Genomic DNA, 56,574 nt, shown 5'->3' on the forward strand with positions numbered 1-56,574 from the left:
CGGGCTGGGTCAGCGCGGGCTGAGTACCGTGATGCCGGCGTCGGCGACAGCGCCGAGCAACCGGGCATCGTAGGTGACGAACGCTGTCACCGCCCCACCCAGCATCCGTGCCGTGGCCAGGTGGATGGCGTCGAGCGACCGCAGCGACCTGTCTGGTTCCTCCTCGGCTCCACGCGCGATCTCGTCGGTGATGCTGATCGTGTCGAAGGCGGCGAGCAGCTCCTTCACGTCGGGCAGGAGAGCCGGGCGCGCCCGGGTCACCACCCGGATGGCCTCGATGCGCAGGAGCACAGAACTGATCCACCGCGCCTCGGGCGCGGAGTCGAAGAATGCCGCGAAGGCCGTCGAGTGTTCCTCCTCGACGAGCAGCTTCAGCACCGCCGAGGTGTCCGCGTAGTAGAGGGTCACGCCCGGCTCACAGGTCCCGGTCCTTGCGCAGCGTCGCGAGCGTGTCCCCCAGGGGAGGGCTACCGTCGCTGGACCGCATCCTCGGGCGCCGACCAGGACGGGTTGCCCGACTCAGCTGGCCTGCACGCTCCAGTCGCTCCAGCACAGGAGGAGAGCCTGCATCGGCAAGCGGCACCAGCCGGGCGATCGGACGTCCGTGTGCGGTGATCTCGACCGACTCGCCCATCTGGACACGCGCCAGTACCGCGCGGGTCTGCAGTCGCAGCTCCCGCACGCCCACCTGGCTGTCGGGCTCACTCACGGCAAAAATGTAACACAAATTGTTTACTATTCTCGGACCGCGCCCTCGAGCATGCCGCGGATGAAGTGCCGCTGCAGAAACAGGTAGACGACCACCACCGGCAGCGCCACCAGCACCGCGGCGGCCGCCAGCAGCGAGGTGGCCTGCACGTGCTGCCCCTGGAACAGCGCGAGCGCCAGCGGTGCGGTGCGGTAGGCGCCGTTCGGGCTCATCACCAGCGGGATGAGGAACTCGTTCCAGGTCCACATGAACACCAGCACGGTCATCGTCACGATCGCCGGCCGGCCCACCGGCACCAGGATCGACCAGAGCACCCGGCGCTCGCTGGCACCGTCCAGCCGGGCCGCCTCCATCAACGAGCGCGGCGCGGTGCGGAAGTAGGCGCGCATCCAATAGCTGCCGAACGCGATCGACTGCGCCATCTGCGGGAAGGCCACCGCCCACAGCGTGTTCGTCAGCCCGAGGGTGCGCAGGTCGTAGAACAGCGGCACCACGATCGCCTCGGTCGGCACCATGATGCCGACCAGCACCAGGGAGAACACCACTGTCGAGCCGCGGAAGGTCATCGTGCCGAACGCGTACCCGGCCAGCACCGAGGCGGTCAGTGCCACCACCAGCACCGTGGCCGAGACCAGCGCGGAGGTGCGCAGGTAGCGGGCGAAGCTGCCCTGGCTCCACGCCTCGGCGTAGTTGCCCCAGGCGATCCCGCCCCCGCCCAGGTCCGGTTGCAGCGAGGTGACCAGCACCACCACGATCGGCCCGAGCGCGAACGCGCACACCACCACCAGCAGCAGGTAGTTCATCGCGGTCTCGGCCCGGGAGGTGGTCATCGGTCCTCCCGCGGTTCCACCAGCCGGTTGATCACCAGGTTGAGCCCGAAGATCAGCACCGTCAGAGTGATCGCCACCGCCGCGGCCGAGCCCACCTGCCCGGTGCGGAACGCGCGCTGGAACACCTCGTAGGCCGGCACCGTGGTCGAGTTCCCGGGCCCGCCCGCGGTCATCACGTACACCAGGTCGAACGTCTTCAACGCGGCCACGATGGTCAGCGTGAGCGCCACCGCGATCTCCCCGCGCACGCTCGGCAGGGTGAGCGCGACAAACTCCCGCACCGGCCCGGCGCCGTCCAGCCGGGCTGCCTCGTACTGCTCTCTGGGCACGCGGGCCATCCCGGCGAGCATCAGCACGGTCACCAGCCCGGTCTGCACCCAGGTGCCGACGATCCCCACCGCCGGCAGGGTCCAGGTGTAGTCACCCAGCCAGGCCCGGGTCAGCGAGTCCAGCCCGACGGCGGTCAGTGCGGTGTTCAGCGGCCCGTCCGGGGCGTAGATGGCCCGCCAGGCCACGGCGACCACCACCATCGCCAGCACCTGCGGCACGAACACCACCGTCCGGAACAGGCCCAGACCACGCACCCGGGCGCGGTTCAGCACCGCCGCCACCGCCAGCCCGAGCGCCAGCGGCAGCAGCGCGAAGAACGCGATCAGCACCAGCGCGTGCCCGAAGGCGGCCCGCAGGCCGGCGTCGGTGAGCACACCGAGGTAGTTGGCCAGCCCGACGAACTCGGACGCACCGAGCCCGTCCCACTCGTAGAGGGAGAACTGCACCGACCGGCCGATCGGGTAGAGCAGGAAGGCGCCGTAGACAACGATCGCCGGGACCAGGTACAGCCACGGCCGCCACCGCGGGGTCATCTCAGCTGCCCGAGGTGAACGCGCTGTAGTCGTCCTCCAGCTGCTGCATCGCCTCCTGGGGGGTGGCCTGACCGGCGATCAGGTCCTGCAGGGTGGCGCCGAGCGTGTCGCCCATCGTCGGCGTGGCCCAGTCCAGGTAGGGCAGCAGGTGCCCGTCGGTGGTCACCGCACCGAAAGCGGCGAAGACGTCGGCGTTCACGCCGTCCGCAGGGGCGAGCTCGGCGGTCTGGTTCACCGGCATGTTCCCGGTGTCGGCGAGCACTTCCATCGCCTCGTCGCTGGTGATGAAGTCGATGTAGCCGGCAGCGGCATCGGCGTTCGGGCTCTGCGCGGTGACCGCGAACGGCAGCCCGGTACCGCCGGTGGTGGCCAGCGTGCCGTCGGCCGAGGCGGGTACGTAGAAGCCGACGTCCGCACCCATCGCATCCTGCAGGTCGGCGGCCAGCCACGACCCGCCGATGGTGAACACCCCGTCCCCGGAGGCGAAGTCGGACCAGGCAGCGTCGTAGTCGGTGCCGTTCGCTCCGTCGTTGAAGTAGCCGGAGGTGGACCAGTCGGCCAGCTCGGTGGCGGCGGCGACGTTCTCCTCGCTGAGCCAGGACGCCCCGGCATTGCCCATCGCCAGCGCGCGGACCTGGTCGGCGGGCACGTGCTGGGCCTGGATCGGGCCGAACACGTGCCCGGCGGGCCAGCCCTCGATGTTGCCGAGCTGGATCGGGGTCAGGCCGGCGTCCGCCGCCCGGGCGAGGATGTCGGTGAAGGTGTCGAAGTCGCCGGAGAGCAGCTCGTCCTCGCTGGCCACCTGCTCCAGCGCGGACCGGGAGTAGAACACCCCGACGATCTCCCCGACCTGCGGCAGCCCGTACAGGCTGCCCTCGCCGAAGGTGACCCCGTCCTCGGAGTAGCGGGAGACGGCGAGCACATCGTCGGAGAACCGCTCCTTCCAGCCGTAGGCCTCGGCGTAGCGGTCCAGGTTCAGCAGCAGGCCTGCGGAGACGAAGGCGCCCATCGTGCCGCGGCTGTTGTTCGCCTGCACCACGTCCGGTGCCTCGTTGCCGGTGAGTGCACCGCGCAGCGTGGTCTCCAGGTCGTCGAAGGACTGCGAGTTCCGTTCGATGGTGATGTTCGGGTAGGCCTCCTCGAACGCATCGTTCAGGCGCTGCATCTGCTCGTCCTGCCCGCCCCGGACCTCCTGGTCCCAGACCGTCAGCGTCACCTCACCCAGAGAGGCCAGGTCGGTGCGCACCTCGCTCGCCTCCACCGGGGTGGTCTCCCCGCCGTCGCTGCCGCTACCAGGGGCACAGGCGGCCAGCAGTGCGGCGGCCGTGGCCAGGGCTGCTCCGGCAGCCAGAGATCGTCGGGTGGTCATCGAAGTCCTTCTTCCTGGGTGGGCGGGTCCGGGGGCGTCTGCGTGCCGAGACCAGCGTCGGAGATCCGGGCGATCGTGCCCTCGGCGCGGCGCACGCGGCGGGTGACCACGCCGGTGAGCAGCTCGTCGAGGAACGCGTACTCGCGGGCTGTGGTGGCCGCATCGGCGTCGTTGCCCGCACGCTCGCACACCTGGCGGCGCCAGTCGGCGATGTCTCCCCACCCGGGCGCGGCCAGCGAACCGCCGAACTCCTGGACCGCCAGGGAGGAGCAGAGCACCGCGAACTTCAGCCGCTGGGTCAGCGGCCAGCGGCGCAGCGTGCCCAGCACCAGAGCAGCGGCGAACACGTCCCCGGCGCCGGTGGCGTCCACCACCTCCGCGCGCAGCGAAGGCACAGTGGCCTGCTCCCCGGTGGTCCCGTCGATGGCCAGTGCGCCGCCCTTCCCGCAGGTGACGACCGCCAGCGGCACATGCTCGGCGAGCGCCGCGACCGCGTCCTCCGGGGTGGTGGTGCGGGTGTAGCCCATCGCCTCCTCGGCGTTCGGGGTGAACGCATCGCAGTCGGCCAGGTCGTCCAGTATGCGCCGGTCCCACTCCTGAGCAGGGTCCCAGCCGGCGTCGGCGAACACCAGCGCCCCGGCCGCGCGGGCCTCCCGCCACCACGGGGCGGCCCGGAGCTCTGGGTCGCCCAGGTCCACCAGCACCGCCCCGGTCGGTGGCGGGATGGCGACCAGCTCGGCCACCGGGTGCGGGGTGGGGTGCCCGTGGGTGACCATGCTGCGGTCCTCCGCCAGCGCCATCGACACGGTCACCGGGGTGTGCCAGGCGTGGAACCGGCGGGAATAGGTCAGGTCCACGTGCTCCTGGTCGCGGAGCACCTGCCACATCCAGTCCCCGTACAGGTCGTCACCGAACCCGGCGGCCAGGCCGGTACGCAGGCCGAGCCGCGCGCAGGCGACCGCGAGGTTGGCGATCCCGCCGGGGGAGGAGCCCATCCCGGAGGTCCACACCTCGGTACCCGGCGTGGGCGGGTGCGGGAACCCGGTGAAGATCAGGTCGAAGAACACCGTGCCGGTGAGCAGCACGTCCAGCTCAGGTGCGGACGCAGCAGCCGGGACCGGGGGCGGGGCGGGCGTCGTCATGGTGCTGCCGAGTGTGCCACGCGCCTTGCCGCCGGTCACTGGTGTTTCCGCTAGTAGGCTTCCTGGCATGGTGCAGATCGGCTTCGCAGCGGCGCTGGAGCACCTGCACCCCACGGACGCCATCGAGCTGGCCGTGCAGGCGGAGGCAGCGGGATTCACCGGGGTAGCAGCCTCGGACGTGCTCGCCCCATGGGTGCCCGGGCAGGGTCAGGCGCCGTTCGTGTGGAACGTGCTCACCGCCATCGCCGAGCGCACCACCGGGGACGTCGGCCCCGCCGTGGCCGTGCCGACGTTCCGATGGCACCCGGCGGTGCTCGCCCAGGCGAGTGCCACCCTGGCGGCGATGTACCCGGACCGGCACTGGCTCGGCATCGGCGCCGGGGAGGCGATCAACGAGCACGCCGTCGCCCGCTACTGGCCGGAGGCGCCGGAGCGGATCAACCGCATGTTCGAGGCGATCGAGGTCATCACCAAGCTCTTCACCAACTCGGCTGCCGGCAAGGACACCAAGCATGCCGGGGAGCACTTCAAGCTCGAGTCCACCCGGTTGTGGACCATGCCGACCACGCCGCCACCGATCCTGGTCGGTACAGGCGGACCGGTCACCGCCCGCCGCGCCGGCCGGCACGCCGACGGCATCCTCTCCCTGGGCGGGCCGAGCGAGAAGGTCGCCGCGCTGTTCGACCGGGTGCGCACCGGTGCACGTGAGGCCGGTAAGGACCCCGACGCCACCCGGCGGGTGGTCCAGCTGCACACCTCCTGGGCGCCCACGGACGCCCAGGCGCTGGAGAACGCGCTGCGCACCTGGCCCAACGGCCTGCTCCGGTTCGCCAAGGCCGACCTGCGTTCCCCGTTCGAGGTCGCCCAGATCGCCCGGATGATCCGCCCCGAGGACGCCCGTGCGGCCATGGTCGTCTCCGCCGACCCGGCCGACCACCTCGCCGAGATCCAGCGGTACGTCGACCTCGGCGCCACCGCGATCTACGTGCACAACACCGGCCCCAACCAGGCCGAGTGGATCGAGACCTTCGCAACCCACGTCCTACCCCAGGTGGTGCACTGATGCTGCTGGCCCAAGCCCCCGACGGACTCGGTGAGGTCACCTCGAGCACCGACCTGGCCGCCGTGCTCACCCCGCTGCTGGCGGGTCTGACCTGGCCGGAGGGGCCCGACGGCGTCACTGACGGTGATGTGGTCGTGCTCGCCTCCAAGGTGGTCGCCAAGGCGGAGGGCCGGCTGCGCGCCGCCACCAGCCGGGAGGAGGCGATCGACGCGGAGACCGTGCGGGTGGTCGCCACCCGGGAGCACCCGGACGGGTCGACGCTGAAGATCGTGGAGAACCGGCAGGGCCTGGTGCTGGCCGCCGCGGGGGTGGATGCCTCGAACGTGCACCCGGGCACCGTGCTGCTGCTGCCCGAGGACCCGGACGCCTCCGCCCGCAGGCTGCGCCGCGGCCTGGCCGCCCGGCTCGGGGTCCGGCCCGCGGTGCTGGTCACCGACACCGTCGGGCGGCCCTGGCGCCGCGGCATCGCCGACATCGGCATCGGCGCCGCCGGTCTGCAGGTGCTGCAGGACCTGCGCGGCCAGGTCGATCAGCACGGCCGAGAGCTGGGTGCCACCATCATCAACGTCGCCGACGAGATCGCCGCCGCCGCCGACCTGGTCCGCGGCAAGACCGCCGGCCGCCCGGTCGCGGTGGTGCGCGGACTGGACCAGCACGTCACCCACGACGACGGGCCAGGTGCAGCCTCGATCATCCGCCCCGCCGAGGAGGACATGTTCCGCACCGGCGGTTGACCCGGCCAGGAGTCAGGTTCGCGCCGACCGCCTGCTACATCAGCGGGCCGAGCGGTCTGATCAGGTACTCCAGCACCCGGGTCAGGCGTCCGCGCCGGTTCCACTGCTCCAGGGTGAGCTCGGTGCAGTTGGTCAGGTCGGTGGCGAACACCCGCTCCATGTGCTCGGCCAGGCCGTCGTCGTAGAACTCCAGGTTCACCTCGAAGTTCCCGGTCATCGACATCCGGTCGATGTTCGCCGTGCCGATCGTGGACCAGCGTCCGTCCACGGTCATCGTCTTCGCGTGCACCATCGCGCCGTGGAACAGCCACAGCGTCACCCCGGCCTCCAGCAGCTGGGCGTAGTAGGAGCGGGCGGCCCAGTCAGCCAGGACGTGGTTGGACACCTTCGGCACCAGCACCCGCACGTCCACACCGCGCTTGGCGGCCGCGATCAGCGCAGCGAGGATCTCCCGGTCCGGGATGAAGTACGCCTGGGTGATGTACACGTGGTGCTCGGCCCGGTCGATCGCCTCCAGGTACAGCCCGCGCACCGGGAAGAGCAGCCGGCTGGGGGCGTTCTCCGCCGCCCGGATCCGCGGCTCCCACGCTGCCGCGCCACGATCGGGCAGCTGCGGGTGCTTGCGCCGGCGGTGCTCGTTCCAGAAGTCGACGAAGGCATCCTCCAGCTCCCACACCGACGGGCCGGCCACCCGCACGTGCGTGTCCCGCCACATGGTGGCGTACAGGGAGCCGATGTTGTACCCGCCCACGTAGCCCACCGCCGAGTCCACCACGAGGATCTTGCGGTGGTCCCGTCCGGTCTTGCGCGGGTTCAGCGTCACCAGCCCGGGGCGGATCAGCGGGAACCAGAGCGTGTGCAACCGGGGCAGGTCCGGCATCCGTTTGAACCGCGGGTCGACCACCAGGTTGCCCCAGGTGTCCACCACGATGTACACGTCCACGCCACGCTCGGCGGCCGCGACCAGCTCGTCCTTGAACGCCTGCCCGATCTCGTCGGACTTCCAGATGAACGTCTCGAAGTAGATGGTGTGCTGCGCCTCCCGGATGGAGGCGAGCATGGCGTCGTAGACGTGCTGGCCGTAGGTGAACACCGTCACCTCCGAATCGGCCACCGGCACCGACCGGGGCGGGGTGCGCGGGAACTCCCCACCCGGTGGGTACCGGCGTTTACGCATCCGGTCCACAGTGAGCACCGTGGCGATCGCCGCGCCGTGCGCGGCCACCGTCCCGAGCACCCACCAGCGCGCCGCGCTCCGAGCCCGGCGCAGGACCCCCGACCAGTTCACCATGGGCGCCAACGTATCGTGACCGCGCTGCTGACAGCATCCACCGGGCGGTGGAGGCGAGGATCAGCCCAAGGGCGCAAACACCAGCGTCGGACCATGGCGGGTGGGCACCCACTCGGCCTGCACCCGGTACACATCGGCGATCAGCTCGGGGGTGAGCACCTCGTGCGGGTGCCCGGTGGCCACCACCTGCCCGTGGTCGAGCACGATCACCTGGTCGCACACGGCGGCGGCGTGGTTCAGGTCGTGCAGCGCCGCCAGCACCCCCGTCCCGGTGGCCGCCACCTGCTGCACCACGTCCAGCAGCGCGAGCTGGGCCGCGACGTCCAGGTGGTTGGTCGGTTCGTCCAGCAGCAGCAGGCGCGGTTGCTGGGCCAGTGCCCGGGCGAGCTGCACCCGCTGACGTTCTCCGCCGGAGAGGGTGGCGAAGTCCCGGTCGGCGAGCTCGGCCGCACCGGCTCGGTGCAGGCACTGCTCGGCCAGCTGCAGGTCGGATGCCGAGTCGGTGCCGAACAGGCCCTGGTGCGGGATGCGGCCGAGCAGCACCACCTCCCGGGCAGTCAGCGGGATGTCGGTGTGCGCATCCTGCTCCACCAGCGCCAGGGCGCGTGCCCGGCGGCGCCGGCTCAGCTGCCTCAGGTCCGCCCGGTCCAGCCGCAGCACACCGGCAGAGGGCGGCAGAGCGCCGACGATCAGCCGCAGCAGCGTGGACTTGCCGGACCCGTTCGGCCCGAGCACCCCGGTCACCTCACCGGTGCGCAGGTGCAGGTCCACACCGTCGAGCAGCGTGGCCGAGGCCACCCGGTAGGTGAGGTCCGCACCGGTCAGCTCGGTCACGTCCAGGTCGGTGACGGCGGAGCTCACCACGGTCTGCACCGCACCGCTCATGACTGCCCCCTGGTGCGCAGCAGCAGCCAGGCGAACACCGGTGCGCCGATCGCGGCGGTGAGGATGCCCACCGGCACCTCCGAGGGGGCGAAGAACGTGCGTGCGCCGGTGTCTGCCCAGAGCAGGAACACTGCGCCGACGAGCGCTGCGACCGGCAGCAGCCGGGCGTGCCGGGCGCCGAGCAGCAGGCGCACCACGTGCGGTACCACCAGGCCGATGAACCCGATCGACCCGCTGACCGCGACCATCGCCCCGACCAGCAGCGCCGTGATGGTCAGCAGCAGCCACCGGGTCCGGGTCACGTGCACACCGAGCGAGGCGGCCGCCGTGTCGCCGAACGTGAACGCGTCCAGGGTGCGCGCACTGGCCAGCAGCACGGTGCCGATCAGCACCAGCGCCCCCACGGCGATCGCCACCGACGACCAGGACGCTCCGGCCACCGAGCCCAGCAGCCAGTTGATGATCTCCCGGTAGGAGTCGCCCTGCGCCGAGGCCACGATCGCGAACGACACCAGTGCCGAAGCACCCTGCGCCACGGCGATCCCGGCCAGGATGGTGCGCGAAGGGGTGAGCCGCCCGCCGATCCCGGCCAGTGCGAGCGTGGCGCCCAGCGCCGCCAGCGCGCCGATGAACGCGGCCAGCGGCAGCGCCAGGGTGAACCCCAGCAGCAGCACTGCTACCGCCCCCAGCGCCGCCCCGGAGGAGACGCCGAGCAGGTACGGGTCAGCCAGCGGGTTGCGGGTGATCGCCTGCATCACCGCACCGGACAGGGCCAGCCCCGCGCCCACCGCCGCCGCGGTGAAGAGGCGTGGCGCTCGGCCCTCCCACACGATCGCGTCCCGGATCCGGGACAACGGGTTCTCACCCGGGTCCAGGAACCCCAGACCGTGCTCGGCCAGCCAGGTGAGCACGTGGTACCGGGTGCTGCCGAGCACCTCGGCGGCCGTGATGTTCGCCGGTCCGATCGTCAGCGCCAGCACCGCCGAGCCGGCCAGCACGACCAGCGCCAGCACCAGCCACGGCGTGAGCCGACCGGTCCGCGGCACTGCGGCGGTGGTCCGGCCGGGATCGGTCGCACCGGCCTCCGGCGGGGCCGTGCCGGTGATCGTGCTGCGGGTCATCTCGGTGCTGTCCCGTCCTATGAGTCCTGTGCGGTCAGGTCCATCAGCTGGTCGGACAGGTCGACGGCGGCAGGAACGCTGCGTACCCCGGCCTCGCTGGCGGGGAAGGGCACCACGAGGTAGCGCTCGTCGATCACCGCATCCATCGCCGCGGTCACCGGGTTGGACTCCAGCACCTCGATCTTGTGCTCGACCGTGTTCCACGCCGAGTCCACCAGCACGATCACGTCCGGGTTCTGCGCTGCGATCGCCTCCCAGGAGCCAGACGCCCAGGACTCGTGCACGTCGGCCATGATGTTGCGCAGCCCGATCGTCTCCAGCAGCAGCTGTGGCGCACCGATCCCGCCGCCCACGTAGGGGATGTCCGAGCCGGAGGAGTACCACAGCGCGGTCAGCCCCGCCGACGAGGACTGCACCTGCTCGAGGTCGGCGCGCTGCGCATCGACCAGCTCCTCGGCCGCCTCCGGTGCGCCGAGCAGCTCGCCAGCCTGGAGGACGTCGTCGAACACGTGCTCGAAGGTGAGCGGGTCGGGCTGGTAAGCCTCGTCCAGGCAGGCGGCGGGGTTGACGTAGGTGGCGATACCCAGCTCGGCCAGCTCCGCTCGTTCTCCGGCGCCGTCGGCGGAGAAGTTCGACTCCCACCCCCCGAGCACGAAGTCCGGCTCGGCCGCGAGCACCACTTCCGCGGACGGTGCCCGCTCGGCCAGCACAGGCACGTCCGCAGCCGTCTCGGCCAGCTGCTCCGGCAGCGGACCGTCAGAGAACGCAGTGCCCACCAACCGGTCCGCCAGCCCCAGGGAGAGCACCAGCTCGGTGGACGTGGACTTGATGGTCACGATCCGCTCCGGAGGAGCCTCGAGGGTGACCTCGGTGCCGCAGTTGTCCACGGTGACCGGGTATCCGGCCGCACCGCCTGCGGACGGACCGGAGGAGGCGAGGTCCTCGTCCCCGGCCGATCCCGCGCCGTCGGCGTTAGAGCATGCGGTCAGGGTGAGCGCCGTGAGCACGGCGAGGGCGAACAGGGCGCGACGGGACACAGGCGGGTCTCCAGCACAGCGGGAACCGATGGCGGGTGCAGGACCATCCGGCCAGATCCGGCCGGTCGTGCCCGGGGCACATCCACCCCAGGGTGTCCGTGCCCGTCAGCATAGTGCGTGCTGGCAGGTCTACCGGCCCGCGCTGATAGGAGGTTCACCTGCCGGCGTGCCTCACAGGCTGTCGCAGACGGTGCCCCAGTTGCTGTGGCCGTACCAGGTGTCGTGCCAGAACGCCGCCGAGTAGTGGCCGTACCCGGGTTCATAGGTGGACCGGGTGTAGGTGTACCCGCTGGTGAACGAGCCAGACCGGGTGGCCAACGTGCTGCCGGTGCCGCAGCCCGAGGAGCTCGATCGCTGGTAGATCCGCAGGAAGCCGTCTGCGGAACCACCACCCCGGTAGGTGTAGGAGGCCACCACGTAGCTCCCGGACCGGCTCAGGCAGATCGTGCTCGGGCCGGAGATCGACCGGCAGGCGCTCGCTGCTGCAAGTGCCGTGTCCGGAGCGGTGCCTGCCGATCCGTCTGCCGTCAGGGTGGTGCTGCAGTCCTCCACCCGGTCCACCATCGGCACCTCCAGGGAGTCGGGCGCTCCGGCGAGGGCGCCCTCTGGCACAGTGGTGCTCACGATGTCGACCGAGATCAGCTCACAGCCACGGGCGGCCGACTCCGCGGCCCAGTCCGTGCTGCGCGCCTCGTCGAACAGGTCGGCTGACCAGTCCTGCCACTCGGTGTCCGTGGCGCTCACCGACGGCGGTGCGGGCTCGCTGTCAGCCGCATCCTGCCCGGGGGCTGCCATCGCCTGCGTAGCACCAGCGGCAAGCACCATCGTGGTCAGCACCGCCACCGGCACTGCACGCCCGCGACGCCATCGGGAGCGGCGTGGCCCTAGACGTGCTGGTGCGCAGGTGCGGTCCTCAGCGCAGTGCTGCTCGACTGGAGTCATCATCCTCGATCCCTCTCCCCACCGGCTCTCGGCGGCCGGCCATGCGTCCGATCCGGTGATCGTCTCAGAAAACTCCTCTGTAATCATCTCCGGGGTGCCGGACATATCTAGGTGTAAGGGACGGGGAGGCGGCGGATGAAGGCCGACCCTGACGAACGGTTCGAAGCCCTCTACGAGGCTCACCACCAGGAGCTGTTGGCCTTCATCCGCCGCCGATCAACGATCGGGGATGCGGAGGACGTGGTGGCCGAGACATTCGTCGTCACGTGGCGCCGGATCGACGACGTGCCGGATCCGGCGCGCGGCTGGTTGTTCGCCGTCGCCCGAAACATCCTGCGGAACCACGAGCGTTCCCACCACCGGCAGGTCTCCTTACGTGTGCACCTGGCCGGGCACTCGGCCACGTACTCGCCCGACCCGGCGAGTGCGATCGCCGGCCGTACCGACCTGGCCCGGGCCTGGAACCGGCTCACCGACGCGGAGCGGGAGACGATCGCGCTGACCGCGTGGGACGAGCTCACCCAGGAAGAAGCGGCCACGGTGCTGGGCTGCACCAAGGCCGCCTATGCGGTTCGGCTGCACCGAGCGCGGCGCCGACTGCTGCACCTCATCGACCGAACCACATCGGGGGGACGACGTGGCTGACGACTCCACACTGCTTCGTGCAGTGAAGACGCTGAACCCGGTTGCGCTGGACGAGGTACCGGCACCGACCAGCCTTCGTGAGGAGATCCGATCTCGTATCGCCGCGGACGCGGACTCGGTCCGTCCCGACGACGTGGTGCCCCAGCCGATCTCGCGACCGACCCGACGCATCCTCGCCGGAGCGGCCGCAGCCGTGCTGCTGCTGGTCGGCGTGTACACGCTGAGCCCACAGCGCACCCCGGAGGCGTACGCCGGCTGGAGCGCCTCCGCCACGGAGCTGGCGCCCGCCCAGCTCGGTGCGATGGCCGACCTGTGCCCGCCGACCCAGGTCCCGGTCGGTGCGGACGAGAGCGTCGAGGTCACGCCGATCCTGGCCGAGCAGCGCGGTGACTACAAGATGCGGCTTGCGGTGAGCGACGTGGGCTACCAGTGGTGCTTCGTGATGCCAGACGCCGATGCAGACAGCGGGGTGCGTCGTGGCGCTGAAGGCATGTTCTGGCCGGAGGACCAGTCACCGGTGCCCGCCGGTGACGGTGAGGTCACCCTGGTGCAGGCGTCCTCGTACGCACCGTTCCCGGACCTCGGACCGCTGACGATGATCGTCGGCACTGCCGGGGCGGACGTCACCGAGGTGCAGGTCGCCACCGCAGGGGGCAGCTTCGCCGATGCGACCGTCGCCGACGGCTGGTGGATCGTCTGGTTCCCCGGTGACGTCGAGCTGGGGGACACGATGACCGTGACCACCAGCGACGGTACGCAGACGGAGGTCGCGGCCACGCCAGCGGCAGGCTGACCAGCCCCAGCCTGGCACGTGCTGCCGGGCAGGTGCTGCCGGGCACGGACGTCGATGCCTCGGCCGCCGGGCCATCGTGGGCCTGCACCTCTTGCCGCGCTCCAAGAATTCATCTACTGTTGAATTCTTGGCGGAAGGACGACCATGGACGCTGCGATCGAGATCGCCGGCCTGGTGGTCGACCGAGGCGGGCGGCGGGTGCTCCATGGGCTCGACCTCACCGCCGCGACCGGAGCGGTGATCGGGGTTCTCGGGCCCAGTGGCAGCGGGAAGACGACGATGCTGCGGTCCGTCGTCGGGGTGCAGCGGGTCCGCGCCGGCACCGTGACCGTGCTCGGCCACCCGGCCGGCAGCAGACCGTTGCGCAGCCGGATCGGTTACATGACGCAGGCGCCGAGCATCTACGGTGACCTGACCGTGATCGAGAACGTGCGGTACTTCGCCTCGCTGTACCGGCTCGGAACCAGCGCCGTGGCGGAGGCGATCGATGCCGTCGGGCTGGCTGACCATGCTCAGCGGGTGACTCGCACCCTCTCCGGTGGGCAGCACTCCCGGGCCTCGCTCGCCTGCGCCATCGTGGCCCGCCCCGACCTGTTGGTCCTGGACGAACCGACCGTGGGCCAGGATCCGCTGCTGCGCGACGAGCTCTGGGCCTACTTCCACGACCTGGCCGCCGGTGGCACCACGATCCTGGTCTCCAGCCACGTGATGGACGAGGCCAACCGCTGCGACGAGCTCGTGCTCATCCGGGAAGGTGTGTTGCTGCACACCGGCACCCCGGCCGGGCTCAAGGCCGAAGCGGGGTGCGCAGACCTAGACGAGGCATTCCTGACCCTGGTCCGCCGGAACGAGGCGGCCTGATGCATGCCCGACTGCTCGCCTCTACCGTGGCCCGCATCCTGGGTCAGCTCCGGCACGACCGGCCGACCGTGGCGCTCGTGCTGGTGATGCCGATCGTGCTGCTCACCCTGGTGAAGTACATGTTCGAGGGCAACGACCCCGTCTTCCAGCGGGCGACGCTGGTGATGCTGGGCATCTTCCCGTTCGTGCTCATGTTCGTGGTCACCTCGATCGCGATGCTCCGGGAGCGCAGCTCGGGCACGCTGGAGCGGTTGCTGACCACCCCGGTGGGCAAGCTGGACATCCTGTTCGGCTACGGGCTGGCATTCGCGGTGGCCGCCACGGTGCAGGGTGCGGTGGCCACCGGGCTGGCGTACTGGCTGCTCGGCCTGGAGACCGCCGGCCCGGTGGGGCTGGTGGTGCTGATCGCGGTGGCCAACGCGGTGCTCGGGGTGGCGCTCGGGCTACTGTGCAGCTCATTCGCGCGCACGGAGTTCCAAGCGGTGCAGTTCATGCCGGCGGTCGCGTTCCCGCAGCTCCTGCTGTGCGGGCTGTTCGTACCGCGCGAGGAGATGGCCGGATGGTTGCAGGCCATCAGCACAGTGCTGCCGCTGTCCTACTCGGTGGAGGCGCTGCTCGAGGTCGGAGCGAACACCGACCCCACCGGGCTGATGTGGCGCGACCTGGGCATCGTCGTCGCCTGCGTGGCCGGCGCCCTGGTGCTCGGCGGGCTGACGCTGCGGCGGCGGAGCGCGTGATCGGGCGCGGATAGGCTGGCCGGCGTGGCGCGTCGCAGTGGCAGGCGCCCCGGGAGCTCCGGGGCGAGGGAGCAGATCCTGGCCGCCGCCCGGGAGCAGTTCGCCGCCGGCGGCTACGAAGGCACCTCGATCCGGGCCATCGCCGCGGTGGCGGAGGTGGACCCCGCGCTGGTGCACCACTACTTCGGCACCAAGGAGAAGCTGTTCACGGCGGTGGTCGCCCCACCGGCAGACCCCGGTGAGCTGATCCCGCAGGTCATGGCCGGACCGGTCGAGGAGGTGGGGGAGCGGGTGGTCCGGATGTTCCTCACCGTGCTGGAGTCCCCGACCACCGGACCAGGGTTTCGGGCGCTGCTGCGCGGCGCGCTGGCCAACGAGCTCTCCGCCCGGCTGCTGCGGGAGTTCTTCACCCGTCAGGTGGTGCGTCGTCTGACCGCGGCCCTGGCCGGAGTGGTGCCCGCCGAGGAGATACCCGCCCGGGCCAGCCTGGTCGCCTCGCAGATCTTCGGGATGGTGCTGATGCGCTACCTCATCGGTCTGGAGCCGATCGCCAGCATGGACCACGACCAGGTGGTCAGCGCCCTGGCCCCCACAGTGCAGCGCTACCTCACCGGCGAGCTGACCTGACCCTGCCCCTACCCGCGAACGCTCCGCTTCGCGGCGACACGCCGGGCGGGAGCCGCGAAGCGGAGCGTTCGCGGACGCCTGGGCGGACAACGGCCCCTCGAACGCCATCTCCACCCGGCTCGGCTACCGGCCGAACGGCTCCAACCGGCAGGTGCGGGAGGGCCGGGTCGCCGAGCACCGGTACTACCGGATGGACCGGGCGGACTACCAGCAGCTGGCGCCTGCCCACGCGGAGCTGCTCGGCGAGGTGCAGATGTCCGGCCTCGAGGAGCTGCGGGCGTTCGTGCAGATCCCCGTCGCCGACTGACCGCTCGCCGTCCCAGTCCAGCAGCACCCCGGTGCGATCACCGGCGTCCCGGCGCGGTGCGTGGCATCCTGGCTGCTGCGGGCGATCCCCGCAGGAACTGGAGAGTCGATGCCGATCCTGACCAGCGCCGCAGACCCGGCCAGCGAGGAGTACCGGACCAACGAAGCCGCCCAGCGTGCCCTGGCCACCGAGCTGGCTGACCGGCTCGCGCAGGTGGCCCGCGGCGGCCCGGAACGCTCCCGCAGAAGGCACACCGAGCGGGGCAAGCTGCTACCGCGGGAGCGCATCCGGGTGCTGCTCGATCCCGGCAGCCCGTTCCTGGAGGTCGCCCCGCTGGCGGCCTGGGACCTGTACCAGGGTGAGTGCCCCGGCGCCGGGGTGATCGCCGGCATCGGCACCGTGGCCGGCCGGCAGGTGATGGTGCTCGCCAACGATGCGACCGTCAAGGGCGGCACCTACTACCCGATGACGGTGAAGAAGCACCTGCGCGCCCAGCAGGTCGCCGCCGAGAACCACCTACCGTGCCTGTACCTGGTGGACTCCGGCGGCGCCTACCTGCCGATGCAGGACGAGGTGTTCCCGGACGCCGAGGGTTTCGGCCGCATCTTCGCCAACCAGGCCGCCATGTCCGCCGCCGGCATCCCGCAGCTGGCCGCCGTGCTCGGCTCCTGCACCGCCGGCGGCGCCTACGTACCGGCGATGAGCGACGAGAGCGTGATCGTCCGCGGCCAGGGAACCATCTTCTTGGGCGGCCCGCCGCTGGTGAAGGCGGCGATCGGGGAGCAGGTGACTGCCGAGGAGCTCGGCGGTGGCGACCTGCACGCCCGCACCTCCGGGGTGGTGGACCACCTCGCCGAGGACGACGCGCACGCCCTGGCCATCCTGCGCGACATCGTCACCACCCTGCCGCCACCCGCCCCGCCCGCCTGGGCGGTACGCGAGCCCCGACCGCCAGCAGTGGATCCAACCACCCTCTACGGTGCGGTCAGCACCGACCTGCGCGCTGCCCAGGACCCGCGGGAGATCATCGCCCGGATCGTCGACGGCAGCGAGATCCACGAGTTCAAGGCCACCTACGGCACCACTCTGGTCACCGGCTTCGCCCGGATCCACGGCCACCCGGTCGGCATCCTCGCGAACCACGGGGTGCTGCTGAGTGAGTCCGCGCTCAAGGGCGCACACTTCATCGAGCTGTGCGACCAGCGCGGCATCCCGCTGCTGTTCCTGCAGAACATCTCCGGCTTCCTGGTCGGCAAGGACGCCGAGGCCGGCGGTATCGCCAAGCACGGTGCGAAGATGGTCACCGCTGTGGCCACCACCCGGGTGCCCAAGCTCACCGTGGTGGTCGGCGGTTCCTTCGGCGCCGGCAACTACTCGATGTGCGGGCGCGCCTACTCGCCCCGGTTCCTGTGGACGTGGCCGCAGGCGCGGATCTCCGTGATGGGCGGCGAGCAGGCCGCCCAGGTGCTCACCACGGTGCGCGCCGACCAGGCCGCGGCCCGCGGTGAGGACTTCGACGAGGCCGCCGCCGAAGCTCTCGCCGGGCCGATCCGTGCGCAGTACGAGCACCAAGGCAACCCCTACTACGCCACCGCCCGGCTCTGGGACGACGGCATCATCGACCCCGCAGACACCCGCACGGTGCTCGGCCTGGCGCTGGACATCTGCTCCCGCACCCCGTTGCCCGAGCCCGGCTTCGTTCTGTTCCGGATGTGAACGCGATGACTTTCCACACTGTGCTGGTCGCGAACCGTGGCGAGATCGCCGTTCGCATCATCCGCACCCTGCGCGCCCTGGCGATCCGGTCCGTGGCGGTGTACTCCGATGCCGACGACGGCGCACCGCACGTGGCGGCCGCGGACGTCGCCGTGCGCCTGGGGCCGGCTCGGGCGAGCGAGTCCTACCTGGATGTGGCGGCCATCGTCGCCGCCGCCCGGGCCACCGGGGCGCAGGCCGTGCACCCGGGGTACGGGTTCCTCGCCGAGAGCCCGGCGCTGGCCCGGGCGTGTGCCGAGGCCGGGGTGGTGTTCGTCGGGCCCTCGGTCGCGGCGCTCGAGGCGATGGGGGACAAGATCCGCGCCAAGGAGATCGCCCGGAGCGCGGGAGTACCGGTGATCGACGGCGTAGCCGAGCCGCCGAGCAGCCGTTGCGTGGGGACGGGGGCCGGTTCGGGCAGTGGCATGCCTGCCGGCGCCGGTGTGCAGCACCGGGATGCTGCCTTGGTCGAGGCGTGCCAGGATCTCGGCTTCCCGCTGTTGGTCAAACCGTCCGCCGGTGGCGGCGGCAAGGGCATGGTCCGTGCCGACGCGGCCGCAGACCTGCCGGAGGCGATCGCCTCGGCCCGCCGCGTCGCCACCGCCGCCTTCGGTGCCGACACCCTGCTCGTGGAACGGTTCGTGCCCGCACCCCGGCACATCGAGGTGCAGGTGCTCGCCGATGCCCACGGCCACGTGCTCGCTGTGGGGGAGCGGGACTGCTCGCTGCAGCGCCGGCACCAGAAGGTGATCGAGGAGGCACCCGCCACCCTGTTGGACGAGACCACCCGCACCTCCCTGGCCGAGGCGGCCTGCGCCGTCGCCGCGAACGTCGCCTACACCGGTGCTGGCACCGTGGAATTCCTCGTCTCCGCCGCGGACCCGACCTCGTTCTTCTTCCTGGAGATGAACACCCGGCTGCAGGTGGAGCACCCGGTCACCGAGGAGTCCCTGGGACGGGACCTGGTCGCCTGGCAGCTGCGCATCGCCGCTGGTGACCCCCTCGACCTGACCGCCGCGGACCTCCGTCCCGGCGGGCACGCCATCGAGGCCCGGGTGTACGCCGAACGCCCCGAGGAGGGTTTCCTGCCCGCCACCGGCACCGTGCAGCACGTCTCCTGGCCCGCCGGGGTGCGGGTGGACGCCGGCATCGCCGCTGGCACCCCGGTCAGCGCCCACTACGACCCGATGCTCGCCAAGATCATCGTGACCGGTGCCGACCGGACCGAGGCGCTCATCCGCCTGGACAGCGCGCTCGCCGAGACCGTGCTGCTCGGGGTGCCCACCAACCTGGACTACCTGCGCCGCGTGCTCGCCACCGCGCAGGTGCGCACCGGCACTGCCGACACCACCTTCCTGGACCACCTCGCGCCCGAGCAGGCGGCGCCGCCCCCCGAGGAGACCTTGATCGCTGCCGCGCTGCTGCGGCACGCCGAACGCTGGGACACCACCCTCTGGTGCCAGCCGTCGGGCTGGCGGGTGGGCGCCACCGAACCGCCACGCTATGAGTTCGAGACTGCGACCGATCCGGTCGCCGTGACCGTCGACGGTCCTCCTGAGGCGGCAACCGCCCAGGTCCTGCCCAGCCACCCCGTCCGACAGGTGAGCCTGCTACCCCGCCCGGGCTCCGCCGTCGTGCACCTGCTGTGCATCGACGGGCTCACGGCCACTCTGCACGCCACCAGCACCGAGGAGGAAGTGTGGCTGCACACCGGCGGGCGCACCCACCACCTGGTGGCTGCTGGACGGCAGACCGCCCGCACCAGCGCTGCGTCCGCCGCTGGTGACGGACAGGTGCGTTCCCCGATGCCCGGCACTGTGGTCGCTGTACACACCCCCGGGGAGGCCGCAGTGGCCGCCGACGACCTGCTGGTCACCGTGGAGGCGATGAAGATGGAATACCAGGTACGCGCAGCCATCCCGGGTAGGATCGAGTGGGAAGCCAGCGTCGGCGACCAGGTCGCCGCGGACCAGGTGCTGGCCACCATCCATCCCGACGGTCCACAAGACCACCCGGGGTGAACAACCACACGATCCACAAGATCAGACAGGGAAGTCACCATGCCTTATGGGTTCACTGCCGAACACCTCGCGCTCATCGAGAAGGTGCGCACCTTCGCCGACGAGGTCGTGCGGCCCGCCGCCTACGACTACGACCGCAAGCGTGAGCTGCCGATGCAGATCGTCGCCCAGCTGGGCGAGCTCGGGCTGTTCGGTCTGCCGCTGCCCACAGAGTACGGCGGGGCCGGGAAGGACTACACCAGCTTCTTCCTCGCCGTGGAGCAGATCTCCCGGGTGGACCAGTCCCTCGGGGTCACCTTGGAGGCCGGGGTCGGCCTGGGTGCCGTGCCCATCCTGCGGTTCGGCACCGAGGAGCAGCGCCGCACCTGGCTGCCGGACCTGGCCGCCGGACGGGCACTGGGCGCCTTCGGGCTCACCGAGGCCGGCTCCGGCTCCGACGCCGGCGGCACCGCCACCACCGCCGAGCTGGTCGACGGGCACTGGGTGATCAACGGCAGCAAGCAGTTCATCACCAACTCCGGCACCCCGATCACCTCGGTCATCACCATCACCGCCGTCACCGGGCAGACCACCCGCCCCGACGGGACCACCGCACCGGAGCTGTCCGCGATCCTGGTCCCCGCCGGCACCCCGGGCCTGCAGGTCGGCCCTGCCTACGACAAGATCGGCTGGCACACCTCCGACACCCACCCGCTGACCCTCACCGACGTGCGCGTACCGGAGGCGAACCTGCTCGGCGAGCGCGGCCGCGGCTACGCCAACTTCCTCACCGCTCTGGACGAGGGCCGGGTCGCCTTCGCCGCACTGTGCACCGGTGCCGCGCAGGGCTGCCTGGAGGAGGCGCTCGGCCACGCCAAGGAGCGGGAGGTGTTCGGCCGCCCGCTGGAGGCCAACCAGCACGTGGCGTTCACCCTGGCGCAGATGGCCACCCGGGTGCACACCGCCCGGCTCGCCTGGGTGGAGGCCGCCCGGTTGCTGCAGGCCGGCCAGCGGTTCAAGCAGCAGGCATCGATGGCCAAGCTGGTCTGCTCCCAGGCGGCAGCAGCCAACGCGCGGGACGCCTCGCAGATCTTCGGCGGCTACGGGTTCCTCGCCGAGAACGTCGCCGCCCGGCACTACCGGGACGCCAAGGTGCTCGAGGTGGGGGAGGGCACCACGGAGGTGCAGCTCGGGGTGATCGCCCGCGAGCTCGGCCTGTGCGGCACCGGCTTCGGTCCCACACCCCCGGCAGCCTCCGTCCCGGACCACTGTGGGGCCGCTCCCGCTGTGGGTGAGCGCACCGAGCCGGCCCCGCTGCGGGCGGTGCGATGAGCACCCCCGAGCCGCCCCGGGAGATCCGCCAGCGCGGCCTGTACTACGAAGAGCTGGAGACCGGCGTGGTCTACCGGCACGCACCCGGGCGCACCCTCACCGAGAGCGACAACGTGTTCTTCTCCGCGCTGAGCATGAACCCGCAGTCGCTGCACCTGGACGCGGCCTGGTCGGCCACCCAGCCGTTCGGCAAGCCGCTGGTGAACTCCCTGTTCACCCTGGCCACCCTGGTGGGCCTGTCCGTGGGGCAGCTGACGCAGGGCACCACAGTGGCCAACCTCGGCTTCGAGAAGGTCACCTTCCCGGCACCGCTGTTCCACGGCGACACGCTGTACGCCTCGAGCACAGTGCAGGCCAAGCGGCCCTCGGCCAGCCGCCCCGGTGAGGGAGTGGTGACCTTCGAGCACACCGGGCGCAACCAGCATGACGAAGTGGTCGTCACAGCGGTACGCTCGGCGCTCATCCTGTTCACCCCACCGGGGTGAGATGCTGGAGGGCCGTCGGGACCGATGGGCCGATGGCGCCCCGTCCGGGCGCCGCATCGATACGAGAAGGGCACTATGCGTAGTACGTCGTTCACCCTGGGACCCGCACTGCTGTTCTGCCCGGGTGACCGGCCAGACCGGTACAGCAAGGCTGCCGAGCGGTCCGACGGTGTGATCCTCGACCTCGAGGACGCCGTCGCCTCCAAGGTGAGCGCCCGGCAAGCGCTGGTGGCCCACCCGCTGGACCCGGACCACACCGTGGTGCGGGTCAGCGCGGTGGACTCCGGGGAGCTCGAGGAGGACCTGTCCGCAGTGCGCGAGGCCGGGTACCACACGGTGATGCTGGCGAAGATGAGCACACCTGAGGATGTGCAGCACCTGGACGACCTGCAGGTGGTGGCCCTGTGCGAGACCGCCCGCGGCGTGCTCGCCGCCCCGGAGATCGCCGCCGAGCCGTCGGTCGTGGGGCTGATGTGGGGGGCGGAGGACCTGATGGTCTCCCTCGGCGGCACCTCCAGCCGGTTCTCCATCAGCACCGGCGGGGTGGCCGCCCCGTACCGGCCGGTGGCCCGGCACGCGCGCTCCCGGGTGCTGCTCGCCGCCCGCGCGTTCGGCAAGGCCGCCATCGACGCCGTGCACGTAGACATCGAGGACATGATCGGGCTGCGCGCCGAGGCCGAGGACGCGGTCGCCTCCGGGTATACCGCCACCGCCTGCATCCACCCGCACCAGGTGCCGGTGGTGCGGGAGGCCTACCAGCCGTCCGCCGAGGCCGTGGCCCGCGCACGCCGGGTGCTCGACGAGGCCGCCGGCGCCGGGGTGCACCGCATCGACGACCGGATGATCGACACCCCGATGCTCACCCAGGCTCGCGCCGTGCTGGACCGAGCGGAACGGCTCGGCACCGGCGACTGACGTGGCGGCCAGCTGGCCCAGGGGCCTGCGGGCGCTGCTCGGCATGGCCGGGCTGGGCCCAGCCCCGGAGGAGGTGCGCCGTCGGGTGGCGGGCCGGCCCGTGGTGATCACCGGTGCCTCCCGGGGCGTCGGTGCTCGCCTCGCGGTGCGGCTCGCCGCAGTCGGTGCGCGGGTGCTGCTGCTCGCCCGGGACGTCGAAGCCCTCGCCGCAGTGGCCCAGCGGTGCGGCCCGCAGGCCCACACCTACCCGGTGGACCTGCGCGATGCCGACGCCACCCGCGCTGTGGGCCAGGCGATGGTCACCGAGCACGGCACCCCCGCAGTGCTGGTGCACAACGCCGGACACTCCATCTGTCGCACCGTGGCCGCCAGCACGGAGAGGTTCCACGACGTGCAGCGGCTCACCGGGGTGAACTTCACCGGCCCCGTCGCCCTCACCCTGCCGCTGCTGTCCGCGATGCGCACCGACGGCGCAGGTCACCTGGTGTGGGTCGGGTCGGCGGGGGTAGGCCTGCCGGGGGCAGGGTTCAGCACCTACCTGGCCACCAAGGCCGCCTTCGAGGCCTGGTTGCGCTGCCTCGGACCGGAGGCCGCCGCCGACGGCATCCGGATCAGCACCGTGCAGCTGCCGCTGGTACGCACGGCGATGAGCGCCCCCACCCGCGCCTACGACCGCCTCCCGGCGATGACCGCCGACGAGGCAGCGGCCCTCCTCTGCCGAGCGATCGTGCACCAGCCCCGGCTGATCAGCCCGTGGTGGGCGCGGACCGGTGCGCTGCTCACCGCCGCGGCACCAGGAACGGCAGAGCGGGTGGCCGCGCTCGTCGACCAGGTCGGGGCCCGCCGGACCGGCGCCGCGCACCCCGCGCCGAACATCCGCGAGACAGGATGATCCGGTCCGCCCACGCGCACCGGCCGCTGTGGCACCTGCTGCCCGAAGCGGCCACGCTGCTCGCCGCCGCGCGGCCACGACCAGGCGACCTACGCGCAGTGCGCCACCTGCTCACCCGGCCGGGGGCCGGCGGCCGGCTGAGCCTGGCCGGTGTCGGGCTCTGGGCCGCTCACCGTGCCAGGGAGCAGACCGTGCTCGTCGACTCCGAAGGGGTGGTCACCGGCACCGAGCTGATCCGCCTGGTTGCCGCCCGGGCCGAGCAGCTGCGCGGCGCCGGGGCGGTGCTGCTGCACGACCAGGACGACCGCCGGCTGGTGACCACACTGGTGGCCGCCGGGGTGGCGGGCGTGGACGTGGTGCTCCTCGGTGCCCGGGCCGGTGCCGAGGAGGTGACGGCAGCCGAGGCCCGGGTGCAGCAGCTGGCAGCCACCCGGGGCGCCGGGCGGGCGCCGGCGGTGGTGCTGCACAGCTCCGGCACCACCGGTCACCCCCACCCGCGCACCCAACGGGCGGTGCGCCTGGGCCAGCTGCCCACAGTGGTCTCGCTGGCCGCAGCGCTGGGCGCCCGGCGTGCGGAGCCGATGCTGGTCGCGGCGCCGGTCGCGCACGGGCACGGCCTGTCGGCGCTGGCTGCTGCGTTCGCGCTCGGCGCCCCGGTGCTGCTCGGCGCAGCCGCACGCCCCGACCGTGGCCTGGACCTGATGGTCGAGCACCGGGTGCGCACCTGGGTGGGGTTGCCCACCCAGCTCGCCGACCTGCTGCACGCCGCCGGAGAGGAGGCAGACCGGATGGCAGCGCTGCGCCGGTTGCGGCGCGTCGTCACCGGTTCGGCGCCGGTGCCCACCGAGGTGGTGACGCAGGTCCACCAGCGAGTGGGGGAGGTGCTGGTCAGCTACTACGGCACCACCGAGGCCGGCACCGCCACGATCGCCCGGCCCGCCGACCTGGCTGCCGCCCCCGCCACAGCCGGTCGCCCGGCCACCGGGGTGCGCGTGCAGGTACGCGACCAGGCCGGTCGCCTGGCACCCGTGGGCCAGGTGGGGCAGGTGGTGCTCCGCTCCCGCTGGCGGGCACCGGGGGAGCCGGAGTGGGTGCACACCAAGGACCGGGGCCGTCTGGATGACAGCGGCCGGCTGCTGCTCGCCGGCCGCAGCGACGACGCTGTCCTCGTCGGTGGGCACGTGGTGCACCTGGCGGCGGTGACCAGCTGGCTGCGCAACCATCCCGAGGTGCAGCAGGTGCAGGTGCGCGCCGTCCCGCACGAACGGCTGGGCAGCGCGCTCGAGGCCCGGGTGCGCAGCACCGGCTCTCTGGCGGCCCTGCACGCCCAGGCCCGTGCCGCCCTCGGGGACGCCGCCGCACCCCGGCTGCTGCTGCCCTGGTGACCGCCGCACCCCGGCGAGCACCGCGCCGGACCACGGGCCTGCCCGGGCGAGCTCCGCCGTCGACGACCGCCAGCGGCCCCCGCCGCTGGCACCCGAGCCGACCCCTAGAGTGGCAGGTATGGACTCCGAAGAGCGTATGGCCGTGTTCCTCGACTACGAGAACCTCGCGCTGGGCGCGCGCGAGCACCTCGGCGGGATGACCTTCGACTTCGGACCGATCGCCGATGCGCTCGCCGTGCGCGGACGGGTGGTGGTGCGCCGGGCCTACGCCGACTGGTCCTACTTCGACGAGGACCGCCGCTCGCTCACCCGGCACCAGGTCGAGCTGATCGAGATGCCGCAACGGATGGGAGCCTCCCGGAAGAACGCTGCCGACATCAAGATGGTGGTGGACGCCATCGAGATGGCCTTCGAGCGCGACTACATCACCACGTTCGTGATGTGCACCGGGGACAGCGACTTCTCCCCGCTGGTGCACAAGCTGCGTGAGCTCAACCGCCGGGTGATCGGCGTCGGGGTGGAGAAGTCCACCTCGCGGCTGCTGCCCCCCGCCTGTGACGAGTTCCTGTTCTACGACCGGCTCGAAGGGGTGGAGGGACCGGACGAGACCGAACCGGCCCCACGCCGTCGACGCGGCCCACGCCAGCCCGGCGCCGAGGGCACGAGCCCGAGCGCTGCGGTCGGACCTGTGCCGCCGGTCCAGCCCGCACCGGCACCAGCACCCTCCCCCGCAGCAGGATCACCGGAGGACGAGGACTCCGACGGTCCCAGCCAGCCGCTGGAGGTGCTGGTCGCCCAGACCCTCGCCGGGTTGCAGACCTCTACCAGCGGCGCGATCACCGCCTCGGTGCTCAAGCGCGCCCTGCTGCGCAAGGACCCCACGTTCAGCGAGTCCGACCACGGATTCCGCAGCTTCTCCGAGGTACTACGCCACCTGGCCGAACGCGGCATCGTGGAGCTGGCCGCCGGACCGGCAGCCGGCGATCCCGAGGTGTCCCTGCCGGAGCGGGGCGAGACCAAGGACGCGTTCGCGCTGCTGCGCACCGTCGTCGGCTCCTCGGGCGGACCGGCACCGCTGTCCGGGCTGAAGAACGTGCTGCGCAAGGAACGGCCAGACTTCAGCGAGAAGGCGCTCGGGTACCGCAGCTTCCTGCAGTTCGTTAAGGGCGCCGAGGCCGCCGGGGTGGTGCAGCTGCGCTGGGCCGAGGATGCCGAGGACTACCTGCTGACCACCTAAGGTGGGCGGGCCCCGGGCAGATCAGGTTGCCGCCCTCCGCTAGACTGGCCGAACAAGGCGTCGACCCGGCCATCACCGGTGAGCCTCCGGAAGAACAGCCCGCACGGGCTCAGTAGAACCGGACGGGTAGGCCCGTCACAGCCGTCGATGAAGTGGCCGACCTCCCGGGTGGGCAATCGAGGTGGTACCGCGGGACGCGCCTACCGGGTGCGGATCGTCCTCGGAGCAGACCGACCTCGAAGGACCCGCGGATGAGCAGCGAGCGCCACTACCCCCGGCACACCGACGCTGACGGGGTGAACCCCTCCCCGACGTTCCCCACCGTCGAGACCGACGTGCTGGCCTACTGGCAGGCCGACGGCACGTTCCAGGCCTCGATCGACGCCCGCCCGGCCGGCAAGAACGGGGAGAACGAGTTCGTCTTCTACGACGGCCCACCGTTCGCCAACGGGCTGCCGCACTACGGGCACCTGCTCACCGGGTACGTCAAGGACGTCGTGCCCCGGTTCCAGACCATGATCGGCAAGCGGGTCGAGCGTCGGTTCGGCTGGGACACCCACGGCCTGCCCGCCGAGCTGGAGGCCGAACGGCTGCTCGGCATCACCGACAAGACCCAGATCGAAGAGATGGGCATCGAGGCGTTCAACGCCGAGTGCCGCGAGTCCGTGCTCCGGTACACCAAGGAGTGGGAGGAGTACGTCACCCGGCAGGCCCGCTGGGTCGACTTCGAGAACGACTACAAGACCCTCGATGCCACCTACATGGAGTCGGTGCTCTGGGCGTTCAAACAGCTCTACGACAAGGGTCTGGCCTACGAGGGGTACCGGGTGCTGCCCTACTGCTGGCGCGACCAGACCCCGCTGTCCAACCACGAGCTGCGGATGGACGACGACGTCTACCAGATGCGCCAGGACCCGGCGGTGACCGTGGGGCTGCGGCTGGCCACGGGCGAGCTCGCCCTGGTCTGGACCACCACGCCCTGGACGTTGCCCTCGAACCTGGCGGTCGTCGTCGGTGAGGACATCGACTACGTGGTGGTGAGCTCGAATGCCACCGGCCGGACCGAACGGTACGTGCTCGCCGAGGCACGGCTGGCCGCCTACGCCCGCGAGCTGCAGGACGAGGACGTCGAGGACATCACCGACCAGGTGGTCGAACGTCTCAAGGGCGCCGACCTGGTCGGACGGTCCTACACGCCGCCGTTCGCCTACTACCTGGGGCACGAGAACGCCTTCCGGGTGGTGGCCGCCGACTTCGTCACCACTGGCGACGGCACCGGGCTGGTGCACACCGCCGGCGCCTTCGGTGAGGACGACAAGGTAGTCACCGACCGGGAGAACATCGAGGCCGTCATGCCGGTGGGCCCGGACGGGAAGTTCACCCCGCCGGTCACCGACTACGCCGGTCAGCTCGTGTTCGACGCGAACGCCCCGATCATCGCCGACCTGAAGGCCGCCACCCGCGGTGAGACTGCGGGATCGGTGACACCCGGGACCGTGCTGCTGCGGCACGAGACCTACGACCACTCCTACCCGCACTGCTGGCGATGCAAGAACCCGCTGATCTACAAGGGCGTCTCCTCCTGGTTCATCTCCGTGAGCCAGTTCCGGGACCGGATGGTGGAGCTGAACGAGCAGATCACCTGGGTGCCCGAGCACATCAAGCACGGCCAGTTCGGCAAGTGGCTAGAAGGCGCCCGGGACTGGTCGATCTCCCGCAACCGGTACTGGGGCACCCCGATCCCGGTGTGGGTCAGCGACGACCCGGCCTACCCGCGCGTGGACGTCTACGGCTCGATCGCCGAGCTGGAGGAGGCGTTCGGGCAGCAGGTCACCGACCTGCACCGCCCGTTCATCGACAACCTCACCCGGCCGAACCCGGACGACCCCACGGGTCGATCCACGATGCGGCGCATCCCCGACGTGCTGGACGTGTGGTTCGACTCCGGGGCGATGCCGTTCGCACAGGTGCACTACCCGTTCGAGAACGCCGACTGGTTCGAGAACCACTACCCCGGTGACTTCATCGTGGAGTACATCGGGCAGACTCGCGGCTGGTTCTACACGCTGCACGTGCTGGCCACCGCCCTGTTCGACCGGCCCGCGTTCCGCACCTGCGTCTCGCACGGCATCGTGCTCGGCAACGACGGCCGCAAGGCGAGCAAGTCGCTGCGCAACTACCCCGACCCGGCGGAGATGTACGACCGGCACGGGTCCGACGCGGTGCGCCTGGCGCTGATGGGCTCACCGGTGCTGCGCGGCGGCAACCTGGTGGTCGCCGAGGAGTCGATCCGCGACCAGGTGCGCCAGGTGCTGCTGCCCCTGTGGAACACCTGGTACTTCTTCTCCCTGTATGCCAACACCTGCAACGGTGGCGCCGGGATCGACGCCCGCGCGCCGCGCCCGGAGGAGGTGCCCGACCTGGCGGTCATGGACCGCTACCTGCTCGCACGCACCCGCAGCCTCGTCGAGACTGTGCGCACCGACCTGGAGGGCTATGAGATCGCCGGTGCGGTCGCCCGGGTGCGCGAGCACCTCGACCTGCTCACCAACTGGTACGTGCGCACCTCCCGGAACCGGTTCTGGGAGGAGGACCCCGGCGCCTACCGCACCCTGTACGCGGCGCTGGAGGTGCTGCTGCGGGTGGTGGCTCCGCTCGCGCCGATGGTCACCGAGGAGATCTGGCGCGGGCTGACCGGCGGACGCAGCGTGCACCTGACCGATTGGCCGGTACCCGGCGACGTGGCGGATGTCACCGCTGCCGCCCTGGTGGCCGACGAGCAGCTGGTTGCGGCGATGGACGCAGTCCGCGAAGTCGTCTCCACCACGCTCGGACTGCGCAAGGCGAACCAGCTGCGGGTACGCCAGCCGCTGCGCCGGGTGCGCGTGGCCACGGATGAGCCGGAAGCGCTGGCCCCGTTCACCGACCTGATCGCCGAGGAGGTGAACGTCAAGTCGGTGGACCTGCTCGACCTGGCCGACGGGGCTGCTACCGAGTACGGCGTCTACACCAAGCTCACGGTCAACGCCCGCGCCGCCGGTCCCCGGCTGGGCCGGCAGGTGCAACAGGCGATCGCCGCCTCCCGCTCCGGCGCCTGGGAGCAGCTCGCCGACGGCACGGTGGTCGCCGACGGGATCACTCTGCAGGAAGGGGAGTTCACCCTCAGCACGGAGATCGAGGACCGGTTCGGCGACACCATCGCCGCCGGCGTGCTCGACGGTGGCGGGTTCGCCGTGCTCGACCTGGAGCTGGACGACGAGCTGCTCGGCGACGGCTACGCTCGGGACGTGGTGCGCCAGGTGCAGGACGCGCGCAAGACCGCCGGGCTGCACGTCGCCGACCGGATCACCCTCTCCCTCGGGGTGCCGGGGAACTGGGCGCAGGCCGTGCTCGACCGGTCCGACTTCATCGCCGCCGAGACGCTGGCCACCTCGGTACGGGTCGACCCGCTGCCGGCCACCAACGACCCGGACCACGCCGTGGGCGTGAACCTGGCCAAGGACGAGAGCTGGACACCGTGACCGGGAACAACACCGAACCGGGCGCGGCAGCCGTCGAGGCGGAGGCTGCGGCGATCTACGCCGACATCGTCGCCCGCGCGCCCGAGCACAAGATCTCCCCGACGATCGACCGGGTGACCGAGCTGGTGGACCTGCTCGGTTCCCCACAGCACGCCTACCGTGCGATCCACCTCACCGGCACGAACGGGAAGACCTCCACCGCCCGGATGGTGGAGCGGCTGCTGCGGGAGGTGGGGCTGCGCACCGGCCGGTACACCTCCCCGCACCTGCACTCGGTGCGCGAACGGATCTCGATCGACGGCCAACCGATCAGCGCGCAGACGTTCGTGGACACCTGGCGGGACATCGCACCGTACGTGCAGATGGTCGACGCGAACCTGCTCGAACGTGGACACAGCCGGCTGAACTTCTTCGAGGTGCTCACCGGTATGGCCTACGCGGCGTTCGCCGACGCACCGATCGAGGTGGCAGTGGTGGAGGTGGGTCTCGGCGGGCAGTGGGACTCCACCAACGTCATCGACGGCGAGGTGGCGGTGTTCACCCCGATCGCCCGGGACCACCAGCGCTGGCTCGGGCACAGCCTGGAGGAGATCGCCACCATCAAGTCCGGCATCATCAAGAAGCTGGACCCACCGGCGGTCGTGGTCTCGGCCGACCAGCCAGAGGAGGTGGCGTTCGTGCTCGCCCAGCGGGCGGTGGCCCAGGGAGCCCGCGTGGTGGCGCAGGGATATGACGCCGAGGTGGCTGATCGGGCCGTGGCTGTGGGCGGACAGCTGGTGAACCTGCGCACCCCCGCCGGGCTGTACACCGACATCTTCCTGCCGCTGCACGGGGCACACCAGGCGCAGAACGCGTTGCTCGCACTCATCGCAGTGGAGCAGTTCCTCGGCGGCGGCGCGCTGGACGGGGCCGTGGTGGAGGCCGCGTTCGCGGACGTCACCTCCCCGGCACGGTTGGAGCTGGTGCGGTCCAGCCCGACGGTGCTGGTCGATGCGGCGCACAACCCGGCCGGTGCCCAAGTGCTGGTGGACGCAGTGGAGGAGGCGTTCGCGTTCAGCCGCCTGGTCGGGGTGGTCGGAGTGATGGCGGACAAGGACGCCGACGGCATCCTGTCCGTGCTGGAGCCGCTGCTGGACGAAGTGGTGATCACCCAGTCCACGTCGATGCGGTCGATGGACCCCGACGAGCTCGCCGAGATCGCCCGGGACGTCTTCGACGAGGACGTGGTGCACGTGCAGGCCAACCTGGCCGAGGCGATCGCCCTGGCTGCAGACCTGGCCGAGCAGGGGGACCGCGACCAGATCGCCACCGGCACCGGGGTGCTGGTCGCCGGTTCGGTCATCCTCGCCGCCGACGCCCGGGCCGTGTTCGGCAAGAGGGACTGACGCCGGAGTCCTTGCGCGGTCTCCCTGTCGGTGGCCCGGTCGCACGGTCGGGCGCACCGACGACTCCGGGCTGTCCACAGCCCCCTCGGAGCTGCTGAGCGGGCTGGGTCGCTGCTGTAGTGGAATGGTGCGTCTCGATGGGCCAGACTGGGAGGAGGTGAACGCGATGGCGATGGAGATGTGGGTCTCGCTCGGCGGCCTCCTGGTCGCGGTGCTAGCGCTCCACGCCTCGCTGAGCAGGCCGATCAGGCGACTCGACGCGGCCATCGGCGAGCTGCGCCGTGAGCTGACGGGTGACCTGGGGGCGTTGCGCAGTGAGCTGACGGGGGACCTGGGGGCGTTGCGCAGTGAGCTGACGGGTGACCTGGGGGCGTTGCGCAGTGAGCTGACGGGCGGCCTGGGGGCGTTGCGCAGTGAGCTGAAGGCGGACATCGCGGGGTTGGACGAGCGGTTGAGCAGCGTCGAAGAGCGTCTGACCGGCGTAGACGCGCGCGTGATCCGGCTCGATGAGCGAGTCGCGCGCCTGGACGACCGGGTGGTGGGGGCGGATACCCGGGTCGCACGTCTCGATGACCGCGTCGCAGGCCTGGACGACCGGGTGTACGCGCTGGCGGTCGGCCTCCGGCCGCAGCTGCACCAGCGCGAGGGATCGGAGCCCGGCGGGGCGGCGGGGTCCGCCGGCTGACCGGATCCAGGCCTCAGTAGGCTGAGCCTATGAAGGTTCTCGTCACCGGCGGTGCCGGCTACATCGGTTCGATCACCGCCACCGCTCTGCAGCAGGCCGGTCACACGCCGGTGCTGCTGGACTCACTGGTCAACGGGGAGCAGGCGTTCACCGAGGGCCGGATCTTCTACCAGGGTGATATCGCCGACCGGCCGCTGCTGCGCCGCATCGTCGCCGAGCACCCGGAGATCGAAGCGTGCGTGCACATGGCGGCGCTGACGATCGTCCCGGACTCGATCGCTCGGCCGTACGCGTACTACCAGAACAACGTGGCCAAGTCGCTGGAGCTCTTCGACGAGATCACCCGGCTCGGCTGCACCCGGCTGCTGTTCTCCTCTTCGGCGGCGGTGTACGGTCCGGCACCGGACTTCGAGGTGTACGAGGACCATCTGCTGGCCCCGTCCTCACCGTACGGTCGCACCAAGCTGATGATCGAGCAGATGCTCGCCGACCTGGCCGCGAGCACCGACCTGCGAGCTGTGGTGCTGCGCTACTTCAACCCGATCGGCTCCGACCCGCAGCTGCGCAGCGGGGTGTACGCCGGCATCCCCAGCCACGTGCTCGGCCAGCTGGTGCGGACCGTGCTGGGCGAGCAGGACACCTTCACCCTCACCGGCACCGACCTGCCCACCCGGGACGGCACCGGGCTGCGGGACTACGTACACGTGTGGGACCTCGCCCGGGCGCACGTGCGCGCCCTGGAACGCTTCGACGCGGCGCTCGAAGCAGCCGACAGCGAGCACCTGGTACTGAACGTGGGCACCGGCCAGGGGGTGACGGTCCGGGAGCTGCACGCCGCCGTCGAACGGGTGAGCGGGGTGAGCGTCCCGGTGGTGACGGCACCTCCCAGGCCGGGGGACGCCGTCGGCGCGTTCGCGAACGTGGACCGGGCAGCCGAGCTGCTCGGCTGGCGCGCCGAGCTCAGCCTGGAGGACGGCATCGCCTCCTCGCTCGCCTGGGCACGGCAGCGCAACCAGGTCCTCAAGCGCTAGCCCCCCGGTCGCGAACGCCCTGCTTCGCGGCTCCCACCCGGCGTGTCGCCGCAAAGCGGGGCGTTCGCGAGGTGTGGGTCAGCCTTGCCGGGCCAGCACACCGGCCACGTAGGCCACCTGGCCGGTGTGCTGATGGTCCTCACCGAGAACGCTCATCAACCGCACCGCCAGGGTCACCGGCGGATCCCAGGAGTCGTCCACCACCCGGTCCAGGTCCGCCTCAGTGACCGTGGTCAGGTACTGCTCGGTCGCAGCCAGCGTGGCCCGGTGGTAGCCGAGCAGGTCCTGGGCGCTGATCCCACGCACCTGGCCCACCTGGTCGCTGTTGTGCCCGAAGCCGGTGTCATCGGAGGCGAACGGCAGGGCGAACCGGTCGGCCCAGCCGCCACTGGTCCACACCTGCTCCGTGCCGGCCACGTCGGCCACATGGTCGTCCTGCACCCGGGTCAGGTGCCAGACCAGCCAGGCGATGGAGTTCGCCTCCGGGTCGATGCGGGCTTCCAGCTCCACGGCTCCCAGGCCGTCGAGCGTGCCGGTGAGCACCTGCTCCACACGAGAGAACCCGTCGGTGAGCAGTTCGGTTGCCGCAGTCATGGTGCTCCTCTCAGTGCGGTCACCATCGTTTCGTGCGAGGCACGATTTGGTGCGCTGAGGTGCGCTCTTCCCACCTCGGTGTCCCCATGGTGCCTCAGTCGGCTGTGCAGGCCGTAGGTGCGGGCTCGTCGGCGGTCACAACAGTCCTTCCTCGGTGAGCCAGTCGCTGGCGATCGTGGCCGAGTCCTGCTGGTCGTTGACGCTGGCAGCGTTCATCTGGATCAGCGCCTCTGTGGTCAGCGCAGCACTGACCGGATCAAGCACCTCCGCCAGCTCCTCGCTCAGGTCGGCGGAGACCAGCGGTACCACGTTCTGCGCCAGGATCATGTTCTCCGGATCCTCCAGGGTGACGAAGTCACCCGTGGCCAGGTCCGGGTCCGCGGTGTAGATGTCACCCATGGTGATCGTGCCGTCCCGGATCGCATCCTTGGTGAGTGGTCCTCCACTGTCACCGATCGCAGTGAACTCCACGTCGACCCCGTAGAACTCCTGCAGCCCCGGTGGGCCGTACGGGCGGGACTCCAGCTCGGCGTTGCCACCGATGGTGATGGTGCCGTCATAGTCGGCGAGGTCGGCGAGGCTGGTGATGCCGTTGGACTCGGAGAACTCAGCGGTCACGTTGTAGGAGTCGGCGTCCTCGGCCTCGGCGTAGTCCAGCACGGCCAAGTCGTCCGGCAAAGCGTCCGGGAGTGCGGCCGCGACGTCCTCGGGGCTACGCGCCTCGGTGTCGGGTGTGTAGAACTGCAGCAGGTTGCCGGTGTACTCCGGGAGGACCTGGACCTCTCCGCCCTCCATCGCCTGCAGGTAGGCGTCCCGCTGCCCGATCTGGAACTGCCGCTCCACGGTGTAGCCGGCGTCCTCGAGCACCTGGGCATAGGCCTCGGCGATGATCTCGTTGGAGTAGTAGGCCTGGGAACCCACCACGATGGCTGCACCGTCGCCGGAACCGCCGTCGGTGCCGGAACCGCCGTCGGTGCTGGAAGCATCCGGATCGGCGAGGGGGTCCCCCGACCCACATGCCGCCACCAGTGCGAGGGCGGCGCCGGTCACAAGGGCGCCGGGCACGGTGCGGCGCCAGGAGCGTTGGTGTGTGGTCATGAGGATCCTTCCGTTGCAGCAGCGGGAGAGCGCGAGGTCTGGTCCTGGGCGGTCCCAGCGGCAGTCTCTGCGGGGCCAGGGCCGCCGAGGTCGCCGGGGCGCACCGGGGTACGGCGGGCGCGAGTGATCAACCAGGTCGCCAGCGCGAACACACCGTCCAGGACGAGCGCGAGCACCACGATCACCAAGGCACCGCCGAGCATCTGCTCGTACGCGCGGATCGCGATGCCGCGGATGATGTAGATGCCCAGCCCACCCAGGCCCACGTAGGCGGCCAGCACGGCCGTGGCCACGATCTGCAAGGTGGCGCTGCGCAGCCCACCGAGCAGCAGGCCCAGGCCGATCGGTGCCTCCACCCGCAGCAGGATCTGCCACTCGGTCATGCCCATCGCCCGGGCGGCGTCCACCACGTCGGGGTCCACCGACTCGACCCCGGCGTAGGCGCCGGCCAGCACGGCCGGTACGCCGAGCACCACGAACACCACAGTGGCAGCCAGCACTGCGTCACCGACGCCGACCAGCAGGGTGAGGATGGTCAGCAGGCCCAGCGAGGGCAGCGCCCGGGCGGCGCCGGAGCACGCCACCGCCACCTGCTTGCCACGGCCGGTGTGCCCGATCCAGTAGCCGATCGGGATCGCGATGACGGCGGAGATCACCACAGCGATCGCGGTGTACAGCAGGTGCTCACCCAGCCGGACGAGCACAGCGTCGGCGCCCACCTGCTGCTCCGGTGCGAACAGCCAGGCGAACGCCTCTCGGAACAGGTTCATTCGGCCACCTCCGCTGCCGTAGCACCCCGGGCCGAGGTGCGCGAGGAGCGCCACGGCAACCAGCGCCGTCGCCGGGGCGGGCGCCGGGCCCAGGGCATCAGCAGGCGGCCGGCCAGGGCGATCACCAGGTCGAGCACGAGCGCGATCACCACGGTCATCACGATCCCGGTGGCGATCTCGGCGAGGATGCCTCGCTGCAGCCCGTCGGTGAACAGCAGCCCCAGAGAGTCGATCCCCACCAGGATGCCCACGGTCACCAGGCTCACCGTGCTCACCGCCACCACCCGTAGACCGGCGAGCAGCGCTGGCCCGGCCAGCGGTAGGTCGACCGCCCAGAACCGCCGCCACGAGGAGTAGCCGATCGCCACTGCGGAGCGGCGCACCACCGGATCGACCGCCGCGAACGCGTCCGCGGCGAACCGGGTCATCAGCGCTACTGCGTAGATGCTCAGCGCGATCACCAGGTTCGCATCGGCCAGCACGCTGATCCCGATCACCGGCGGCAGCAGCACGAACAGCGCCAGCGAGGGGATCGTGTACAGCAGTCCGATCACGCTCAGCAACCCGCCGCGCAACCACCGGTACCGCCATGCCACCAGCCCCAGCGGTACGGCGATCACGAAACCGATGACGATCGGTTGCACGCTGAGCCACAGGTGCAGGACGCTGAGGTTCCACACCTGGGCGATGTTGGCCCCGACCCAGGTCACTGCCTGGGTACCCCCTCTGCGAGCACTCCGGCTGGCCGGCCGCGCCCATCTACCACCACCTGGGTGCCGTTGTGGTCCTCCACCCGCAGCGCGCGCTGGCCTCGTTCGGCACCGATGAAGGTAGCGACGAAGTCGTCGGCCGGGTCGGCGAGGATCTCCGCCGGGGTGCCCTGCTGGGCGATCACCCCGCCGGGCTTGAGAATGACGACCTGGTCGCCAAGGATGAACGCCTCCTCGATGTCGTGGGTGACGAACAGCACCGTCTTGTCCAGCGTGGACTGCAGCCGCAGCAGCTCGTTCTGCAAGTCGGTGCGCACGATCGGGTCGACCGCGCCGAACGGCTCGTCCATCAGCAGGATGTTCGGGTCCACCGCCAGCGCCCGTGCCACCCCGACCCGCTGTTGCTGCCCGCCGGAGAGCTGACCCGGGTAGCGTCGCGCCAGCGCACGGTCCAGCCCCACCGTGTCCATCAGCTCCAGCCCGCGTTCCTCCGCAGACCGGCGGCGCACGCCGTTCAGCCGTAGCACGGTGACGATGTTGTCCAGCACCCGCCGGTGCGGCAGCAGCCCGCCGCCCTGCAGCACGTACCCGATCCGCCGGCGCAACGTGACCGGGTTCAGCGTGGCCACGTCCTCGTCGTCGATGCGCACCTGCCCGCTGCTGGGCTCGACCATCCGGTTGACCATCCGTAGCAGGGTGGTCTTGCCGGAACCGGAGGAGCCGACCAGCACGGTGGTGCGCCGGGAGGGCACGGTCAGAGTGATCTCCCGCACGGCCTCCGTGCCGTCCGGGAATCGCTTGGCGACGCGATCGAACTCGATCACGAAGGCGTAGCTCCGGTGTGGTGCGGCCCACGGAGGCGATCACGCAACATTCCTCGAGCCTAACGTGACCGGGTGACATCGGCGCGAGCGCAGCCGCCCGTCCGCGCGATCGGTGCAGTCGCGGTTCAATGGTCGTGGACCGACCTTGCCGCTGGCGAGCGGGCTGCGACAGGTCCACGATAGGAACCCCACAGTGGTCTTCTGCCCGACCCACGGGCGGTGCGTGCGAAGGAGCTGTCATGAAGAAGTTGATCAACGACCCGCAGCAGGTCGTGGCCGAGAGCGTGGCCGGGTTCGCGCTCGCGCACTCCGACCTGGTCACCATGAGCCAGGACCCGGACGCCCTGTTCGTCTCCCGGGCTGGCGGTGCCGTGCCTGGCAAGGTCGGGCTGGTCAGTGGTGGCGGCAGCGGTCACGAACCGCTGCACGCCGGGTTCGTCGGCGTGGGCATGCTGGATGCCGCCGTGCCCGGTGCCGTGTTCACCTCGCCGACCCCGGACCCGATCCAGGCCGCCACCAAGGCTGCCGACGGCGGTGCCGGGGTGCTGCACATCGTGAAGAACTACACCGGTGACGTGCTCAACTTCGAGACCGCCGCCGAGCTCGCCGAGATGGACGACATCACGGTCAAGACCGTGGTGGTCAACGACGACGTCGCCGTGCAGGACTCGCTGTACACGGCGGGGCGGCGCGGTGTGGCCGGCACAGTGCTGGTGGAGAAGATCGCCGGCGCAGCGGCTGAGCGCGGTGACGACCTGGAGAAGGTGCACGAGATCGCCACCCGCGTGAACGCAGGTGTGCGCTCGATGGGCGTGGCGCTGACCGCCTGTACCGTGCCGCACGCCGGTAAGCCCTCCTTCGACCTCGGCGAGGACGAGATCGAGATCGGCATCGGCATCCACGGCGAGCCGGGCCGGGAACGGATCCCGGCGGCCAGCGCGGACGAGATCACCGGCCACCTGCTCACCGCGGTAGCCGACGACCTGCAGGTCACCAGTGGCGACAAGCTGCTGCTGATGGTCAACGGCATGGGCGGCACCCCCGCCTCCGAGCTGTACATCGTCTACGGCCGTGCGCGGGCGATGCTCGAGGAGCGCGGTGCCACCGTGGAGCGCTCCCTGGTGGGCAACTACGTCACCTCCCTGGAGATGCAGGGCGCCTCGGTGACCGTGCTCCGACTCGATGACGAGCTCACCGACCTGTATGACGCTCCGGTGGTCACCACGGCTCTACGGTGGGGAGCATGATGACAACTCTGGACGTGACCTGGGCGAGAGACTGGGTCAAGGCGAGCGCCGCCGTCGTGGCGGAGCACCGGGTCGACCTGATCGACCTGGACCGCGCGATCGGCGACGGGGACCACGGTGAGAACCTGGACCGTGGTTTCACCGCCGTGCTGCGCAAGCTGCAGGAGGCCGAGCCGGAGACGATCGCAGACGTCTTCACGCTGGTGGCCAAGACCCTGATGTCCACGGTCGGCGGGGCCGCAGGACCGCTGTACGGGACCGCGTACCTGCGGGCTGCCAAGGCCGCCGACGGGCAGAGTCTGGACGCAGCGGGCGTGGCGGACATGCTGGACGCGGCCCTCGGCGGCATCGTCGCCCGCGGCAAGGCCGAGGTCGGGGACAAGACGATGGTGGACGCATGGTCGCCGGCCGTGGCTGCGGCCAAGGAGGTTGCCACCAGCGGGGGCAGTGCCGGTGCGGCGCTCGCGGCTGCAGCGGACGCGGCCGCGCAGGGGGCGCTGGACACAGAGCCGCTGGTTGCCCGCAAGGGCCGCGCCTCCTACCTCGGGCAGCGTTCTGCCAACCACCGCGACCCGGGTGCGCAGTCGACCGCGCTGCTGCTGCGCGCCGCTGCGGACGTCGCCGCAGGCGGGCGCAGATGAGCCGCCCGACGGCACTGCTGCTGGTCTCGCACTCCGCCCAGCTGGCTGCCGGGGTCGCCGAGGTTGCCGAGCAGATGGCACCGGACGTGCTCATCCGGCCTGCTGGGGGCACGGAGGACGGCCGGATCGGTACCAGCTACGACCTGGTAGACGATGCGGTGACCGGGCTGCTGGACGAGGGCGCGCAGGCCGTGGTGCTGCTCACCGACCTCGGCTCGGCGGCGCTGACCGCCGACTCGGTGCTGGAGCTGCGGGACGATGCGCGGCTGCAGCTGGCCAACGCCCCGTTCGTCGAAGGTGCGGTGGCTGCGGCGGTGGCCGCGCAGGGCGGCGGGGATGCCGTCGCCGTGCTGAGCGCAGCCCAGGATGCAGCAACGATCTTTGCCGACGACGGCGCAGCCGGGCCTGGTGCGCAGCCTCACCCAGGTGCAGGTGCTGGGGGCGATGCGGTCCCGGCCGGTGCCGGGACGACGGGGGAGGAACCGGTGCAGCGCACCCTGGTGCTGCGCAACGAGCTCGGTCTGCACGCGCGGCCGGCAGCCCAGCTGGCCCGGAAGATGAGCGAGCTGGATGCGCGGGTGTGGGTGAACGGCGTGGACGCGGCGAGCGTGCTGGCGCTCATGGGTCTGGGCCTCACCGGAGGAGCGGAGATCCAGGTGGAGGCTAGCGGCCCGCAGGCCGAGGAGGCGATCGCAGTGCTGGAGGCGGACGTGGAGGCCGGTTTCGGCGAGGAGTGAGCGGCTGGGGTCTTGCGAGGGTCGGTCGCCCCGGAGCCGGTGACCGGCCCTCGCTGCTGCCCGGGACCGGTGTGAGCGAACTCACGGCACACAGGTGGGCTCTGCGCTCGATGCCTCAGCGCACGAAGCGTAAACTTGCACATCGTGCAAGAAGATGGGCTGGGGCTGCGGGAGCGGAAGAAGCGTGCCCGCCGGGACGCATTGATCGACGCCACCCACGAGCTGGTTCGCGAGCAGGGCCTGGAGCAGGTCACCGTCGAGGACATCTGCGACCGGGTCGGTGTCTCCGTGCGCACGTTCTTCAACTACTTCGACTCCAAGATCGATGCCGTGTTCGGGGTCGCGCCGACCACGTTCGACCGGCAGGTGGCCGAGGTCTACGCCACCGGCGGGCCCACTGGCGACCTGGCTACTGACACCCGCACCCTGGTCAGCGCGCTGCTGGAGTTTCCCGGACCCTCCAAGGAGCGGGTGGGAGTGGCCATCGAGCTGATGAAGGTCGAACCCACGCTGTTCTCCCGGCACATGGAGCTCTTCGATGCGATCCGCCAAGAGATGCAGAGCGTGATCGGGCGCCGGCTGGACCGGGAGCGCGCTGAGGCAGCTGCCCGACCGGAGCTGATCGCGGTGGCGGTGTTCCACATCGCCCGCTGCGCCACCACCCTCTGGTACGAAGCCGGCAGCGCCGGACACCCGCGCGACTACATCGACGCCGCCTACCGCGACCTGCACACTGTGCTCGGCCCGCAGCCGCCGCCCGCCAGCTGACGCGCCCACCGAGCCCACCGCACCACCACAGACCTCGAAGGAACCTGATGACCGCAGCAACTGCGCCCACAGAGGGCCGACCCACAGTGGTGCTGAACCGGCGCACCGTCTGGCTGATCTTCGCTGCCCTGATGTCGGGCATGTTCATGGCCTCGCTGGACCAGTCCATCCTGGGCACCGCGATGCCGACCATCGTCGGCGAGCTGAACGGGGTGGAGCACCAGGGCTGGCTGATCACCGGCTACATCCTGGCCGTGGCCATCGTGATGCCGCTGTACGGCAAGTTCGGTGACATCTGGGGCCGGCGCTGGCCGTTCCTGGTGTCGATCGCGCTGTTCACCGTCGCCTCTGCGGCCTCCGGCTTCGCCACCAGCTTCGGCGCCCTGGTGTTCTTCCGCGCCATCCAGGGCCTGGGCGGTGGTGGCCTGATGATCCTGTCCCAGGCGATCATCGCCGACGTGGTGCCCGCCCGGGAACGCGGTAAGTACATGGGTCCGATGGGGGCCCTGTTCGGGGTGTCGGCGGTGCTCGGACCGCTGCTCGGCGGTTTCTTCACCGACCACATGGACTGGCGCTGGTGCTTCTGGCTGAACATCCCGATCGGGTTGGTCGCCTTCGGTATCGCCTGGGTGACGCTACGGCTGCCCAGCCGCTCGGCGAAGAAGCGCCTCGACGTGCCGGGCATGATCCTGCTCGCCCTGGGCACCTCCGGTATCGTGCTGGCCGCCAGCTGGACTTCCTGGACCGGCAACACCGGCTACGACTGGGCCGACCCGTCCCTGATCGCCCTGGTGGTCGGCACCCTGGTGGCGATCGGCCTGTTCATCGTCGCCGAGACCCGCGCCGAGGACCCGCTGCTGCCGCTGCACCTGTTCAGGAACCGCACCTTCACCCTGGCCGCGGGCATCGGCCTGGTGATCGGGATGAGCATGTTCGCCGCCCTGGGCTTCCTGCCCACGTTCCTGCAGATGTCCACCGGGTCCGGGGTCACCCAGTCTGGTCTGCTGATGCTGCCGATGATGGCCGGCGTGATGCTCACCTCGATCACCTCCGGGCTGGCGATCGTGAAGATCGGCAAGTACCGGATGTTCCCGATCGCCGGGATGGCCATCGCGACGGCGGGTCTCATCTGGCTCACCCGGCTCACCGGGGACATCTCGCTGCTGCTGTTCTCGGTGATGATCTTCGTTCTCGGCGCGGGCCTGGGCCTGGTGATGCAGACCATCGTGCTCGCCGTGCAGAACTCGGTGGACCCGCGCGAGATCGGCACCGCGACCAGTGCGAACAACTTCATCCGGGAGATCGGTGCAGCCGTGGGGACCGCCCTGTTCAGCACCATCTTCACCTCCCGGCTGGTGGACAACCTCACCGAGGGCTTCGCCAAGGCCGGTATGACGCCGGGAGCCTCCGGTGGGTTGGGCGTGGACTCGCTCACCCCGGAGGCGGTCAACCAGATGCCGGAGGCGATCAAGCAGATCGTGGTCAGCTCCTACGCTGATGCGCTGGCGCCCTCGTTCTGGTACCTGGTGCCGCTGATGGCCGCCGGCTTCGCCCTGGCCCTGTTCCTGCGCGAGGTGAAGCTTTCCGAGACCGCCGGGATGGTCGCCCGCGGCGAGGCGGTGACCACCCACTAGCTGGGTAGTCGCGAACGCCCTGGTTCGCGGCCGCTGAACCGATTCAGGCCGCAAACCAGGGCGTTCGCGACTGATCAGTGCACGGGGACGACCTGGCCGGTGGCGGCCGACCGCTGTGCCGCTGTCACGATCGCGAGCGTGCGTGCGCCCGTCTCGCCGTCGGGCTGAGGCCTGCGACCGGTGCGCACCGCGTCCAGGAACTCGCCGATCATCGCCGCATCCAGGTCGGGACCGAACGACTCCCAGAGCGCGCCCTCGGCGTCGTACCCAGCCACGTGAGCGTCGAACGGGTCGATGCGCATCGACCCGGCGGTGCCGTGCACCTCGAGGGTCAGCCCACCCCAGGTGGGCGCAGAGTCCGGCAGGCTCCAGGAGCTGTCCAGCTGGGCGATCACCCCGCTGGGATAGCGCACGCTCACCGCGGCACCGGTCTCCACGTCTCGGCCTGCGTCCGAACGCAGGATCCGGTTCGTCACGGCATGCACCTGCGCTGCGGGTTCACCGAGCAGCTCGTCCAGCAGGTCCGCCAGGTGCACCACGTGGTCGACCAACGCACCACCGCCGGAGCGCGCCGGGTCGGTGAACCAGGACCGCTCCGCCAGCGGCATCTTGCCGTTGTTCGTGCCGTGCACGGAGAGGATCTGCCCGAGCTGCCCCTCCCGGACGCGCCCGACCAGCTCGGCGAACTCCGGGGAGAACCGCACCGGGTAGGCGGTCATCAGCAGCACACCGGCCTCCTGGGCCGCGTGCACCATCGCGTCCGCGTCCGCATCGGTGGTCGCCAGCGGCTTCTCGCAGAGCACGTGCGCACCGGCGGCCACCGCCTGCTCCACCAGGTCGCGGTGGTCGGCATTCTCTGCCGCCACCACCACTGCGTCCGGCCGCTCGGCCAGCAACGCGGCCACGTCCGGGACGTACCGCAGGCCCAGGGACTCTGCGAACGCCGCACCGCGCAGCGTCCCGGGGTCCGCCTCGCCCACGTCCGTGGTCACCAGGTCTACCCCGGGCGCACCAGACAGGTACCGGGCGTAGCTGGTGGCGTGCGTGTGGGCGAAAGAGACCAACCCGACCCGTAGCTGCTTCATCGTCCCTCCTCCGTCCGCTCCGGAGCCGGTACAGCGTCCGCCGCCTCCTCGGTGTCGCCCGCGAGCCGAGCGTCGGCAGGGGCCGGGACCTCGACCGGTTCGCCGGTGTGGATCGAGCTGAGCACCGCCTCGGCCACCAGCACGGCGCGGGCCCCGTCCGCACCGGTCACGTTCGCCGGCTGCCCGCTGGTGATGGCGGCGGCGAAGTCGACGATCTCGGCGGTGTACGGGCTGCTGGCCACATCTGTCGGCGGCAGGTACCCGCCGCTGCGCGGGTCGGCCACCTGCACGCGGGTGCCGTCCTGGCGCGCTGAGTCGTGGCTGAGCACGCCCCGGTCTCCGGCGATGTGGAACGAGGAGGAGAACGGCAGGTGCGGATGCCCCCACACGCCGTAGCACTGGCTGACCGCCCCGGACGCGTGCGTCAGGGTGACGGTTGCGCTCGCCGCCCGGGCTCCGCCGTCATCGGTACGTGCGATCGACTGGGCGAACACGCGCACCGCAGGGCCTGCGAACCATTCCGCCTGGTCCAGGTCGTGGATCATCTGGTCCAGCACGATCCCACCGGAACGCTGCTCGTCGAAGAACCAGTCGGCGGTCGGAGCCGCGCTCATCCGGCGGAATCGGCACACTGCCACCCGCCCGACCCGCCCGGCGGCCACTGCCGCGTGCGCCTGGGCATAGGCGGGGAAGTAGCGCACCACGTGCGCCGGGAACAGGTGCACCCCGGCCGACCGCGCGGCCGAGACCACTTCGTGGGCGGCGGCCGTGCTGCGGGCCAACGGCTTCTCGCAGACCACGTGCTTGCCACGGGCGATCGCCGCCAGCGCCAGGTCGGCATGGGTGTGGGTGGGCGTGACGATGTCCACCACGTCCACCCGGTCCCACAGCTCGTCCAGGGTGCTCACCGGGGAGAGGCCGTGGGCGCGGGCGAGGGCCTCGGCGCCGGTCAGCGAGTGCACGCTGACCTCAGCGCCGAGGGACCGCCAGGCAGGGGCGTGCACCTGGGAGATGCTCCCGGCGCCGATCAGCCCCACGCGCAGCGGGGGAGGAGAGGACTGCACAGCTGGGACACCTCATCTCTTCTGCAGGGCAGGAGCGCCTGCAGAGGTCGGGGCTGGAGTGCGTTCTTGTGCCCAGTCCATCACGACCGGGCACCGAAGTGGGCGACGACGTGCTGAGGCAGCGCAGGTACGTCCCGCGGCTGGGAGCCGTCCCGCAGCGACTGGGTCGCGGCCACCGCTGTGGCCACTGCCTGCCGGGCCGCCACCGGTGAGGTGATCGTCCGGCTGCCGTGAGCGAGGTGGTCGAGGAACTCGGTCATCGTGTCCTGGTCGGCGTCACCGTGCCCGGCACTCTCGCCGGTGATCGGGAACTCCCGGTCGCCGGCAGCCTGGTACTCGCACCGGTGGTCCCACAGCCGCACCACACCGCCGGCGCCGTCGCCGAAGTTCTCGATCCGTCCCTCGGTGCCGATCACGGTGTAGTTGCGCCAGTAGTCCGGGGTGTAGTGGCACTGCTGGTAGGAGGCCAGCACCCCGTTGTCCAGCCGCATCTGCACCATGGACAGGTCCTCCACGTCGATCACCGGGTTCAGCTCGCGCAGGCTCAGCGGGGGCCAGCCGTCCCGGTCGAACCAATCCGGCATGGTGCGGTCGGAGTTGTCTCGCCGGTCGCTGATCTGGTCGTACAGGGTGAGCCCGCCCATACCGACCACCCGGGTGCTGTAGCCGCCGGCCAGGTGGTGGATGACGTCCAGGTCGTGGGCCCCCTTCTGCAGCAGCAGACCGGTGCTGCGGGACCGGTCGGCGTGCCAGTCCTTGAAGTAGAAGTCCCCGCCGTGGCCCACGAAGTGCCGGCACCAGATCGCCTTCACCTGACCGATCTCGCCACGGGCGATGATCTCGCGCATCGTGCGCACCACCGCCATGTGCCGCATGTTGTGCCCCACATACAGCGGGGTGCCGGTCCGCGCAGCGGTCAGCAGCACCGCATCGGCATCCTCGGTGCTGATCGTCATCGGCTTCTCCACGTACACCGCCACCCCGGCCTCGAGCAGCTGGGTGGCCACCTGCGCGTGCGTGTCGTCCGGGCTGAGCACGAGGGCCGCCTCAGGTGCCGCTGCGGAGCCGAGCAGCTCGGTCACCGAGGAGAACTCCGGTGCCGGTGCGCCGATCCGCTGCGCGAGCCGCTGGGCTGCACCCGGGGCGGGGTCCACGTAGGCGACGACCTGGGCGCGTCCGCCAGCGAGGGCGTGGGCCGTGATACCGGCCCGGGCGCCGCAGCCGACCACTGCGAGAGGAATGGCGTGATCCGAGAGAGTCATCGCGCCATCATGGCAGCCTCGGCCGGTCTGGTACCGCAGCGGCAACGGCTACCCTGGATCGGTGACCACCCAACCTGAGGCGGAGCACCCCGGTGGTGCTGCCGATGCCACCGCTCCCGCGGCCGCGCGCAAGCAGCGGCCCGCCCGCGTGGTGTTCGGCAGCACTGTGCTCTGGTCCGAGGTGTTCGTGGTGTTCTTCGCGCTGCTCGTCGCCTACGGTCTGCGGGTAGCCGAGCCGACCACGCTGAGCATCCTCGCTGGTATCGGCATGGTCTCCTGCGCAGTGGCCGCACGGCTGCAACGCAGCCGTGCCGGGATCGTGCTCGGTTCGGCAGTGCAGGTGCTGCTGCTGTTCGGCGGTCTGCTGGTGCCGATGATGTTCGTGGTCGGTGGCATCTTCACGGTCATCTGGGCGCTCGGCGTGTGGCTCGGGCTGAAGATCGACCGCGAGCGTGCCGAGCGGGACGCGAGCGCCAGTACGCTCGGGGCATGAGCGAACAGAGCGAACGCACCCTGATCCTGATCAAGCCGGACGGGGTCCGCCGTGGGCTGACCGGGCAGATCCTCGCCCGCGTGGAGGCCAAGGGCTACACCCTGACCGCTGTCGAGCTGCGGGATGCCGACGACCAGCTGCTCGCAGCGCACTATGCCGAGCACGAGGGAAAGCCGTTCTACGCCCCGCTGGTGGAGTTCATGAAGTCCGGTCCGGTGCTGGCCGCCGTGGCCGAGGGGCACCGGGTCATCGAGGGGTTCCGTGCGCTCGCCGGCGCCACCGACCCCACGTCCGCGCTCCCAGGCACTATCCGGGGTGACTTCGGCAGGGACTGGGGTCTGGCGGTGCAGCAGAACCTGGTGCACGGTTCGGACTCGGTGGCCAGCGCGGAGCGGGAGATCGGGCTGTGGTTCCCAGGCCGCTGACCGGTATCTGACGGCCGCCGACTATGTGACTGACATGGCCGGTTCCAGAACCTGCATTTGTCCTGACAAAGGTTGCGTGCGGGTGTGTGGTGGTGGGACGATGGACCGACCACCGCACCGCCCGTCGCCAGCGTTGGACGCTCGGGTCGCCGCGGACCGACCGTCAGGAGGATCATGGCCCCGCGAACCATCCAGCACTTCATCAACGGTCGGCTTCTCGACGGTGCCGGTGCACCGATCCCGGTGCACGACCCGGCCACCGGCGAGGTCACCGGCCAGGTCAACGCGGCCGGCGCCGACGAGCTGGCTGACGCGGTGGCAACAGCCGGTGCCGCGTTCCTGGACTGGTCGCAGCAGTCGCTGAGCAAGCGCGCCGCCGTCCTGTTCGCGTTCCGCGAGCTGGTCGCCGCCAGCACCGACCGGATCGCCGCGGCCATCTCCGCCGAGCACGGCAAGACGCTCGCCGACGCAGCCGGTGAGGTCGCCCGCGGGCTGGAGAACATCGAGTTCGCCTGCGGGCTGCCGCAGCACCTGCAGGGCGCCTACGCCGACCAGGTGAGCACCGGGGTGGACGTCTACTCCTACCGCGAGCCGCTCGGCGTCGTTGCCGGTATCACCCCGTTCAACTTCCCGGCGATGGTGCCGCTGTGGATGGCGCCGATCGCGATCGCCTGCGGCAACGCGTTCATCCTCAAGCCATCCGAACGCGACCCCTCCGCCTCGCTCGTGCTGGCGGACCTGTGGCAGCAGGCGGGCCTGCCGGACGGCGTGTTCACCGTGCTGCAGGGCGGGCCCGACCTGGTCGACGCCATCCTGGACCACGAAGAGGTCGCGGCGGTCTCGTTCGTCGGCTCCACCCCGATCGCCCGGCACGTCTACCAGCGCGCCTCGGCCGCCGGGAAACGGGTGCAGGCCCTCGGTGGGGCGAAGAACCATGCTGTGGTGCTCCCGGACGCCGACCCGAGCAGCACGGCCGCCCACCTGGTGGCGGCCGGCTACGGCTCCGCCGGACAACGGTGCATGGCGATCTCCGCCGTCGTGGCCGTGGGCACCGACGAACAGGTCGAACCGCTGCTCTCCGAGCTCACCGCCCAGTCCCGCCAGGTGGTGGTCGGGCCGTACACGAACGAGGCTGCCGAGATGGGACCGGTGATCACCGCTCAGGCCCGGGACCGGATCTGCGCGGTCATCGGCCAGGCCGAGGCCGGCGGCGCCCGCATCCTGCTCGACGGCCGCGAGCACCAGGTCCCCGGCGCCGAGGGCGGCTACTTCCTCGGCCCCACCCTGCTCGACGAGGTCACCCAGGACTCGGTCGCCTACACCGAGGAGGTCTTCGGTCCGGTGCTGGTGGTGCTGCGCGCCGCCGACCTGGCCGAGGCGCTGGCGATCGTCAACAGCAACCCGTTCGGCAACGGGGCCGCCATCTTCACCGGTGACGGCGCAGCCGCCCGCCGCTTCCAGCGTCAGGTGCAGGCCGGCATGGTGGGGATCAACGTACCCATCCCGGTACCGGTCGGCTCCTTCTCCTTCGGCGGCCGCAAGGACTCCCTGTTCGGCGACACGCACGTCTACGGCAGCGAAGGGGTGGCGTTCTACACCCGGGCCAAGGCGGTCACCGCCCGCTGGCCCGAGACCTCCGCACACCGGACCGCCTCGATGGCCTTCCCCTCGGAGGCACGCCGATGAACCTGCGGCTCGCGAACGCACCGGTCTCCTACGGCGTCTTCGAGCTCGGTGCCGAGGCAGGGGTGGACCTACCTGGCCCGGAGCAGCTGGCCAGCATGATCGCCGCCGCCGGCTACGAGGGCATCGACTCCGGTCCGATCGGCATGCTCGGCCGCGGCCAGGAGCTGCGGGACCGTCTGGCGCGACACTCGCTGGCGCTCGCCGGCGGGTGGGTGGACCTGCCGCTGTCCGACGCCGAGGCGTTCACCGCGGCGCTGCCCGGCTACCGGGACGCGCTGGCGTTCTTCACCGAGGGCAGCGATCCGGACCGGCCCGCCCGGCCCACGCTCGCCGACTCCGGATCTGAGGCGCGCCGCGCCCGCCCGGGCGGGGGCCCGGGCCTGAGCCTGGACCCCCGCGGGTGGGACACGCTCGCGACCAACGTGCGCACCGCCGTCGACCTGGCCCGCCAGGCGGGACTGGAACCCACGTTCCACCCGCACGCCTGCACCTACGTGGAGACACCTGCGGAGATCGACGAGCTGCTCGCACGCACCGACGTCGGCCTCACCCTGGACACCGGCCACCTCATCCTCGGCGGTGGGGACCCCTTGACCGGGCTGCGCCGCTGGGCCGACCGCATCGACCACCTGCACCTGAAGGACGTGCGCCGCGCGGTGCTGGAGGAGGCGGTCGCCACCGGTGCTGGGATGCGCCGGGTGTGGACCGGTCGGGCGTTCGTCCCGCTCGGCGACGGGGACCTAGACCTGGCGGCGGTGATGGAGCTGATCACCGGCGGGCAGCACACCGGGTGGCTGGTGGTCGAGCAAGACGTCATCCCGCAGGTCGGCGACGAGCCGGACCGACCGCAGCGCGAACAGGTGCACAACCGCCAGGTGCTGCGCCGGTGGTTCCCGTGAGGCTGCGCATCGCGGTGCTCGGTCTGGGCGCGGTCGCCCAGAGCGTGCACCTGCCGCTGCTGCTGCGCCGCTGGGCCGAGTTCCAGGTGGTCGCCGTGGCCGACCTGTCCGCCGAGCGGGCCGCCCAGGTCGCCGACCGGTACGGCATCGGCGAGGTGTTCTCCTCCCGGGAGGAGCTGATCGCCGCGCACACCGACGGCCGCTGCCGGCTGGACGCCGTGCTGGTGGCCACCTCGGGAAGCCACGGCGGCGACGTGCTCGCGCTGGCCGAGGCCGGCATCGCCGTACTCTGCGAGAAGCCGCTCGCCCTCGCCGAGGCGGAGATCGTCCGGATCGAGGCGGCCGGGGCACGCGTCCAGCTCGGCTACATGAAGGAGTACGATCCGGCGACGGCGGAGCTCGCCCGGGTGCTGGAGGGATCGTCCGTGCGGGCGGTCACCGTGGAGATCCTGCATCCCTCGGCCGCTCGTCAGCTCGCCTTCGCCAACCTGCTCCCGGCGCCGGCCGACATCGACCCGGACCGGGTAGCAGCCGCTGCGCAGGCCACCCAGGACGCCCTGGACGTGGCGCTCGGCACCAGGACCGAGCGGCGCTGGCGGGAGCTGTACGCGAACGTGGTGATCGGATCGATCGTGCACGACATCTCGCTGCTGCGGCACCTGGGCCACCCGATCGAGCAGGTGCACACCGCCCGCCGGTGGGGTGCGCAGGGTGCGGATCCCGGGTCGGTGGAGTTGACCGGGTCGCTGGCCGGCGGGGCGCGCCTGCACCTGGGCTGGCACTACCTGCCGGACTACCCGGACTACACCGAGACGGTCACCTTCCACCACGAGACCGGCAGTGCGAGCCTGACCTTCGGGGTGCCGTACCTGTTGAACACGCCGACGGTGCTGACTGTGGTGGCGGCCGCTGCGGACGGTCAGTCCCGCACCGAGTACCGGTGGGCGCAGCAAGAGGCGTTCGAGAACGAGCTGCGCGCCTTCCACCAGTTCGTGGCCACCGGCACCCGGCCACGCGCCCAGACCGCGGAGGGTCGGGCGGACCTGGTCGTCGCCCAGCAGATCATCGCCCGCCTGGCCGGTGGTGCGGTGGGCGGCGAGGCCGCCAGTCGCTGACCCACGCTCACCCACCACCCCACCCACCTCTCGCGAACGCTCGCTCGTGCGGCCGGCAACCGCTTTCCGGCCGCACGAGCGAGCATTCGCGAACCAGGGGAGGCAGCGTGGGAAGATGCACAGGTGACACGACGCATCGCCTACCAGGGAGAGCCCGGCGCGAACTCGGACATCGTCTGCCGGCAGCACTATCCAGACTGGGAGCCGCTGCCGCGGGCGTCCTTCGAGGACGTGTTCGCCGCAGTGGCCAGCGGTGAGGCACAGCTCGCGCTGCTGCCGATCGACAACTCGCTGGCCGGCCGCGTGGCCGACATCCACCACTTCCTGCCCACCTCCGAGCTGCACATCATCGCCGAGCACTTCCTGCGCATCCGGTTCGTGCTGATGGCTGTGCCCGGGGCGAGCCTGGAGGAGATCACCACCGTCCGGTCGCATGTGCACGCGCTCGGGCAGTGCCGCCAGGTGATCCGCGACCTGGACCTGACCCCGGTCGTCGCCGGTGACACTGCGGGAGCGGCCCGCGAGGTCGCCGAGCTCGCCGACCGCCAGCAGGCTGCGATCGCCCCACCCCTGGCCGCGGAGATCTACGGGCTGGAGATCCTGGCCACCGACGTCGAGGACGCCGAGCACAACACCACCCGGTTCGTCACCCTGTCCCCGGAGGAACGCCGCGCACCCTCCGGTGTGGGCCCGGTGGTGACCACTTTCGTGTTCAAGGTGCGCAACCTGCCCGCGGCGCTGTACAAGGCGCTCGGCGGGTTCGCCACCAACGGGGTGAACATGACCAAGCTGGAGAGCTACATGGTCGGCGGCGAGTTCGTCGCCACCATGTTCCTCGCCGAGGTGGACGGCCACCCGGACGACCTGCCGCTGAAACGCGCACTGGAAGAGCTGGAGTTCTTCACCACCGAGCTCACCGTGCTCGGCGTCTACCCGGCGGACGGCTACCGGCTGGAGTCCGGCTCCCCAGTGTGAGTAGGGCGGCTGCCAACCGCGCCTGCGGGCGCAGTAGCGCATCGGCCGGTGCGGGGCCAAGATGGGAACCCCCGACGACAGGAGGAACGATGAGCACACGGCCCGGTCCGGACTCCTGGAACGACACCGGACTCGTCGACGAGCCCGACGAGGAACCGGTCAACCTGGTACAGGAGTCCGAGGACACCGAACCTCGAGACCGCGGTGAGGACTACCAGCCCCTGACTGCCCGGCCCGACCGGGACGGTCACGCCGACGAGGCGGACGTGGCCGACCAGGCCGTCGTCGTCCCCGAGGAGGACGACGACGAGGAAGACCTCTGAACCCAGGACACCTCGACCAGCCCCGCCCGGACCCGTGCCGGGCGGGGCTGGTCCACGTGACAAGGGTCCCGACAGGTCAGCGACAGACGGCCAGCACCCGCCGGACCGGATCCTGCAGGTGGTACGGGCCCCGACCCCAGTGGCCGGCGACCCGCTCCTGATCACCCCGGATGCGCCGTCGAACGCCATCGGCGTCCACCAGCACCGCCCCCGCTGCGGCCAGTGCGAGCAGGTCGCCCTCGTGCCGCACCAGGAGCGGCGTACCCAGCGGGTCCGGGCTGGCGTCCGGACGCACACCCAGGCTGATCGCCGTACGTCCGGCCCGCATCCCCGCCAGGATCGCCTCCGGTGAGGGCTCCTCCGCTGCCACCCAGGTGGTCGGGGTGCCGAGCGTCCACCCGCTGCCCGGGGTGTGGAAGTCTGAGCCGCCGATGAGTGCGGTGGCCTCGCTTCCGGGCAGGTGCTCCAGCAGCTGCCAGAACGCCCAGGGGGCCGTCGCGGTCAGGTCGCGGAACCAGGAGATGTGCCACAGCTCCACTGCGTGCGGGGCGCGGTCCAGACGGTGCTGCCAGGCGCAGTCGACCTCCACCGGGTGGCTCAGCGCCAGCAGCCCACCACGCTGTTCCACCTGGTCCAACCAGTGCTGCCCGGGCTGGCGGAAGTCCACCCAGCCGATGTCGCCGTAGGCGCAGGCGTGCCCGCGTGCCGTGGTGATCTCCTGACCGGGCAGCACCATCACGCCGTGCCGCGCGGCCGGACCGCGCAGCAGGCGGTGGTGGCTGGTGGTGTTGTGGTCGGTGATCGCGACGAAGTCCAGTCCGGAGGTCGCCGCCCGGGCGATCAGCTGGTCGATGCTCTCCGTACCGTCGGAGTGCACGGTGTGCGCGTGCAGGTCGCCGGCATACCAGGTCAGGCCCGCCTCGGCAGGAATGCCGCGCGTGTGCCCGCGTACGGTCTCGGCCACCGGCGCCCGGGCCTCGACCTCCACCTCACCGGCTCCGTCCAGCTCGACCTCCAGCTGCACCTGCACCCCCTCGAGCGGCAGCTGGTGCAGGCCGAGCACCACCTGCCAGGTGCCGGGTTCCAGACCGGGCAGGAAGCCTGGGGTCGCCTCCTCCGGGCGCACCACGAACCGGCGCCTGGCCCCACCTGCCCAGCCGCACCACCGGGAGGGCGCCATGCAGCCCAGGTCGATCACCGCCGTCGGGTCGGCCACCTGCAGCCGCACCTCGATGCTGCCAGCACCCGCAGGAACCTCGAACGGCACCTCGAGGTAGCGCTCGCGGATCTGATCGTCAACGCTGAGCCGCCGGTCGAACCGCGCAGGTGTCATCGACCCTACCCGACCAGGTGTCCGGGCGAGAGTCAATGGTCTGCTGGTGCGAGCACGTGCCGGTGAGCACGGTGCCAGCCCGTGCCCGAGGTCCGTGAACGGGCGCACCGGAGCCGCTAGCCTGGGCACCGTGCACCTGAAAACGCTGACGCTGCGCGGCTTCAAGTCGTTCGCGTCCGCGACCACGCTCAGCCTGGAGCCGGGCATCACCTGCGTGGTGGGACCGAACGGGTCCGGCAAGTCCAACGTGGTGGACGCGCTCGCCTGGGTGATGGGGGAGCAGGGCGCAAAGTCCTTGCGCGGTGGCGCGATGGCGGACGTGATCTTCGCCGGCACCTCCTCGCGGCCGCCGCTGGGCCGGGCCGAGGTGTCGCTGACCATCGACAACGCTGACGGTGCCCTGCCGATCGAGTACTCCGAGGTCACCATCTCCCGCACCCTGTTTCGCAACGGCGGCTCGGAGTACGCCATCAACGGCGCCGCCTGCCGTCTGCTGGACATCCAGGACCTGCTCTCGGACTCCGGGCTCGGCCGGGAGATGCACGTGATCGTCGGCCAGGGGCGGCTGGACTCGGTACTGTCCGCAACACCTGAGGACCGGCGCGGCTTCATCGAGGAGGCGGCCGGGATCCTCAAGCACCGCAAGCGCAAGGACAAGGCGCTGCGCAAGCTGGAGGCCACGGCCGCGAACCTGGCCCGGCTCACCGACCTGACCAGCGAGATCCGCCGCCAGCTCGGCCCGCTGGCCAAGCAAGCCGATGTCGCCCGCCGCGCCCAGGTGGTGCAGATCGACCTGCGTGACGCCCGGGCCCGGCTGCTCGCCGACGACCTGGTGCAGCTCACCTCTTCCCTCGCCCAGGAGATCGCCGACGAGACCGCGCTGCGCGAGGAGCGCGCCACGGTGGAGGCCGCCCAGGCCGAGGCCCGGGAACGACTCACCCGGGTGGAGACCGACGCGGCAGCGGCCGCACCGGCACTGCGTGAGGCCAGCGAGATGTGGTACCGGCTGTCCTCCCTGGCCGAACGCCTGCGCGGCACGCACACCCTGGCCGCAGAACGCTGCCGCCTGCTGGGCACGCCCACCACCGAGGACACCTCCGGTCGCGACCCGGCCGACCTGGACGCCCAGGCCGCCCGCGCCCGGGAGGCGGAGGCCGAGCTGTCCACCGAGGCGGAGAAGGCCCGCGCCGACCTGGAGGCGATGGTCACCGAACGCACCCACACCGAGCAGCGCGCCGCGGAGGCCGAACGTGCACTGGCTGCGGTGCACCGCGGCGTGGCCGACCGGCGCGAGGGGCTGGCACGCCTCACCGGGCAGGTGGCCGCGATGCGCTCCAAGGTGGAGGCCAGCGAGGCGGAGCTGGACCGGCTACGCCGCAACCTGACCGGAGCCCTGGAACGTGCCGAGGCCGCCGAGGCCGAGTTCGTCGCCCTGGAGCAGCAGGCGGTCGGCGCCCAGGAAGGTGAAGAAGGCCTGGACGAGGCCCACGAGCGCGCCCTGGCGGTCCTGGAGGAGGCGAGTGCCGCCGTCACCGACCTCACCGAGACAGAACGGGACGCCGAAGCGGACAAGACCACCTGGACCGCCCGGCTGGACGCCTTGCAGATGTCGCTGGCACGCAAGGACGGGACCGGTGCGCTGCTGTCCGCCGAGCTGCCTGGTGTGCTCGGCTCCGTGGCGGACCTGCTCACCGTGGAGTCCGGCTACGAGAACGCGATCGCCGCGGCGCTCGGCCACCTCGCCGATGCTGCCGCCGCCGAGTCCGTGGACGTGGCCGTGGACGCGTTGCGGCACGTGCGCGAGGCCGACGCCGGTCAGGCCCGGGTGCTGATCGCCACCGACCAGGCGGCACCGCAGCGCCGGGACGCACCGGAGGGCGGCCGGTGGGCCGCCGAGCTGGTCCGCCCGGACGAGCAGGTGGCCGCCACCATCACCGGACTGCTCGCCGACGTCGTCGTGGTGGAGGACCTGCACGCGGCCCGCCAGCTGTGCGCGGGCGACCCAGACCTGGTCGCGGTCACCACCGACGGCGATGTGCTCGGCACCACCCAGGCTCGGGGCGGCGCTGCTGGCGGTCCTAGCGTGCTCGAGCTGCACGCCGCCCGGGACGAGGCCGAGACCAAGCTCGCCGACGCTCTGGCCCGCATCGAACGCACCCGGTTCGCGATCGGGCCCGCCCGCGAGGCGGTGCAGGCCGCCCAGGCGGAGGTGGACTCCACCCTGGAGGCGCTGCACGCTTCGGACGCCAACCTCGCCGCAGTGGCCGACAAGCTCGGCCAGCACGGGTCGGCGATGCGCGCCGCCCGCGCCGAGGCGGACCGCATCCGGCCGGCGATCGAGCAGACCGAGCAGACCGTCCAGACCCGTGCCGCCGAGCTGGCTGAGCTCACCCAGCGGCTGGAGACCGTTCAGCAGGAGCCCGAGGACGAGGGGGTGGACCTGGAGCAGGCCACCGCCGAACGCGACACCCGCGCCGCGGCCGCTACCGCCGCTCGCGCCAAGGAGACCGACGCCCGGCTGGTGCTGCGCACGGTGGAGGAGCGGCTGAAGGCCATCACCGGCCGTGCCGACTCCCTGGAACGGGCCGCGCAGGCGGAACGCCGTGCCCGCGAGGTCGCCGCCGAGCGGGCCCGCCGCCGCGCAGCCCAGGCACAGGTCGCCGCAGCGGTGCGGGACGGTGCCGAGCGCGCCCTGACGGCCATCGAGGGCTCCCTGGCCCAGGCGGAGCGCCGCCGCCAGGCCGCCGAGGCCGAACGCGACGCCCGGGAGGAAGAGCTCACCGAGCTGCGCACCGCGCTGGACGAACTGTCCGCCAAGCACGCCGAGCTCACCGATGTGGTGCACCGGGACGAGGTGGCTCGGGCCCAGCAGAAGCTGCGGGTGGAACAGCTGGAGCAGCGCGCCATCGACGAGCTAGGGCTGGAGGTGGACGTGCTCACCGCCGAGTACGGTCCCGACCAGCTGGTGCCTCAGGTGCCGCCGCCCGGTTCGGAGGAGGACCCGGGTCCACCGCGACCGTACGTGCGCGCCGAGCAGGAGAAGCGGCTGCGCGCGGCCGAACGGGCCCTGAAGCTGCTCGGCAAGGTCAACCCGCTCGCCCTGGAGGAGCACGCCGCTCTGGAGGAACGTCACCAGTTCCTCTCCGAACAGCTGGCCGACCTGAAGAAGACCCGGGCAGACCTGCTGGACATCGTCGCCGAGATCGACGAACGGGTGCAGCAGGTGTTCACCGAGGCCTATCACGACACCGCGGCCCAGTTCGAGCAGGTGTTCGCGCGGCTGTTCCCGGGCGGTGAGGGCCGACTGGTGCTCACCGATCCCGAGGACATGCTCACCACCGGTATCGAGGTGGAGGCCCGCCCGCCGGGGAAGAAGGTGAAGCGGCTCTCGCTGCTCTCCGGAGGGGAACGGTCGTTGACCGCGGTGGCGCTGCTGGTCGCGATCTTCAAGGCCCGGCCCAGTCCGTTCTACGTGATGGACGAGGTCGAGGCCGCCCTGGACGACGTGAACCTGGGCCGGCTGCTGGAGATCTTCCGCGAGCTGCGCGAGGACTCTCAGCTGATCGTCGTCACCCACCAGAAGCGCACGATGGAGGTCGCCGATGCGCTCTACGGGGTGACCATGCGCGGTGACGGCGTCACCACCGTGATCTCCCAGCGGCTGGCAGAAGAGGCGGTCTGAGCAGGCGCTGGGGCCGCAGCGGACTGTGGCTGATCTCATTCCCGACGGCGGGTCTCACGTCGGCGTGTCGGGTCGCGATCCGTAGGGGGCGGGCGAGAATAGGCACATGACCGGCCCCTTCGTCGCTGTGCTCGCGGCCATGGTCGCCGCCTGCAGCCTGCTGCTCGCGCTGGTACGCCGGCACGTGCCGGCGGAAGGTCTGCTGCCCTGGCTCCGGGAGTCCTACCGCTCGGTGCGGGCCGAGCACGGCGAGCAGGCTCAGGCCCCGCTGAGCTCCGCCGTCGACGAGGGGTCCACGGCTCATGTGGCCGACCTGCTGGAGATGGGTGAGGACGGCCCCGCCTACCACCGTCCGCCGGACCTGCTCGAGCGCTTCGGGCGCCGCCGCAGCAGCCGCTGAGCACGATTCGCATCACCGCCTGGGCGTAGGCCACACTGGAGCACGTGCTCGAGAACCTCTGGCTGTACCTGGTCATCGCCGCCGTCATCCTGGTCGGCGGAATCTCCGCGCTGGTCTCCACCCGTCGACGGCGTGGCGGCACGGACACGCTCGACGAGGCGCCCCCTCGTCCGGCTGCGCCGCCGCCGGCCGGCGAGGAGGACGGGGGCGGTGTCACGACCGCGGCACCA

The 56,574-nt window shown here is 71.3% G+C and carries 55 protein-coding genes (1 of these 55 cut by a window edge); 35 read left to right on the forward strand and 20 right to left on the reverse strand.

From position 1 onward, the window contains the following. Nucleotides 1–9 precede the first annotated feature (9 nt). The 6 genes from K338_RS0103425 to K338_RS20240 are packed head-to-tail and all read right to left on the reverse strand — an operon-like array spanning nt 10 to nt 4,913. Entirely contained in the window at nt 10–408 is a 399-nt protein-coding gene (locus K338_RS0103425) for a type II toxin-antitoxin system VapC family toxin (protein WP_027286390.1), read from the reverse strand. A gap of 7 nt (nt 409–415) precedes the next feature. Continuing rightward, nucleotides 416–709, reverse strand: coding sequence for a type II toxin-antitoxin system Phd/YefM family antitoxin (locus K338_RS25800; RefSeq protein WP_022916780.1), 294 nt, complete (start codon nt 707–709; stop codon nt 416–418). A 26-nt stretch (nt 710–735) separates the two neighbouring features. Continuing rightward, nucleotides 736–1,539, reverse strand: coding sequence for a carbohydrate ABC transporter permease (locus K338_RS0103435; protein WP_022916781.1), 804 nt, complete (start codon nt 1,537–1,539; stop codon nt 736–738). Continuing rightward, nucleotides 1,536–2,402 (reverse strand): carbohydrate ABC transporter permease, encoded by an 867-nt coding sequence (locus K338_RS20235; RefSeq protein ID WP_022916782.1) that lies wholly within the window; start codon nt 2,400–2,402, stop codon nt 1,536–1,538. Before K338_RS20235 ends, K338_RS0103435 begins: the two co-directional genes overlap by 4 nt. A gap of 1 nt (nt 2,403) precedes the next feature. Further along, a complete protein-coding gene (locus tag K338_RS0103445) occupies nt 2,404–3,771 on the reverse strand; it encodes an extracellular solute-binding protein (protein ID WP_022916783.1) in 1,368 nt (455 codons plus the stop codon). Beyond that, nucleotides 3,768–4,913: a carbohydrate kinase family protein gene (locus tag K338_RS20240; protein ID WP_051154670.1), complete on the reverse strand. Its 1,146-nt coding sequence runs from the start codon at nt 4,911–4,913 to the stop codon at nt 3,768–3,770. Before K338_RS20240 ends, K338_RS0103445 begins: the two co-directional genes overlap by 4 nt. A 67-nt stretch (nt 4,914–4,980) precedes the next feature. On the opposite strand from K338_RS20240, the gene K338_RS0103455 reads away from it, so the two are divergent. Further along, nucleotides 4,981–5,976: a TIGR03557 family F420-dependent LLM class oxidoreductase gene (locus K338_RS0103455; protein ID WP_022916785.1), complete on the forward strand. Its 996-nt coding sequence runs from the start codon at nt 4,981–4,983 to the stop codon at nt 5,974–5,976. Next, nucleotides 5,976–6,710, forward strand: a complete 735-nt coding sequence (gene cofE, locus K338_RS20245) for a coenzyme F420-0:L-glutamate ligase (protein ID WP_022916786.1) — start codon at nt 5,976–5,978, stop codon at nt 6,708–6,710. The genes K338_RS0103455 and cofE overlap by 1 nt, the downstream gene beginning before the upstream one ends. A gap of 34 nt (nt 6,711–6,744) precedes the next feature. On the opposite strand, the gene K338_RS0103465 is transcribed toward cofE, so the two are convergent. The 5 genes from K338_RS0103465 to K338_RS0103485 form a co-directional block, all read right to left on the reverse strand. Beyond that, nucleotides 6,745–8,001 (reverse strand): phospholipase D-like domain-containing protein, encoded by a 1,257-nt coding sequence (locus K338_RS0103465; protein ID WP_022916787.1) that lies wholly within the window; start codon nt 7,999–8,001, stop codon nt 6,745–6,747. 60 nt (nt 8,002–8,061) lie between these two features. After that, complete coding sequence (locus tag K338_RS20250) at nt 8,062–8,886, reverse strand: ABC transporter ATP-binding protein (protein ID WP_022916788.1); 825 nt, start codon at nt 8,884–8,886, stop codon at nt 8,062–8,064. After that, nucleotides 8,883–10,007: a putative F420-0 ABC transporter permease subunit gene (locus K338_RS0103475; protein WP_022916789.1), complete on the reverse strand. Its 1,125-nt coding sequence runs from the start codon at nt 10,005–10,007 to the stop codon at nt 8,883–8,885. Before K338_RS0103475 ends, K338_RS20250 begins: the two co-directional genes overlap by 4 nt. A gap of 17 nt (nt 10,008–10,024) precedes the next feature. Beyond that, the gene (locus K338_RS20255) at nt 10,025–11,044 is read right to left on the reverse strand and encodes a putative F420-0 ABC transporter substrate-binding protein (RefSeq protein WP_022916790.1); all 1,020 of its coding nucleotides are present in this window, start codon (nt 11,042–11,044) and stop codon (nt 10,025–10,027) included. Nucleotides 11,045–11,215: 171 nt separating this feature from the next. Beyond that, entirely contained in the window at nt 11,216–11,989 is a 774-nt protein-coding gene (locus K338_RS0103485; RefSeq protein WP_157612196.1) for a hypothetical protein, read from the reverse strand. 132 nt (nt 11,990–12,121) lie between these two features. Here K338_RS0103485 and K338_RS20260 point away from each other — a divergent pair, with 132 nt between their 5' ends. The 18 genes from K338_RS20260 (at nt 12,122) to galE (ending at nt 32,579) form a co-directional block, all read left to right on the forward strand. After that, nucleotides 12,122–12,631, forward strand: a complete 510-nt coding sequence (locus K338_RS20260) for an RNA polymerase sigma factor (RefSeq protein WP_022916792.1) — start codon at nt 12,122–12,124, stop codon at nt 12,629–12,631. A gap of 22 nt (nt 12,632–12,653) precedes the next feature. Beyond that, nucleotides 12,654–13,424, forward strand: a complete 771-nt coding sequence (locus K338_RS0103495; RefSeq protein ID WP_157612198.1) for a hypothetical protein — start codon at nt 12,654–12,656, stop codon at nt 13,422–13,424. A gap of 144 nt (nt 13,425–13,568) precedes the next feature. Next, a complete protein-coding gene (locus K338_RS0103500; protein ID WP_022916794.1) occupies nt 13,569–14,285 on the forward strand; it encodes an ABC transporter ATP-binding protein in 717 nt (238 codons plus the stop codon). Continuing rightward, nucleotides 14,285–15,022: an ABC transporter permease gene (locus tag K338_RS0103505; RefSeq protein ID WP_022916795.1), complete on the forward strand. Its 738-nt coding sequence runs from the start codon at nt 14,285–14,287 to the stop codon at nt 15,020–15,022. Before K338_RS0103500 ends, K338_RS0103505 begins: the two co-directional genes overlap by 1 nt. Nucleotides 15,023–15,046: 24 nt before the next feature. After that, nucleotides 15,047–15,649, forward strand: a complete 603-nt coding sequence (locus K338_RS0103510) for a TetR/AcrR family transcriptional regulator (RefSeq protein ID WP_022916796.1) — start codon at nt 15,047–15,049, stop codon at nt 15,647–15,649. Nucleotides 15,650–15,800: 151 nt separating this feature from the next. Next, nucleotides 15,801–15,956, forward strand: coding sequence for a hypothetical protein (locus K338_RS25440; RefSeq protein WP_022916797.1), 156 nt, complete (start codon nt 15,801–15,803; stop codon nt 15,954–15,956). A 108-nt stretch (nt 15,957–16,064) separates the two neighbouring features. Next, the gene (locus tag K338_RS0103520) at nt 16,065–17,672 is read left to right on the forward strand and encodes a carboxyl transferase domain-containing protein (RefSeq protein WP_022916798.1); all 1,608 of its coding nucleotides are present in this window, start codon (nt 16,065–16,067) and stop codon (nt 17,670–17,672) included. 5 nt (nt 17,673–17,677) lie between these two features. After that, nucleotides 17,678–19,732, forward strand: a complete 2,055-nt coding sequence (locus K338_RS0103525) for an acetyl/propionyl/methylcrotonyl-CoA carboxylase subunit alpha (RefSeq protein ID WP_022916799.1) — start codon at nt 17,678–17,680, stop codon at nt 19,730–19,732. 39 nt (nt 19,733–19,771) lie between these two features. Beyond that, the gene (locus tag K338_RS20265) at nt 19,772–21,043 is read left to right on the forward strand and encodes an acyl-CoA dehydrogenase family protein (RefSeq protein WP_022916800.1); all 1,272 of its coding nucleotides are present in this window, start codon (nt 19,772–19,774) and stop codon (nt 21,041–21,043) included. Next, complete coding sequence (locus K338_RS0103535; RefSeq protein ID WP_022916801.1) at nt 21,040–21,528, forward strand: MaoC family dehydratase; 489 nt, start codon at nt 21,040–21,042, stop codon at nt 21,526–21,528. Before K338_RS20265 ends, K338_RS0103535 begins: the two co-directional genes overlap by 4 nt. 75 nt (nt 21,529–21,603) lie before the next feature. Then, nucleotides 21,604–22,443, forward strand: coding sequence for an HpcH/HpaI aldolase/citrate lyase family protein (locus tag K338_RS0103540; protein ID WP_022916802.1), 840 nt, complete (start codon nt 21,604–21,606; stop codon nt 22,441–22,443). Between the two features lies 1 nt (nt 22,444). Then, on the forward strand, nt 22,445–23,335 hold the full coding sequence (locus K338_RS20270; protein ID WP_051154654.1) for an SDR family NAD(P)-dependent oxidoreductase: 891 nt from the start codon (nt 22,445–22,447) through the stop codon (nt 23,333–23,335). Next, on the forward strand, nt 23,332–24,720 hold the full coding sequence (locus K338_RS0103550) for a class I adenylate-forming enzyme family protein (RefSeq protein WP_022916804.1): 1,389 nt from the start codon (nt 23,332–23,334) through the stop codon (nt 24,718–24,720). The genes K338_RS20270 and K338_RS0103550 overlap by 4 nt, the downstream gene beginning before the upstream one ends. A 118-nt stretch (nt 24,721–24,838) precedes the next feature. Continuing rightward, nucleotides 24,839–25,957, forward strand: a complete 1,119-nt coding sequence (locus K338_RS0103555; protein WP_022916805.1) for a PIN domain-containing protein — start codon at nt 24,839–24,841, stop codon at nt 25,955–25,957. Nucleotides 25,958–26,208: 251 nt separating this feature from the next. Beyond that, entirely contained in the window at nt 26,209–29,478 is a 3,270-nt protein-coding gene (gene ileS, locus K338_RS20275) for an isoleucine--tRNA ligase (protein ID WP_022916806.1), read from the forward strand. Next, nucleotides 29,475–30,863 (forward strand): bifunctional folylpolyglutamate synthase/dihydrofolate synthase, encoded by a 1,389-nt coding sequence (locus tag K338_RS0103565; RefSeq protein WP_022916807.1) that lies wholly within the window; start codon nt 29,475–29,477, stop codon nt 30,861–30,863. Before ileS ends, K338_RS0103565 begins: the two co-directional genes overlap by 4 nt. 166 nt (nt 30,864–31,029) lie before the next feature. Then, nucleotides 31,030–31,548 (forward strand): hypothetical protein, encoded by a 519-nt coding sequence (locus K338_RS20280; protein ID WP_157612200.1) that lies wholly within the window; start codon nt 31,030–31,032, stop codon nt 31,546–31,548. 29 nt (nt 31,549–31,577) lie between these two features. Continuing rightward, nucleotides 31,578–32,579 (forward strand): UDP-glucose 4-epimerase GalE, encoded by a 1,002-nt coding sequence (gene galE, locus K338_RS0103575; protein ID WP_022916809.1) that lies wholly within the window; start codon nt 31,578–31,580, stop codon nt 32,577–32,579. 78 nt (nt 32,580–32,657) lie between these two features. On the opposite strand, the gene K338_RS0103580 is transcribed toward galE, so the two are convergent. The 5 genes from K338_RS0103580 to K338_RS0103600 form a co-directional block, all read right to left on the reverse strand. After that, nucleotides 32,658–33,173 carry a mycothiol transferase gene (locus tag K338_RS0103580; protein ID WP_022916810.1) on the reverse strand — a complete coding sequence of 172 codons (516 nt, stop codon included), beginning with the start codon at nt 33,171–33,173 and terminating at the stop codon, nt 32,658–32,660. Nucleotides 33,174–33,308: 135 nt separating this feature from the next. After that, entirely contained in the window at nt 33,309–34,271 is a 963-nt protein-coding gene (locus K338_RS0103585) for an ABC transporter substrate-binding protein (RefSeq protein ID WP_022916811.1), read from the reverse strand. Then, nucleotides 34,268–35,041 (reverse strand): ABC transporter permease, encoded by a 774-nt coding sequence (locus tag K338_RS20285; protein ID WP_022916812.1) that lies wholly within the window; start codon nt 35,039–35,041, stop codon nt 34,268–34,270. Before K338_RS20285 ends, K338_RS0103585 begins: the two co-directional genes overlap by 4 nt. Continuing rightward, a complete protein-coding gene (locus tag K338_RS0103595) occupies nt 35,038–35,751 on the reverse strand; it encodes an ABC transporter permease (protein WP_022916813.1) in 714 nt (237 codons plus the stop codon). Before K338_RS0103595 ends, K338_RS20285 begins: the two co-directional genes overlap by 4 nt. Beyond that, complete coding sequence (locus tag K338_RS0103600) at nt 35,748–36,575, reverse strand: ABC transporter ATP-binding protein (protein WP_022916814.1); 828 nt, start codon at nt 36,573–36,575, stop codon at nt 35,748–35,750. Before K338_RS0103600 ends, K338_RS0103595 begins: the two co-directional genes overlap by 4 nt. A gap of 239 nt (nt 36,576–36,814) precedes the next feature. Between K338_RS0103600 and dhaK the strand changes: the two genes are divergently transcribed. The 5 genes from dhaK to K338_RS0103625 all read left to right on the forward strand — a co-directional run bounded on the left by dhaK (nt 36,815) and on the right by K338_RS0103625 (nt 41,602). Then, entirely contained in the window at nt 36,815–37,822 is a 1,008-nt protein-coding gene (gene dhaK, locus K338_RS0103605) for a dihydroxyacetone kinase subunit DhaK (RefSeq protein WP_022916815.1), read from the forward strand. Then, nucleotides 37,819–38,463 carry a dihydroxyacetone kinase subunit DhaL gene (gene dhaL, locus K338_RS0103610; RefSeq protein ID WP_027286393.1) on the forward strand — a complete coding sequence of 215 codons (645 nt, stop codon included), beginning with the start codon at nt 37,819–37,821 and terminating at the stop codon, nt 38,461–38,463. Before dhaK ends, dhaL begins: the two co-directional genes overlap by 4 nt. Beyond that, nucleotides 38,460–39,200 (forward strand): dihydroxyacetone kinase phosphoryl donor subunit DhaM, encoded by a 741-nt coding sequence (gene dhaM, locus K338_RS0103615; RefSeq protein WP_022916817.1) that lies wholly within the window; start codon nt 38,460–38,462, stop codon nt 39,198–39,200. The genes dhaL and dhaM overlap by 4 nt, the downstream gene beginning before the upstream one ends. Before the next feature lie 144 nt (nt 39,201–39,344). Beyond that, nucleotides 39,345–39,968, forward strand: coding sequence for a TetR/AcrR family transcriptional regulator (locus tag K338_RS24275; protein WP_169579516.1), 624 nt, complete (start codon nt 39,345–39,347; stop codon nt 39,966–39,968). 47 nt (nt 39,969–40,015) lie between these two features. Then, a complete protein-coding gene (locus K338_RS0103625; RefSeq protein WP_022916819.1) occupies nt 40,016–41,602 on the forward strand; it encodes an MDR family MFS transporter in 1,587 nt (528 codons plus the stop codon). Nucleotides 41,603–41,676: 74 nt separating this feature from the next. Here the strand turns inward: K338_RS0103625 and K338_RS0103630 are convergent, their stop codons facing one another. The 3 genes from K338_RS0103630 to K338_RS0103640 form a co-directional block, all read right to left on the reverse strand. Continuing rightward, a complete protein-coding gene (locus tag K338_RS0103630; RefSeq protein ID WP_022916820.1) occupies nt 41,677–42,687 on the reverse strand; it encodes a Gfo/Idh/MocA family protein in 1,011 nt (336 codons plus the stop codon). Further along, the gene (locus tag K338_RS20295; protein ID WP_022916821.1) at nt 42,684–43,751 is read right to left on the reverse strand and encodes a Gfo/Idh/MocA family protein; all 1,068 of its coding nucleotides are present in this window, start codon (nt 43,749–43,751) and stop codon (nt 42,684–42,686) included. The genes K338_RS0103630 and K338_RS20295 overlap by 4 nt, the downstream gene beginning before the upstream one ends. An 80-nt stretch (nt 43,752–43,831) precedes the next feature. Further along, nucleotides 43,832–45,013 (reverse strand): Gfo/Idh/MocA family protein, encoded by a 1,182-nt coding sequence (locus K338_RS0103640; RefSeq protein ID WP_022916822.1) that lies wholly within the window; start codon nt 45,011–45,013, stop codon nt 43,832–43,834. A gap of 61 nt (nt 45,014–45,074) precedes the next feature. Here K338_RS0103640 and K338_RS20300 point away from each other — a divergent pair, with 61 nt between their 5' ends. The 7 genes from K338_RS20300 (at nt 45,075) to K338_RS0103675 (ending at nt 50,929) form a co-directional block, all read left to right on the forward strand. Then, complete coding sequence (locus K338_RS20300) at nt 45,075–45,506, forward strand: DUF4233 domain-containing protein (protein ID WP_022916823.1); 432 nt, start codon at nt 45,075–45,077, stop codon at nt 45,504–45,506. Further along, nucleotides 45,503–45,931, forward strand: coding sequence for a nucleoside-diphosphate kinase (ndk, locus tag K338_RS0103650; protein WP_022916824.1), 429 nt, complete (start codon nt 45,503–45,505; stop codon nt 45,929–45,931). The genes K338_RS20300 and ndk overlap by 4 nt, the downstream gene beginning before the upstream one ends. Before the next feature lie 174 nt (nt 45,932–46,105). After that, on the forward strand, nt 46,106–47,617 hold the full coding sequence (locus K338_RS0103655; protein ID WP_022916825.1) for a CoA-acylating methylmalonate-semialdehyde dehydrogenase: 1,512 nt from the start codon (nt 46,106–46,108) through the stop codon (nt 47,615–47,617). Then, entirely contained in the window at nt 47,614–48,516 is a 903-nt protein-coding gene (locus K338_RS0103660) for a TIM barrel protein (RefSeq protein WP_022916826.1), read from the forward strand. The genes K338_RS0103655 and K338_RS0103660 overlap by 4 nt, the downstream gene beginning before the upstream one ends. Further along, nucleotides 48,513–49,631 (forward strand): Gfo/Idh/MocA family protein, encoded by a 1,119-nt coding sequence (locus K338_RS20305; protein WP_022916827.1) that lies wholly within the window; start codon nt 48,513–48,515, stop codon nt 49,629–49,631. The genes K338_RS0103660 and K338_RS20305 overlap by 4 nt, the downstream gene beginning before the upstream one ends. A gap of 123 nt (nt 49,632–49,754) precedes the next feature. Continuing rightward, complete coding sequence (locus K338_RS0103670) at nt 49,755–50,606, forward strand: prephenate dehydratase (RefSeq protein ID WP_022916828.1); 852 nt, start codon at nt 49,755–49,757, stop codon at nt 50,604–50,606. An 89-nt stretch (nt 50,607–50,695) separates the two neighbouring features. Next, a complete protein-coding gene (locus K338_RS0103675) occupies nt 50,696–50,929 on the forward strand; it encodes a hypothetical protein (RefSeq protein ID WP_022916829.1) in 234 nt (77 codons plus the stop codon). A gap of 76 nt (nt 50,930–51,005) precedes the next feature. On the opposite strand, the gene K338_RS0103680 is transcribed toward K338_RS0103675, so the two are convergent. Then, a complete protein-coding gene (locus K338_RS0103680; RefSeq protein ID WP_022916830.1) occupies nt 51,006–52,262 on the reverse strand; it encodes a CehA/McbA family metallohydrolase in 1,257 nt (418 codons plus the stop codon). Between the two features lie 130 nt (nt 52,263–52,392). On the opposite strand from K338_RS0103680, the gene smc reads away from it, so the two are divergent. The 3 genes from smc to ftsY form a co-directional block, all read left to right on the forward strand. Further along, on the forward strand, nt 52,393–55,944 hold the full coding sequence (gene smc / locus K338_RS0103685; protein ID WP_027286395.1) for a chromosome segregation protein SMC: 3,552 nt from the start codon (nt 52,393–52,395) through the stop codon (nt 55,942–55,944). A gap of 106 nt (nt 55,945–56,050) precedes the next feature. Next, nucleotides 56,051–56,344 (forward strand): hypothetical protein, encoded by a 294-nt coding sequence (locus K338_RS0103690; protein WP_022916832.1) that lies wholly within the window; start codon nt 56,051–56,053, stop codon nt 56,342–56,344. 44 nt (nt 56,345–56,388) lie between these two features. After that, nucleotides 56,389–56,574, forward strand: partial view of a signal recognition particle-docking protein FtsY gene (gene ftsY, locus K338_RS0103695; protein ID WP_022916833.1) — the start only. Its footprint extends 1,026 nt past the window's final position; only the first 186 of its 1,212 coding nucleotides appear in the window; it begins with the start codon at nt 56,389–56,391; its stop codon lies beyond the right edge, outside the window.

The sequence above is a fragment of the Ruania albidiflava DSM 18029 genome, assembly GCF_000421225.1.
Taxonomy (GTDB): domain Bacteria; phylum Actinomycetota; class Actinomycetes; order Actinomycetales; family Beutenbergiaceae; genus Ruania; species Ruania albidiflava.

What these genes read in the sequence shown, in the direction of transcription:
- cofE (WP_022916786.1), top strand. Translation starts at nt 5,976, where the DNA reads ATGCTGCTGGCCCAAGCCCCCGACGGACTCGGTGAGGTCACCTCGAGC.
- K338_RS20235 (WP_022916782.1), bottom strand. Translation starts at nt 2,402, where the DNA reads ATGACCCCGCGGTGGCGGCCGTGGCTGTACCTGGTCCCGGCGATCGTT.
- K338_RS0103630 (WP_022916820.1), bottom strand. Translation starts at nt 42,687, where the DNA reads ATGAAGCAGCTACGGGTCGGGTTGGTCTCTTTCGCCCACACGCACGCC.
- K338_RS0103475 (WP_022916789.1), bottom strand. Translation starts at nt 10,007, where the DNA reads ATGACCCGCAGCACGATCACCGGCACGGCCCCGCCGGAGGCCGGTGCG.
- K338_RS0103585 (WP_022916811.1), bottom strand. Translation starts at nt 34,271, where the DNA reads ATGACCACACACCAACGCTCCTGGCGCCGCACCGTGCCCGGCGCCCTT.
- K338_RS0103550 (WP_022916804.1), top strand. Translation starts at nt 23,332, where the DNA reads ATGATCCGGTCCGCCCACGCGCACCGGCCGCTGTGGCACCTGCTGCCC.
- K338_RS0103520 (WP_022916798.1), top strand. Translation starts at nt 16,065, where the DNA reads ATGCCGATCCTGACCAGCGCCGCAGACCCGGCCAGCGAGGAGTACCGG.
- K338_RS0103535 (WP_022916801.1), top strand. Translation starts at nt 21,040, where the DNA reads ATGAGCACCCCCGAGCCGCCCCGGGAGATCCGCCAGCGCGGCCTGTAC.
- K338_RS0103500 (WP_022916794.1), top strand. Translation starts at nt 13,569, where the DNA reads ATGGACGCTGCGATCGAGATCGCCGGCCTGGTGGTCGACCGAGGCGGG.
- ndk (WP_022916824.1), top strand. Translation starts at nt 45,503, where the DNA reads ATGAGCGAACAGAGCGAACGCACCCTGATCCTGATCAAGCCGGACGGG.
- K338_RS0103655 (WP_022916825.1), top strand. Translation starts at nt 46,106, where the DNA reads ATGGCCCCGCGAACCATCCAGCACTTCATCAACGGTCGGCTTCTCGAC.
- K338_RS0103445 (WP_022916783.1), bottom strand. Translation starts at nt 3,771, where the DNA reads ATGACCACCCGACGATCTCTGGCTGCCGGAGCAGCCCTGGCCACGGCC.
- K338_RS20250 (WP_022916788.1), bottom strand. Translation starts at nt 8,886, where the DNA reads ATGAGCGGTGCGGTGCAGACCGTGGTGAGCTCCGCCGTCACCGACCTG.
- K338_RS0103540 (WP_022916802.1), top strand. Translation starts at nt 21,604, where the DNA reads ATGCGTAGTACGTCGTTCACCCTGGGACCCGCACTGCTGTTCTGCCCG.
- K338_RS20265 (WP_022916800.1), top strand. Translation starts at nt 19,772, where the DNA reads ATGCCTTATGGGTTCACTGCCGAACACCTCGCGCTCATCGAGAAGGTG.
- K338_RS0103525 (WP_022916799.1), top strand. Translation starts at nt 17,678, where the DNA reads ATGACTTTCCACACTGTGCTGGTCGCGAACCGTGGCGAGATCGCCGTT.
- K338_RS0103435 (WP_022916781.1), bottom strand. Translation starts at nt 1,539, where the DNA reads ATGACCACCTCCCGGGCCGAGACCGCGATGAACTACCTGCTGCTGGTG.
- K338_RS0103640 (WP_022916822.1), bottom strand. Translation starts at nt 45,013, where the DNA reads ATGACTCTCTCGGATCACGCCATTCCTCTCGCAGTGGTCGGCTGCGGC.
- dhaK (WP_022916815.1), top strand. Translation starts at nt 36,815, where the DNA reads ATGAAGAAGTTGATCAACGACCCGCAGCAGGTCGTGGCCGAGAGCGTG.
- K338_RS0103625 (WP_022916819.1), top strand. Translation starts at nt 40,016, where the DNA reads ATGACCGCAGCAACTGCGCCCACAGAGGGCCGACCCACAGTGGTGCTG.
- K338_RS20240 (WP_051154670.1), bottom strand. Translation starts at nt 4,913, where the DNA reads ATGACGACGCCCGCCCCGCCCCCGGTCCCGGCTGCTGCGTCCGCACCT.
- dhaM (WP_022916817.1), top strand. Translation starts at nt 38,460, where the DNA reads ATGAGCCGCCCGACGGCACTGCTGCTGGTCTCGCACTCCGCCCAGCTG.
- K338_RS20280 (WP_157612200.1), top strand. Translation starts at nt 31,030, where the DNA reads ATGGCGATGGAGATGTGGGTCTCGCTCGGCGGCCTCCTGGTCGCGGTG.
- K338_RS0103680 (WP_022916830.1), bottom strand. Translation starts at nt 52,262, where the DNA reads ATGACACCTGCGCGGTTCGACCGGCGGCTCAGCGTTGACGATCAGATC.
- ileS (WP_022916806.1), top strand. Translation starts at nt 26,209, where the DNA reads ATGAGCAGCGAGCGCCACTACCCCCGGCACACCGACGCTGACGGGGTG.
- K338_RS0103465 (WP_022916787.1), bottom strand. Translation starts at nt 8,001, where the DNA reads ATGGTGAACTGGTCGGGGGTCCTGCGCCGGGCTCGGAGCGCGGCGCGC.
- K338_RS0103660 (WP_022916826.1), top strand. Translation starts at nt 47,614, where the DNA reads ATGAACCTGCGGCTCGCGAACGCACCGGTCTCCTACGGCGTCTTCGAG.
- K338_RS0103505 (WP_022916795.1), top strand. Translation starts at nt 14,285, where the DNA reads ATGCATGCCCGACTGCTCGCCTCTACCGTGGCCCGCATCCTGGGTCAG.
- K338_RS0103675 (WP_022916829.1), top strand. Translation starts at nt 50,696, where the DNA reads ATGAGCACACGGCCCGGTCCGGACTCCTGGAACGACACCGGACTCGTC.
- K338_RS0103455 (WP_022916785.1), top strand. Translation starts at nt 4,981, where the DNA reads ATGGTGCAGATCGGCTTCGCAGCGGCGCTGGAGCACCTGCACCCCACG.
- dhaL (WP_027286393.1), top strand. Translation starts at nt 37,819, where the DNA reads ATGATGACAACTCTGGACGTGACCTGGGCGAGAGACTGGGTCAAGGCG.
- K338_RS0103555 (WP_022916805.1), top strand. Translation starts at nt 24,839, where the DNA reads ATGGACTCCGAAGAGCGTATGGCCGTGTTCCTCGACTACGAGAACCTC.
- K338_RS20285 (WP_022916812.1), bottom strand. Translation starts at nt 35,041, where the DNA reads ATGAACCTGTTCCGAGAGGCGTTCGCCTGGCTGTTCGCACCGGAGCAG.
- galE (WP_022916809.1), top strand. Translation starts at nt 31,578, where the DNA reads ATGAAGGTTCTCGTCACCGGCGGTGCCGGCTACATCGGTTCGATCACC.
- K338_RS0103690 (WP_022916832.1), top strand. Translation starts at nt 56,051, where the DNA reads ATGACCGGCCCCTTCGTCGCTGTGCTCGCGGCCATGGTCGCCGCCTGC.
- K338_RS0103485 (WP_157612196.1), bottom strand. Translation starts at nt 11,989, where the DNA reads ATGATGACTCCAGTCGAGCAGCACTGCGCTGAGGACCGCACCTGCGCA.
- K338_RS0103580 (WP_022916810.1), bottom strand. Translation starts at nt 33,173, where the DNA reads ATGACTGCGGCAACCGAACTGCTCACCGACGGGTTCTCTCGTGTGGAG.
- K338_RS20260 (WP_022916792.1), top strand. Translation starts at nt 12,122, where the DNA reads ATGAAGGCCGACCCTGACGAACGGTTCGAAGCCCTCTACGAGGCTCAC.